Genomic DNA, 43,480 nt, shown 5'->3' with positions numbered 1-43,480 from the left:
GGACGCCGAGCGGCGGGAGCTGCTGGCCGAGCACGGCAAGATGGCGCGCGGCTACCCGGACGTACGGGCCAACACGGTGGCGTCGTTCGCCCTGGCCGGCACCGCCGGGCCGCCGCCGCACATCAGGGGATACGCCAACCTCGTCGCGGCGCGGTGCAGGTCAGCGGGTGGAGATGCCCCCGCTGAGCGCGGGGGAGGTCAGACCGGCCTCGTTCGAGACCACCACGACGTGGACGAACGCCTGGGGCATGTGGGTGAAGTGCCAGGTACGTCGTCCGGTGTCCGGGGTGCCGTAGATGACCGCCCGGGCGACGCCGACCTCGGTGGTGGGGATCGGCGCACCCCAGGTGGGTATCGGGGTCGGCAGCGCGGGCCCACCCGGCGGGGTGGTCGGCAGCCCCGGATCGGTGGGGGTGTCGTCCGGGGTGGTCTGAAGCCAGCTCAGGTCGATGCGGTAGTTGTCCTCCCGCACCGAGTTGTCGGTGAAGGTGACGTCCAGCGTCCGCTTGCCCTCCTGGTAACCGGCGGACAGCGTCAACGCGCTGGGCGCTGCCGGGGTGACGCGGTACTGCGGGCAGGACAGCGGGGCGACCTCGGGCACCGGTTGGCTGCCGTCGGGCACGTTGTTCGCGGTGACACAGAATCCGTGCACCCCGGCCAGCGCCGAACTCGGCACCGTGAAGGAGAAACCGACGAACGCGCCCCGCTCGACGTGCCACAGGTTCGCCGGGCGGGTCACCGCAGGTGGTACGTCGGTCTGCACCGTCACCTGCACCGGGCCGCCGTTGGGATCACTGGCCCACCCGCTGACCCGGACGGCCCCGCCGACGTACTCCCACGACTCCAGCCAGCCCATCGGATACTTGTCGCTGCCCACCGGTGGCGGTGTCGGCTCGGCCGGGCTGTCGTCACAGGCCGGCGGCGGGTCGGGCACGTCGCAGTAGGGGCGGGCGAGCGCGGTCCCGTTCGCGACCACGGTCAGACCGGCGCTGAGGGTGAGCGCCAGGCCGATGGCGAGGAGTCTCTTCATGCCCACAGCAACGCAGGCATCACTTGCGCCGGACTTGGCGCGGCGGTCGGTGGCCGCGTTCAGTCGCCGCCAAGTGTCAGGAGCTTTCCTGGGTCGTCGCGCCGGGGCGCGCGGCGGCACGCAGAGAGGAACACCATGGGCAGCATTCTCGTCACCGGCTCGGTGGACGGCATCGGCCAGCGCACCGCGGCGCAACTCGTCGCCCGTGGGCACCGGGTCGTCCTGCACGCCCGCAACGAGGAACGGGCGGTGGTGGCCAAGGCGGCGCTTCCGGCCGCGTCCGGGATCGTGGTCGGCGACCTGCGCTCCATCGAGGAGACCACGGCGCTCGCCCGGTCGCTGGCCGCGTTCGGCCGCTTCGACGCCGTCGTGCACAACGCGGGGATCGCCCGGCTCGACGCGCCGGAGCGGGAGTTGACCCGGGACGGACTGGAGTCGACGTTCCAGGTCAACGTGCTCGCGCCGTACCTGCTGACGGCGCTGTCACCGCCGCCCGGGCGGCTGGTGTTCGTGTCGTCGGCGATGGCCGCCGACGGGCTGGCCGACCTGACCGACCTGCGGTACGACACCCGCCCCTGGCACGGCGTCGAGGCGTACTCCCGGACGAAGCTGCTGGACCTGGCGCTCGCCTTCGCGGTGGCCCGCCGGTGGCCCGGTGTGCTGAGCAACGCGGTCGATCCCGGCTGGGTGCGTACCAGGATGGGCGGCGACGCCGCACCGACGAGCCCGGACGACGCCGCGCGGGAACTGGTGCGCCTCGCCGTGGACGTCGACCCCGGGGCCCTGGCCAGTGGACGGTACGTCAGCGCGCGGGACTGGCGACCGGAGCGCTCGCGGATCGACCCGTTGGGGGACGAACTGCTCCTGCGGTGCGCGCAGCTCACCGGCGTCGAGTTGCCCGGACCGGGCCGGGCGGGAGGGGCCTGACGCCGGTCGGCCGGTGCGCCGAGGACCACGGCGGTGGGCAGCCCCCGGCGACGGTCGTCACGCCGGTCGGTTGCCGGTGCGTCGGCGGCTCAGCGCGCCTGGTCGGGCCGGAGCACCGCCCGCGCGACCGCCGACCGGCACGCTACCCCACGGTGCGGGTGGCGTGCCGGTCGGCGGCGGACTACTCGGCCGGGTCCCGGCGGGCCGGGCCGGCGACCGCATAGGTGACCAGCCCACCGATGGCGAGCACCGCCGCCACCACCGTGGCGGCCCGGCTGTCGGGCGGTTGGCCCTGCCACGTCGCGACCGCTCCCCAGGTGCCCGGCTGTGGGTAGAGGGCGGCGATGGTGGTCCACCCCAGCGGCAGGAACCAGGACCGGGTCGCGCCGACCACCGTGGCGCACAGCGCCATCAGACCGAGCAGCCCGGTGGCGTCGCGGACCACCAGCGCGACCGGCCCGAACCGGGCTCCGGTGTGCCGGGTGGCGAGCAGGACCACCAGGATGATCAGCAGGCCGGCGAGCAGGTGCACCGCGCGCCGCCAGGCCCAGCGCACCGACGCGGTCCGCTCCAGGTTCTCGTCCGGGCCGGCGAGGGTGGGCGCGAGCGCCGTGACCATCAGCAGGACGGTCAGGACGACCATCATCGAGGTGACGTCCCGCTCCTTGGCGAAGGCCAGGTACAGCGCCCAGAGCACCGCCACCCCGCCGACCGCGGCGGCCAGCGCCAGCGGCACGTGTCGCGACCGCAGGTAGAGCAGCGTCCAGGTCACCGGGCACTCCGCGACAGCATCCCGGTGGGGTCCTGGCAGGCCCGCAGGGCGTCGCGGACCGCAGTGACCCGGGCCAGCGCCTCCGCCTCGGGCAGGTCACGCAGGCCCCGCCACAGGGTGACCGCTTCGGGGTTGATCCCGGGGTCCTCCTCGATCATGCCGGGAACCACCCCCACGTCGGACCGCGGTTCACGGCCCAGGAGCCAGTAGGCCGCCGCCCGTTCGACCACCTCGTCGCCCTCTTGGCACTTCCCGTCGTACGGGACGCCCAGGTGCCTGACGATCTCGGGGACCACGGCGGCCGGGTGGGCGAGCCGGCCCCGCTTGTCGATCCGGATCCCGATCGTGACGACACCCGGCTTGGTGACCGGCGTGACCTGGTCGAACGTGATCGTGCGGGTGTCCTCGTGCACGACGGCCGGCGCATCAGGCATCTTCGCCAGCGCCGTGAGGCCCTCCCGGGCCAGCGGGGCCACCGTGTCGAGCACCTTGGCGTGGACCCGGCTGACACACACCGTCGGGGTGTCGTCGGTGCACACCAGCTCCTGCGCGACCGGGTCGACCGGCCAGTTGAGCGTGTCCCGGTCGTGGGGGAGGACCGTCGTGGCCACCACGAATCCGAGCAGTACCGGCAGCACCGCCATCGCCCGGACCCGCCAGCCGTCGGCGACGTACAACAGCAGGCCGGTGACGGCGAGCGTGATCATCGAGATCGCCAGCGCGCCGCTGACCCGGTTGTCGATCGTCTGGTAGTCGTGGAACGGGCCCGAGCCGTGGGCCGGGGAGATCGCCGCGGCCACCCGGTCCGGCGTACCGACGGTGACGAAGAAGACCAGCAGCACCCCGCCCACCGCCAGCGCCGGTGCGGTCACCAGGGCGGGCAGCAACCGCCCGATCCCCAGCCCGAGCCACCCCGCAGCGACCAGGGACAGCGCACCGACCGTGGTGACGACGACGAAGTGCAGCAGGGGCAGGTACGACGCGGTGGTGACGATCCAGGCGATGCCCGCCACGGTCACCAGGAGATAGGCGGTCACGAGGGTGAGGGCCATCGTGCCGAGCACCGGCAGCATCCGCCCGGCGCGGGACCGGGCGGTGGTGGCGAACAGTTCGCCGACCTTCGCCCGGTGCTCCCGGCGACCCTGCCAGGCGCCGGCTGCGAGGGCCAGCGGCCACAACAGGAGCAGGTACTCCCGGATGGCCAGGGCCAGGGCCATCCAGCTGCTCGACCAGCGGCCGGTCGCCACGTACAGCGCGCCGACCCCGACCACCACCGTGACCAGCGCGGCGCCGACCGCGGCGGAGCGGCGCAGTTCGATGCCCATGATGCTCATCCGGGTCCCCTGCTCTCCTTCGGGCTGCGGGGCGGCGTGGACGGTCCGCCCGCTCATCGGGCGGCCTCCGCGCGGTGCTGACGCAGCAGCGCGGAGTAGCCCCGCTCCGCCGGGCTGTCGCCGGCGTGGCCCGCGTCGCCCTGCGCGGCGAGCACCTCGGGCGTGCCCCGCCACACCAGGCGGCCCTCGTTCACCAGCACGACGTCGGTGCAGGCCGCCGCCACGTCCTCGACCAGGTGGGTGGAGACCAGCACGCAACTGTCGGTGCCGAGGTCGCGCAGCAGCTCACGGAAGTCGAGTCGCTGTTCCGGGTCGAGGCCGACGGTCGGCTCGTCGAGCAGCAGCAGCCGCGGGTCGTTGACGATGGCCTGGGCGATGCCGGCCCGACGCAGCATGCCGCCGGAGAGCGTCTTGAGCCGGGCGTCGGCCCTGGCGGTGAGCCCGACCCGGTCGATGGCCCGCTGCACCGCCGCCGGGATGGCGGACCTGGGCATCTCCTTGAGCCAGGCCATGTAGCCGACGAACTCGCGCACCGTGAACCGGGGGTAGTAACCGAAATGCTGGGGCAGGTAACCCAGGTCGCGGCGCACCGGTCGCAGCTCGGCGCGGCCGTTGACCGGGTGCCCGAGCAGCGTCAACCGGCCACCGGCCGGGGCCACGACGGTCGCCAGGGCCCGCATCAGCGTGGTCTTGCCCGCGCCGTTGGGGCCGAGTAGCCCGTGCACGCCGGTGCCCAGGGCCAGGTCGAGGCCGTTGACGGCCAGGTGCCGACCGGCCCGGACCTGTAGGGCCTCCGCGTGGATCGTCCAGGGATAGGTGGTGGCGGTCGTCTCGACCGCGCTCACGGCACGCATCGTCGTCATCTCCTTCGGTGATCGCCTGGGGGCGGCGTGGGATACGGCCCGGGGGGCCGGGTAGCGGGTGGCGGGTTACCCGTGGTGGGAGAGCCGCCGGAATCCGTTGGCCCGCAGGAGGGCCATGATGGTCAGGACGACCGTGGCCAGGGCCCAACTGGGGGCGCTCTGCGCCGACAGCAGCACCGGCAGCCGGGCGGCGACGAGGCTGGGGGCGACCACCGCGAGCGTCCAGACCGTGACCAGTCCGATCGCGGCGTGGCGTACCCCGACGAGGGTGCCCAACAGGAGCGTGGCGGCGGTGAACGCCAGGCAGGGCAGCAGCATCAGGGCAAGCGACATCCCGGTGCCGGCACCGACCACCGCGAGCGCGGGAATGACGAACGCCAACACCGCAGCCGTACGCCGCAGCAGCATCGTCAGACCGCTGGCGGGCGTGGCGGCGATCAGCTCCCAGGCCGGGTCGGCCCGCCGGTGCCAGGCGACGGCCACACCGGGCAGCGGTGCCAGTGGTGCGATGAGCAGCACCAGCGAGGGGGTGCCGACCCACAGCGCACCGAGTACGGCGGCACACGCGAGCACCGTGCCGGTCATCGCCAGCCACGGCAGCAGCGTGCCGACGAACCAGCGGTGTCGCAGCACCGACCAGGGCCGGCTGCGGCCGACGGGCACCGCCGCCGTCGCGATCTCGCGGTCCAGCACCAGCGCGACCTGGTCGATCACGGCCCGGCTCGCCCCGGTGGTGCTGCCGGCCAGCCGGGCGCGGCAGTCGGCGCAGTCCTCCAGGTGCACCTCGATCGCCCAGACGCTGGGTTCGTCGAGTTCCGGATCCCCGGCGGCGTAGCGTTCGATCTGGGACAGGCTGGGGTGGGTGGTCATGACAGCGCCTCCCGGAGGGCGATGCGGGCTCGGCGGACACGGGATTTCACGGTGTTCTCCGGTACGCCCAGCAGCACCGACGCCTCCCGCGAGGAGAGCCCGTCGAGGACGGTGGCCCGCAGCGCGGCCCGGACCTCGGGTGGCAGGACGAGCAGGGCCTGTTCCAACTCCTGGCCGATCCGCGCGGCCATCACCTCGTCCTCGGCGGCCGGGGCCGTGCTCGGCATCAGCTCCACCTGCGGCAGCCGGCCCTTGCGCGCCCGGTGGCGGAACGCGTCGACCAGGCGGTGGGCGGCGATGGTCCACAGCCAGCCCACGGCGCTGCCCTGCGCCTCGGCGCTGTCCCTGCCCCGGGGGCCGGCGAAGCTGCCCGCCGCCCGCCAGACCGCCAGGTAGGTGTCCTGGAGCACCTCGGCGACGACGTCGGGGTCGGCGCAGCGACGGCGCAGGCGCACCTCCAACCACGGCGCGGTACGCCGGTAGAGCTCGTCGAACGCCCGCCTGTCTCCGCGGGCGACGCGTCGTACGAGTTCACCCTCGTCGGCCGCGTCCAGGTCTGTTCTCACACCCGGTCAGACGACGGGTCCACCGGGAATGGGTCCGGCTTCTGTGTGATCGCCGTCACATCCAAGATCGCGACCGTGCGGCGTGGTCCGGCCGGTAGGGGTGGGGAGGGCGCGGTCGCCGGTCCCGGCCGGGCGGGTCATCCGGCCGCCGCCAGCGCGTCCCGCAGGTGGGCGTGGGTGTCGTCGTCGAAGGCGACGAGCCGGATCCGTTCGAGGTTCGTCGGGGTGGCCCGGACGGTCGCGACGGCGATGCGGGCGGCCCGGTCGGGCGGGTAGCCGTACACGCCGGTGGCGATGGCGGGGATGGCGACGGTGCGGGCGTCGAGGGCGTCGGCGACCTCCAGGCTCCGGCGGTAGCAGGAGGCCAGCGTCTCGGCCTCGCCGTGGCCGCCGCCCTCCCAGACCGGGCCGACGGTGTGGATGACGTGCCGTACGGGCGGGTCGAGGTCGAATGCCGGGGTCGGCACCGCCTCGCCCGGCGGGCAGGGGGCGATCGCCCCGCCGGCCCGGGCCAGGCGGGGGCCGGCGGCACGGTGGATCGCGCCGTCGACACCACCGCCACCGAGCAGGGACTCGTTCGCGGCGGTGACGATGGCGTCCACGTTCTCCCGCGTGATGTCACCCTTGACGACCTCGATCACTGCCATCGCGCAATCCTGACACATCAGGGCGAAGCCCCGCCGGGTCGCCGGTCCCCGCCGGCACCGTCCGGCGACCTCGTGGGCGGCCGTGCCCGGGGCTGCCGGCCGGCGGGGGCTGACCCACGCTAGTTTGCTCGGATGAGTCTGCTCGATGACGTCGCCCGGCGCGACGGTTGGCGGTGCTGGGTGTGCGACGAGCCGGTCGACGCCGACAGATCGGTGAACGACCCCCGGGGGCCCAGCGTCGACAGCCGCACCGCCGACCGCAAGGCCAAGGTCGTCGAGCGGCTCGCGCACCGTGCCTGCAACACCCGCAAGGGCGCGGTCAAGGTGGTCGTCGCCTGGCCGGACCGGCTGCGCGTGGTGGAGCCCGCACCGCTGGTCACCGTCGCCGAGCGGCTCGAACGCAAGGGCGGCCGGGAACTGGTGGCCCGCTGCCCCAGCCGCCGGGACGCCCAGGAGGCGGCCGACTGGCTGGTGGACCGGTTCTCCCGGTTGGTGCCCGGGCTGCCGGTGACCGCCAGCGTCGAGGCGGGCGGCGGACAGTACCTCGTCGCCCTGGCCGTCCACCGCCGCTGACCGGCGACCCGGCTGGCCGGCGCCGCGATGGCCGTCGGCAGGTGGCCGAACGGACGGTGGCAACGGTCGGCCGGGCGGGGCGGCGGCCCCGGTGGGTGCGCCGTCCGCCGGCGTCAGAGGGCTCCGGGCCCGGCGTTGACCTGCGCGTAGGAGGGAAGGTCCCCGCGTACCGGATGGCCGTCGCGGACGGCCAGGGCCGTCTCCACCGTGGCGGCGAGGGCGGCGCGGAAGAGCAGGGAACCGGTGCTGATCCGTCGTACGCCGAGCTCGGTCAGGGCGGCGACGGTGTGCCGTCCGGGCAGGAAGAGGACGTTCACCGGGACGTCGACCGCCGCCACGACGGCGGCGATGTCGGCGGGCTCCGCCAGACCGGGAACGAACACGGCGTCCGCGCCGGCGTCCGCGTACCGCCGGACCCGACGCAGGGCCTCCGTCAGGTCGCCGGGGCGTTGCCAGTGGGTGTCGGTCCGGGCGTTGACGAACAGGTGGGGTACCTCCCGCTTCACCGAGCGGATCAGCGTGGCGTGCGTGTCGGCCGGACCCATGGCGTCCTCCATGTTCACCCCGACGGCACCCGCCTGCGCCACCGCGACCGCGGCGTCGACCGAGCCGGTCTCGATGTCGACGGTGACGGCGACCGGGAGGATCGCCAGGCTCCGGGTGAGGCACAGGGTGTGGGCGTCGGCGGCGTTGACCCCGTCGGGCAGGCCGTTGGCGGCCGCGACGCCGAGGCTGGTCGTACCGAGCGCCGGGAACCCGGCGTCGACCAGGGCGCGGGCCGAGGCGACATCCCACACGTTCGGCAGGACCAACGGATCGCCGGTGCGGTGGAGTGCGGCGAAGTCCCTCACGCCCGCGCCGCCGTGGTGGCCGGTGGGCCGGACGGAGAGTCGTTCAGGACGGCGTGAGGACAGCTGGTCGGCATGTGGTGCACCCTACGACCCGCACCGCGCGACGACCGGCCGGCCGGAGCACGGCCCCCCGCACGCCGCCGCCGACCCGCGAGGACCCGCTCTCCGGCGGCCGTGCCTGGTCACCGGCGATCGACGGGCGGGGTGTGCGTCGAGGCCCTAGGGTGGCGGCTCTGGCCGGCCGATCGAGGGAGAGACCGTTGTCGCCGTCGTACCACCCCGCCCGTCGGCGCAGCGCCGTCGTCGCCCTGAGTCTGGTCGTCGGGCTCGTCGGCTGCGCCGCGCCCCGGGCCGAACGGGCGCAGCCGCCACCCGTGCGGGTCGAGGAGACCCAGGAGAGCCTGCGCGACGGCAGCGCCTCGCCCGCCCCGGCCGGCCCCCGGCCGGCCTGGTCGGCACCGGTGCGGCGGTTGGACCAGGAGTTGGCCGAGGTCGGGCAGTTCATCGTCGTGCCCGACGAGCGGGAACTGCGCGCCGTGGACCGCGCCACCGGGCAGGACCGGTGGCGGCACCCGTTCACCACCGGTTACCGCTACGTGGTCGTCGGCGGGTCGATCGTGGCCGGCGACAACGACGACGGCGGTGTGGAGGTGCTCGACGCGGCCACCGGCGTCACCCGGTGGCGGGCGGCGGAGACCCAGGACGTCGTCGTCGACGACCGGGCCGTCTACGGCCGGGAATGCGCCGGCACCGGCAGGTCGGCGACCTGCGCGATCATCGGCCGGGACGTGCAGACCGGTCGCCGACTGTGGAAACTGCCCTCAGACCGGTTCGCCCGGGTGAGCGACGTGACCCTCGGCGCACGCACGCCGTACGCGCCGGCTGCCGGCCGGTACGTGGCGGTACGGCTGAGCACGTCCGACCGCCCGGCCACCTACACCCCCGTCGCCCCGACCACCGGCCGGACCGGTGCCGGGCGGCTGCCGAACCGGGCCTGGTACGGGTTCGTCGCCGGTGACCTGCTGGTGAGCACCGACAACGATCCGCCCAAGGGTGACCAGCGTTGCACGGTCAGCATCACCAGCGTCCAGGCGGCCAGTGGAGGCCGGGGCTGGTCCGGGGTGGTCTACAGCGGGCGCCGGGAGAACGGCGAGTGCGCCAAGCGGCTGGTCCACGACCGCAGCGGGCAGACCCTGATCGGCAGCGGCACCCGGCTCGTCGCGGTCACCGCCGACGAGCGACCGCAACTGGTGGACCTGCGCACCGGCGCGACGGTCTGGAAGGGGGCCGTCGCCGGCGTACCGATCGATGGTGACGACCGGTCGGTGCTGGTGCGCGACAAGGCCGACACGGGCGGGTTGGCGTTGCTCGACCTGGACACCGGCGCGTCCCGGTGGACCGCGCCGGATCCGGCGCTGCCCGGCACGTCGGCGAGCTGGCGGTCGGCGGTCACCGGGGGACTGGTGGCGGTCAGCGGGGCCGAGGACGGCCGACCGCAGGTGCTGGTGTACGACGTCGGCACCGGTCGTGAGCTCGGCCGCTACCCCGGCTGGCTCGCCGGGGCGGGGCGGGACTGGGTCGCGGTCAGCCACTCCGGCACCGGCGGTCTCGCGGTGGACCTGCACACCTTCTGAACCTGACGACCGGGCACCGGGCGGCGACGTGCCCCGGCGGAATCCGCCGGGGCACTCAGCTCACCGCCGTCGGCGGCCAGGGTGGCGTCGGGGCAGTGCGGTCGACTCGGTCGCCGACCGGTCAGTCGTCGTCCCCGTCGTCCGAGTCATCGTCATCGTCGTCGTCCTTGCCGGACCTGTCGTCGTCGTCCGCCTTCTCCTGCTCGGACTTGACGACGGCACCGTTGTCCCGGTCGACCTCGACCTCGTGCTCGGTGTCGCCGTTGATGATCTCCACGCTCCAGACCGGGCGGCCCTCCTCCTGCTCCCGCTCGATCTCGGTGATCTGACCAGCGCCCACCTTGGCCAGGGCGATCTCGCCGGCACGCTGCTGGCTGACCGCGTCGTCGGTGGTCGGGGCGGTGCTGCCACCGGGAGCCGGCGAACCGGTCGTCGGCGTGCCACCGGGCGTGCCGGGCGTGGCGGCGGTGGCACTCGGGTCGACCGGGGCGGGAGCGGTCGTGTCGGCGGTGGGCGTGGCGACCGGCGCCCGTTCCGCGGCGGACACGCCGAGCGCCGTGCCGGTGACGGCGAGGACGACGGCGCCGCCCGCGGCCGCCAGGAGCAGGGATGTGCGCTTCATGGTGCGTACCTCCGGGGTTTCTCGGTTGTTGCAGTGAGCGTGCCCCGGCGGTGGATAGCGGCGCGCTGTGCCGACCCTAAGCTCCGGTTAAGGACGACCCGGGCGGTCCGAGCCGGAGTGTCACGACCGCGCCGCCCGCCGCGCCACCGCCCAGGTCGAGCTGTCCGCCGCTGGCCTGCGCGGCGCGGCGGGCGATGTCCAGCCCGAGACCGGTCGACCCGGCCCGGCTGGCACCCCGCTCGATCAGGCCGGCCGGGATCCCCGGTCCCGCGTCGGCGACGGTCAGGGCGGCGCCGGCGGCCTCCCGGGTCAACCGGACGGTGAACCCGGTGCCGTCCGGGGTGTGCGCGAAGACGTTGCCCAACAGGGCGTCCACGGCCGCGGCCAACTCGTCGGCGGGCACCCCGACCGGCAGCGGCCCGGCCGCGAGGTCGAGGTCGACCGTGCGGCCGGTGTCCTCGGCCAGCACCGACCAGAAGGCGACCCGTTCGCCCACGATCGCGGCGGCGTCGGCGGTGACCGTGCCGGGACCGGTGTCGTCGGGGACGCTGCGCCAGCGGGCCTGCCGGATCAGGCCGGTGACCGCCCGCTCCAACCCGTCCACGGCCGCCGCCACCCGGGCCGCGTCGTCCGGGTCGCGCAGCGACTCCGCCTCCAGCCGGAGCGCGGTCAGCGGCGTACGCAACCGGTGCGACAGGTCGGCCACCTGCTCGCGTTCCTCGCGCAGCAGCACCTGGATCCGGGCGGCCAGGTGGTTGAGCGCACCGGCGACCTCGCGCAGTTCCGGTGGGCCGGCCGGTTCGGCGCGGGCGGTCAGCTCGGCGTTGGCCAGCCGGTGCGAGACCGAGGAGAGTTCGGTGATCGGCCGGACCAGGGTGCGGGCCAGCCGGTCGGCGACGGCGAGGCCGAGCAGCACGAGCACGATGCCGAGCGCGGCCAGCACCAGCCAGGCGCGAGCCACCCCGGCGGTGACGTCGGCCCGGGGCACCACGGTGCGGATCACTCCGGTGCCGTCGGGTCGGCCCTGCACCGCGATCACGATCTCCCGACCGCCGTCCAGCTCCGCGGTGAGGCTCTGGCCCCGGGCGGCGAGGGCCACCGCGGGGGTACGCGGTTCCTGCGCGCCGAGCACCGTGCCGTCGGGCAGGTAGACGCTGACCGGTCGACCCGACTCGGCGGTGAGCTGCTCGACGGTCAACCGGATCGTCGCGGTGTCGGCGGTGCCGACCACCGGCACCAGCCCCTGCACGTCGGCGGTGGCCCGGACGGTGGCCCGGTCCTCGGCGACCGTGCGCACCAGCAGGGCCAGCGGCACCAGGAAGGCGACCAGGGTCAGGCAGGTGGTCGCCGCGACCAGGAGCGCCAACCGCCGTCTCATCCGTCCTCCTGTCCGGCCGCACCCCGGCGGCCCCGCCGCAGGGGTGGGCGAGCCTGCTCGCGGGCCACCGCGCCGGGTGGGGGCAGGTGCACCACAGCTTGGCAGGCTAGCCGGTCCGCCGGCGGCCGGGTCGTTCGTTAACCCTCGTTTATCCTCGCGCCGCGCTGGGCTTGGCGGTCGATCCGGCATAGTCGGGGCATGGGTCGTCGCACGTTCCTCGCCACCGCCGGCTGGCTGGCCGCCGCCGTGCTCGCCACCCTGATCGGGGTGGCCGCGATCCGGTTGGTCGGCGAGAGCATCACCGGCACCCCCGGTGGGGTGCGCAGCCAGGCCGAGGTCGAGCGGGCGTTGGCGGCGCCGGCCCCGGCGACGCCGGCCCCCGCGTCGCCGGGGCCGGCGGGTCCCGGGCCGTCGTCGGCCGCGGCCTCCTCGACGCCCGGCCTGCGCCGCAGCTTCTCCACCCCGGGGGGTACGGCGGTCGCCGAGTGCGTGGGGGCCGACGTGCGGCTGGTCTCCTGGGCGCCGGCGCAGGACTACCGGGTCAAGGACGTGGACCGGGGGCCGGACGACGACGCCGAGGTGACCTTCGCCGGCCCGGCGGGGGAGTTCGAGGTGAAGGTCGGCTGTATCGGCGGCGAGCCGGTGGCCCGCCCGGGGGACGGCGACTGACGGACCTGCGGGCGGGCAGGCGCACGGTCAGGTCGGTTCGACCCGTCGATACGGCGAGCAGCGTCGATGCCTTGACACTCCTGATGCGATCGCTAACACTGATCTGCAATGCGTACGTAACAACCAGGATACTTCGGCAGCACTCCCGCGAAGTGCTCTGGAACTGCTCGTTCGGCACGTCACCCAGACCGGGGTCGGGAGTTCCCGGGACGGACCCGCCCGCCGCTCTGTTAACGCTAACAAGCGGGCGACTCGTAACGGCGGTGTCCGGCCCCGGCGGCAACCGTGGGCCCGGTCGACCGCCGTGGGGCGGCCCCGGTGCGGGGCGGCCCGGGGAGCGGGGTGGTCGGTCGCACCGGTGTCGTGCCACGGGTGGGGGAGACCGTCGGCCAGGCCGGAGGTCTCCCGTCGTTGTCCGTTGCCGAGGACACCCGGACGACCCCGTCCGTGGTCCGACCCCAGAGAGGCCAGGTCACGTGATCGACCAATTCCTGCCCCGGACCCCGGCGCGTACCGGGGACGTCCCGGCACCGTCCCGCCGTGTCCGGTCGCCACGTCGGCTGCTGGTCGCGCTGCTGGCCGCGGCGACCGCGGTGGTCGGTGGGGTGGTGGTCGCGTCGTCGCCGGCCACCGCCGCCACCAGTGCGTTCCGGGGCATGAACTGGGCCGTGCTGGGGGACAACTTCAGCACCGGCCCGCTCGTCGTGCAGGGTCTCAGCGCGTCCGACAGCAACGCGACGGTACGCGCCAAGGCCAACGCCCTCTACGACGACATGGCCGCCACCATGGGGATCAACACCGTGCGGCTGCCCGTCAACACCCACACGGTGGGAACGGCGTGGTGGGAGGCGTACCGGGGTGCCATCGACGCCGCCACCGAACGTGGTTTCAAGGTCATCCTGGCCTACTGGGAGGACGGCGCCGCCTCCGGCGGCCGGATCACCAACCTCGGCGCGTGGAACGCGATGTGGACCACGGTGACCAACACCTACGGCTCGAACCCCAACGTCTACTTCGAGCCGATGAACGAGCCGCACGGCTACAGCTCGACGGACTGGCGCAACGTCGCGGCGAACTGGCTCAGCTCCCACCCCTCGGCATCGCCCGGCCGGGTGCTGATCGGCGGCACCGGCTTCAGCCAGGACCTGCGGGACGTCTGCAACGACAGCCGCTTCAACGCGACGTTGCTCTCCTTCCACCACTACGCGTTCTTCTACAGCGAGATGAGCTACGACGCCTTCCGCAGCCACATCCAGACCCGCCTGGGCAACTGCGCCTCCCGTGCGGTCGCCACCGAGTGGGGCGCGCCGATGAACGACGGCCGCAACTACGCCGACGCCAACAGCACCGACAACTTCGTCCGGCACATCCGGGCGATGGCCCAGGTGATGCGGGACAACCAGATGGGCGGCACCTACTGGCCCGCCCTCGGTGGCAAGCCCGGCACCATCGGCTACGACTGGTACTCGATGTACGCGCTCACCGGCACCGGCACCGACCTCAACCTGACCGTCCGCAACCCCTCCGGCGCCGACCGGGTCCGCTACGGGTGGGGTGACGCCGTCGGCGGTGGCCCCACGACGCCGCCCCCGAGCACCGGGACGTACTACCGGGTCACCGTGCGGCACAGCGGCAAGGCCATGGACGTGCAGCAGCCCAACACCGACAACGGCGCGCGGGTCGGCCAGTACACCTACGCCGGCAACGCCTGGCAGCAGTGGCAGTTCGTCGACGCGGGCAGCGGCTGGTGGCGGCTGGTCAGCCGGCACAGCGGAAAGTGCCTCGACGTGACCAGCGCCTCCACGGCCGACGGTGCCGAACTCATCCAGTACACCTGCGGCAGTGGCACCAACCAGCAGTTCCAGATGGTCACCAACGGCAGCTACTTCCAACTCCGGGCCCGGCACAGCAACAAGTGCGTGGACGTGCCGGCCTCGTCGACCGCCGACGGCCAGGTGCTCAAGCAGTACACCTGCAACACCGGCGCCAACCAGCAGTGGTCCCGCACCACCGTCTGACGACGTGACGCCGGGGGTCGGAACCGGGCGGGCGGCTCAGCCGTCGGCCGGTCCGGCCCCCGGGCCGTCGTCCACCGTGGGGAACGAGACCTGCACCCGCAGCCCGTCCCCGCCACGGGCGGACGCGGTGATGATGCCCTCGTGGGCCCGGGTGATCGAGCGGGCGATCGACAGGCCGAGGCCCGCGCCGCCGCTGTGGTCGATGCGGACACCGGACCTGCGCCGGAACGGCTCGAACAGGGCGGCGACCTCGTCCGGTGGCACGTCGTCGCCGGTGTTCTCGACGACCAGCGCGGGCTCCGTGCCCACCCGGACCTCCAGGGTCCCGCCGGGCCGGTTGTACTTCACGCCGTTCTGCACCAGGTTGGCGACGAGCCGCTCCAGCAGCACCTGCTCGCCCACGACCAGCCGTGGGCTCAGTTGGCTGGTGATCGTGACGTCGGCCCCGTCGGCCCGGGCCCGGTGGGCGTCGAGCACCGTGGCGACGATCCGGTCGAGCCGCAACGGGGTACGGGTCAGCAGGCCACGGTCGCTCTCGCTGAGCACCAGCAGCCCCTCGATCAGGCGTTCGTTGCGTTCGTTGGTCTCCAGCAGTTGCGCGGTGAGCAGCGCGAGTTGGTCGTCGTTGAGACTGCGGGCCATGCCGACCTCGATCAGGGTGCGCTGGACGGCGAGCGGGGTCCGTAACTCGTGTGACGCGTCGGCGGCGAACCGACGCTGGGCCTCGTAGCCCACCGCGATCCGGTCCATCATCTCGTCGATGGTGCGGCCCAGGACGGCCAGTTCGTCGCGGCCCGGGCCGGGCTTCAGCCGGTGCCCCAGATTCTGCGGGCCGACGTTGGCGATCACCGGGGCCAGGTCCCGCAGCGGACGCAGGCACCAGCGGACGGCCGGGTGGCAGGCCGCCAACATGATCAGCAGCACGATCGTCAGAGCGATCGCCTGCGGAATGCGGGGCCGCCGGAACACCTGCACGCAGGCGAACGAGGCGTCACCGTCCGGCGCCTGCCACGCGGGCCTGGCGCACCAGGACGGGCCGAACTCCCGCCACAGTGACAGCAGCAGGTCGGCGGCCGGCGTCACCAACGGGGCGGCGAGCAGGAGCACCCCGACGACCAGGAGCATCCGCCGGGCCGGGGAGGGGAACCTCATGCGCCGAGCCGGTAGCCGACGCGGGGGAGGGTGTGGATCACCGGCGGGTCGCCGAGCTTGCGGCGCAGCGTCATCACGGTGGTCCGTACCGTGTTGGTGAACGGGTCGGTGTGCTCGTCCCAGGCCTGCTCCAGCAGGTCCTCGGCGCTGACCACCCGGCCAGCGGCGCGCATGAGCACGTGCAGGACGGCGTACTCCTTGGGGGACAGCGAGAGCACCAGCCCGTCGCGGGAGGCGGTGTGCCGGGTGACGTCCAGCACGATGCCGTCCTGCTCCAGCACCGGGGGCAGCGCCGGCGTCGAGCGTCGCGACAGCGCCTGCAACCGGGCGGCGAGTTCGGCGAAGGCGAACGGTTTGGTCAGGTAGTCGTCCGCGCCCAGGCCGAGACCCTCGACCCGCTGGCGGATGCCGGCCGCGGCGGTCAGCAGCAGCACCCGGGTCCCGGTGCCGGAGCCGGCGATCCACCGGCACACGTCGTCACCGGTCTGGCCGGGCATGTCCCGGTCGAGCACGGCCACGTCGTAGCGGTTGACCGCGAGCCGTTCCAGGGCGCTGTCGCCGTCGTAGACCACGTCGACGGCCATGGACAACCGGCGTAGCCCCTCGGCCACCATGTCGGCCAGCACCCGCTCGTCGTCAGCCATCAGCACCCGCACTACGTCTCCCGCCGCTCGTTCCAGGGTGTCCGGGACCGTCGGCAAGGCTGACACCCGCCGGATAAAGAACCGATAAGGGTGCCGCTGACGCGGCACCCACGGCTGGCCCCTCAGCATCGGAGCAGTTCCTGCTCCCGATCGCACAGGTTGGTGACACCTTGCTCCGACTCGCCACGAATTGTGTCATGGTCGCGCTGGCCGCCACCGCGCTCACCCTCGCCCCCGTCGGTGTCCGGCCGGCGGCGGCGATCGCCCACGGTGAGGACGCGGCCGACGGCGCGTACCGGTTCTCGGTGCGGCTGACCATGGTCGACCTGCCGGTCGCCGGTGGCGGCACCCGGGACAGTTGGTGCTCCGGCGCGTTGGTCGCGCCCCGCTGGGTGATCACCGCCGGGCACTGCTTCCGCAGCCCCGGCGGGCAACGCGTCAGCCGGGTCGTGGCCCGCCGGACCCTGGTCACGGTGGGCCGGACGACCCTCGACAGTCGGGCCGGCCACCAGGCCGAAGCCATCGCGGTCCGCCAGTCGGACGCCGCCGACGTGGCCCTCGTCGAGTTGGACACCCCGATCACCGGCGTGGCGCCGCTGCGGATCGGTGACACGCCGCCGGTGCCGGGTGAGGTCGTCCGGCTGACCGGCTACGGCCTGACCACGGCCGACGGGCCGGCCCCGGCGGACCGGCTCCAGACCGGGCAGTTCACCGTCGGCCGGGTGGGTGCCGACGTCATCGAGACCTCCGGCCGGCGGCCCCGGGCGGACACCAGCCCGTGCCCGCACGATTCCGGTGGGCCCTACTTCCGGGAGCGGGCGGACGGCACTGCCGTCCTGGTGGCGGTGGTCAGCACCGGCCCCGGATGCCCGCATCCGGGACCCGACTTCAGCGCCCGTACCGACACTCTCCGGGACTGGATCACCGACACGACCGACCCGGCCAACCGGCCTTCCCGCTGGGTGCCGGTGGGTGTCGGCGCGGTCCTGGCGCTCCTGCTGCTCCCGGTGGCGCTGGTGAGGCGCCGCCGTCGCCGGACGGCACCGGTGCCGGCGCGGGCCGGGCGCGGCGTCGACCGGGTAGGGCGGCGGCCCGGCCGGGTGCGGTAGTCGTCGACCTCGATGCGGTACGGGCGGATTCCGCAATCCCGCAGGTCGGAGCCGAGTGCAGGGGCGAATTCGAGCCTTGCGCGGCCTGCCCCACAGGTGTACAACTATCGCAGCTAGGTACACACCTAGCTTTCGGTGGTATGTAACAGTGGGAGCCGGGTGTGGACCGCTTAAAGATCGGTGTCGTCGGGATCGGGGTCCAGGGGCAGTTGCACGCCCGCGCGTTGCGCGACGTGCCGCAGGCCGAACTGGTCGCGGTCGCCGACATCTCGCCGCGCAACCGGGACTGGGCCGAGACGCACCTCGGCGTCCGGGCCGTCCCCGAGCTCGGCGACCTCCTCGACGCGGTCGACGCGGTCAGCATCTGCACGCCGGACCACCTGCACGAGGACGCGACCCTCGCCGCGCTCGCGGCGGGCAAGCGGGTGCTGCTGGAGAAGCCGATGGCACTGTCCAGCGCCGGTTGTGACCGGATCATCGCCGGCCGGCCCGACCCCGACGCGCTGATGATCGGCCAGGTACTGCGCTTCGACCCCCGGGTGCTGCGGCTGCGGGAGGTGGTGCGGTCCGGCGAACTCGGCGACATCTGGCACGTCAAGGTGTGGCGGTGCACCTCGCAGGCGGTCGGCGAGGGGATCTGGGACCGTACCTCGGTCGCCTGGTTCCTCGGCATCCACGACGCCGACCTGCTCCGCTTCGTGACCGGCCGGGAGGTCGAGGTCACCGGAGCCGTCGGCCGCAAGGTGCTGTCGCCCAGCCACGACGTCGTGCACGCCACGATCCGATTCGACGACGGCGCCATCGGCACGATGGAGAACAACTGGACGCTGCCGCACTCCCGGCCGTCGCGGGCCGACGCCGGCCTGCGGATCGTGGGCGAGCACGGCATCCTCGAGATGAACCTCTCCCACAACGACCTGATGTACGCCCGCCGCGACGGTGTGGCCAGCTTCATGGACACGTACTTCTGGCCCAGTCGCGACGGCGGCGGCGCCTACAACCTGCGTACCGAGTTGGCGGCCTTCGTCGACGCCGCGCTGAGCGGCGGACCGACGCCGGTCAGCGGTGAGGAGGGCCGGGCCGCCGTCGCCGTCGTCGAGGACATCGAGGCGGCCCTGGCCGGCGGCCCGGTGTCGCCGCCGCCCGGCAGCTGAGAGGTCGGGATGCTGCGTTACGCGCTACGTCGCCTCGCGATCTCGGTACTGGTGCTGTTCGGCGCGGCGACGGTGGTCTTCTTCGCGATGCGGGCGGTCTCCGGCGACCCGGCGACCGCGGTGCTCGGGCCGGACGCCGACCAGGCGGCCGTCGAGGCGCTGCGCCGGGAGTACGGACTGGACGCCCCACTACCCATCCAGTACGTCCAGTTCCTCCGCCGTGCCGTCACCCTCGACTTCGGTGAGTCGTTCCGGCTCCACGACGCCGCGACGAACCTGGTGCTCACCCACCTGTCGGCGACGGCCGCCCTGGCGCTGACCGCCTTCGCCATCGCCCTGGTCCTCGGCTTCGCGCTGGGCACCCTGGCGGCGACCCGGCCCAACGGTGTGCTGGACCGGGTGGTCTCGGTGCTGTCGATGCTCACCCAGTCCCTGCCGACGTTCTGGGTCGGCATCATGCTGATCCTGGTCTTCTCCCGGTTCCTGCACCTGCTGCCCAGCTCCGGTGCGGCCTCCCCGGCTGCGATGATCATGCCGGCGGTGACGCTGGCCCTGCCACTGCTCAGCGTGGTGCTCCGGCTGGTCCGGTCCGGACTGCTCGACGTGCTGCACGAGGACTACGTGGTCACCGCCCGGGCCAAGGGTCTGTCCGAGACCCGGGTCGTCGGCTGGCACGCGATGCGCAACATGCTGATCCCCGTCGTCACCGTGGCCGGCCTGGAGTTCGGCAGCCTGCTGGGTGGGGCGGTGATCGTCGAGACCGTCTTCGCCTGGCCCGGGGTGGGTCGGCTGATGACCGACGCCATCGCCGCCCGCGACTACTCGGTCGTGCAGGCGTGCGTGATCACGGTCGCGGTGATCTTCATCGTCATCAATCTCATTGTCGACCTGCTGTACGTCCGGCTGGACCCCCGGGTCCGCGAGAGCGTCTGAGAGGTGACCAAGGTGTCTGACGGCGTACCCGGCTCGGCCGTGCTCGGCACACCGGTCGTGCCCACCGGCGACGGCCGCCCCGACGGGTCGGACGCCCCACCGGTCGTCGTGCCCCGCCGCCGGCGTCGCCGGCTGCGACTGTGGATCCCCCTCGGGGTGATCGGCGGCTATCTGGTGGCCGGGGTGATCGGGCCACTGATCGCCCGGTACGACCCGATCGCGACCTCCGTCGCCGACCGGCTGCTCCCGCCGGGCAGCCGGATGTCCGACGGCGGCCTGGCCCTGCTCGGCACCGACCAGGTCGGCCGCGACCTGCTGCCCCAGATCATGCAGGGTGCCCGGATCTCGTTGCTGGTCGGCGCGGCGACCCTGCTGCTGGCCGGGACGGTGGGCGCGGCCCTCGGCATCCTCTGCGGCTACCTCGGCGGGGTGGTGGACGCGACCGTCATGCGGCTGGCCGACATCCAACTGGCCTTCCCGTCGATCCTGCTCGCCGTCTTCGTCGCCGGCGTGCTCGGTTCCAGCGTCACCAACGTCGTGCTCACCCTGTCGATCACCACCTGGCCGATCTTCGCGCGGGTGGCCCGGGCGCAGACCCTGGCCACCAGGTCCCGGGACTTCGCCAACGCGGCGCGCACCCTCGGTGCGGGGCCGTGGCACGTCGTACGGCACTGCGTGCTGCCCGCGGTGGCCAGCCCGCTGCTGGTCATCGCCACCGTCCAGCTGGGCTTCGTCATCGTCGCCGAGGCGTCGCTGAGCTTCCTGTCCCTGGGCATCCCGGCCGGCACGCCGAGCTGGGGCACCACCATCGCCAACGGCCGCGACTACCTGGCCAGCGCCTGGTGGATCGCCACCCTGCCAGGCCTGGCCCTGGCCGTCTTCGTGGTCTGCGTCGGTGTGCTCGGCGACGAACTGCGGGACCGCTCCGATCCGAACCTCTCCACCCGTTAACCGTCAGCGAAATGGGAAGACATGAGATCTCCGACCACCCGAATCGGTGCGCTGGCCCTCGCCGGCGTACTCGGACTGACCGCCTGTTCCTTCGGCACCGACGACCGGGCCGGTAGCGGCGGCGACGGCGCCACCACCCTGCGGGTAGCCAACCCGACCCCGGTGGTCTCGCTGAACCCGTTCGCCGCGAACTCGGCCGACCAGCCCACCCTGACCGTCGTCCAGGAGGTCTTCGAGACCCTGGTGGTGCGCGCCGACGGGAAGATCGCCCCGAAGCTCGCCGAGAGCTGGACCAATCCCGACCCGCTGACCTGGCAGTTCGTGCTGCGAAGCGATGTGACGTTCGCCGACGGGACGCCGCTGACCAGCGCCGACGCCAAGGCGTCCCTCCAGGCGCTGATCGACGGCAAGGGGCCGCTGGCCGGGCTGTGGGCCACCGTCGACGACATCCGCACCCCCGACGAGCGCACCCTGACCATCCACACCAAGAGCCAGCTCGGCACCGTGCTGAGCAACCTCACCCTGCTCTGGATCGCCCCGGCCGCCAAGATCGCCGACAGCGCGTTCTTCGACGCCCCCTACGGCACCGGCCCGTTCAAGGTCTCCTCGTTCACCGCCGGCCAGGCCGTCAGCCTGGTCCGCAACGAGAAGTACCGGGGGGAGCAGCCGAAGCTGGCCGGCATCTCGTACCGCTACATCCCGGAGGTGTCCGGCCGGGTGACGGCGTTGGCGAACAACGAGATCGACGCGACCTGGGGGTTGCCGCCGGATCAGCTGACCGGGCTGCGGGGCAACGGCGACCTGACCGTCACGTCGTTCCCGACGTACGCCAACTACTACATCTGGTTCAACAGCTCCCGTAAGCCGTTCACCGACGCCCGGGTCCGGCAGGCCATGTGGCACGCGGTCGACTTCGCCAAGATCAATAAGTCGCTGTTCGACCAGGCCGGAGCCCCGGCCACCGGCCCGCTGCCGGCGGCCATCTTCGGCTCCGCCGGCCAGAACCCGTACGCCTACGACCCGGCCAAGGCCCGCCAACTGCTCACCGCGGCCGGCTACCCGGACGGGTTCAGCACCACCATGATGTGGAGCAGCGGCTGCTGCACCAACGGCAACTCCTTCGCCGACGCGATGATCAGCGACTGGGCCAAGGTCGGCATCGTGGTCAAGCCCCAGGAGCTGGAACGGGCCACCTGGCTGGACAAGCTGCTCAAGCTCGACTGGGACAGCACGATGACGACCGGCAGCACGGTCACCGGCGACGCCGACTTCACCCTGGCCCGGCTCTACCTGTCGACCGCCAAGCGCAACGGCTACGCCAACCCGGAACTGGACCGCATCCTGCTGGCCGCCCGGGCGGAACTCGACCAGGACAAGCGGGCCGCGCTGTACGCCCAGGCCGGAAAGATCGTCTGGGACGACGCGGTGGGCATCTTCCCGCTCGACCTCAACGGCAACGTCGTGCTGCGCAAGGGCGTCGAGGGATTCACCCCGACCCCGAACGACCTGCCGGACTTCGCCGGCGTCTCGCTGCGCTGACCCGAGAACCGGACCCGGAGGACCCGATGGTGGCACCACCGCACGCCCCGCACCCACTGCTGACGGTCGACGATCTCGTCGTCTCGTTCGACGGCCCGCTCGGCACCTACCGTGCGCTCAACGGTGTCTCGTTCCAGGTCGGCGCGGGCGAGACACTGGCCATCCTGGGGGAGTCCGGGTCCGGCAAGTCGGTCACCGTCCGCGCGGTGATGGCGCTGCTGCCCCGGCACAGCGCGACGATCGAACGCGGCACCATCCGGTACGACGGCGAGGAACTCTCCGCGCTGCCGGTACGGCGTACCCGCGAGCTGTCCGCCACCGAGATGGCGATGGTCTTCCAGGACTCGTTGACCGCGCTCAACCCGGTCGTGCGGGTCGGTCAGCAGATCGCCGAACTGTTCCGGGTCCGGCAGCGCACCTCGCGCCGGGAGGCCTGGCGGCGCGCGGTGGCCGGCCTGGAACGGGTCGGCATCCCGAACGCGGCCCGCCGGGCGCACGACTATCCCCACCAGTTCTCCGGCGGGATGCGGCAGCGGGTGGTGATCGCGATGGCCCTCGCCCTGCGACCCCGGCTGCTCATCGCCGACGAGCCGACCACCGCCCTGGACGTGACCGTCCAGGCACAGATCATGGACCTGCTACGCGAACTGCGCGAGGCCGACGGGATGGCGATGATCCTCATCACCCACGACCTCGGGGTGGTCGCCGACGTGGCCGACCGGGTCGCGGTCATGTACGCCGGCACTGTCGTCGAGTCAGGTCCGCTGCGCACCGTGTACGACGCCCCGGCCCACCCGTACACCCGGGGGTTGATGGCCTCGGTGCCCGCACCGGACCGCCCCGGCGAGCGGCTGACCCCGATCGAGGGGATGCCGCCCTCGCCGCTGGCGACGCCCGCCGGTTGCCCGTTCCACCCCCGGTGCCCCGTCGCCCGGGCGGACTGCCGCACCGACCGGCCGGCGCTGCGGGTCGTCGCCGCCGGCCACGAGGCGGCCTGCCACTACGCCGAGGAGGTGATGGCCGGTGTCGACGTCCGAGGCGCGGCTTGAGGTCAGACAGCTACGGGTCAGCTATCCCGCCCGGGGCGGACTGCTGCGCCGGGCGGCGGAGGTGCACGCCGTGGAACGGCTCAGCCTGACCGTCACCACCGGCCGCACCCTGGGGCTGGTCGGCGAGTCCGGCTGCGGCAAGTCGACCCTGGCCCGGGCCATCGTCGGCCTGCGCCGACCCACCGGCGGCGAGATCTGGTACGCCGGCGAACGGGTCGACGACGCCGACGCGGCCCGCCGACGCCGGCTGACCACCCAGATCCAGATGGTCTACCAGGACCCGTACTCGTCGTTGAACCCGCGCAAGAAGGTGTCCTTCATCGTCACCGAGGGCTGGCGGGTGCACCGCGGTCAGGTGCCACGCGACCAGTGGACGGACCGGACGGCCGAACTGCTGGCCCGGGTCGGGCTCGCCGCCGAACTGGCCGACCGCTATCCGCACCAGTTGTCCGGTGGCCAACGCCAACGGGTCGGCATCGCCCGCGCCCTGGCCATGTCGCCGCGGATCCTGGTCTGCGACGAGCCGGTGAGCGCGCTGGACGTGTCGGTCCAGGCGCAGACCCTCAACCTCCTCGCCGACCTGCGCGCGGACCTGGGCCTGGGCTACCTGTTCATCGCGCACGACCTGTCGGTCGTCCGGCACATCAGCGACGACCTCGCGGTGATGTACCTGGGCCGGATCGTGGAGACCGGACCGGCCGCGACGGTGTACGGGACCCCGGCCCACCCGTACACCCGGGCGCTGATCTCGGCGGCCCCGGTACCCCGTCCATGGGCGGCGCCACCGGCGGAGCGGATCCTGCTCACCGGCGAGGTGCCGTCGCCGGCCTCGCCGCCGTCCGGTTGCCGGTTCCGGACCCGGTGCGGGCTCGCCCAGCCGCGTTGCGCCGAGGTCGAACCGGAACTCCGCCCGGTCGCCGGGCGCGAGGTCGCCTGCCACTACGCCGAGTCCAGCCTGGCCGGCGGCGGGCCACCGGTCACGGCGGTGACCCGATGAGCGGCACCGGTCCCGTGCGGGTCGGCGTCGACCTCGGCCAGGGCGGCTGCCGGGCGGTGGCCCGGTACGGCCGGTCCACCGGACACGCCGCGACCCCGGGGTTCTGGACCGGGGACACCGACGCCCGGATCGCCGACGCGGTGGCCGGCGCGCTGGCCGACCTGGGCCCGGTGCCCGACGCCCCGGTGCTGGTCGGAGTCGGCATGACCGGTCTCAACGGCCAGCCGCCGGCGGTCGCCGCACTGGCCGCCCGGCTGGGTGCCCTGGGCCGGCACGGCCGCCTGCGGGTCACCGACGACAGCGTGACCGCATACCTGGGCGCGCTCGGTCCGGTCCCCGGTGCGGTCGTGGCCGCCGGCACCGGGACGGTGGTCCTCGCCGCCGACGCCACGGGCCGTACCGCCCGGGCCGACGGCTGGGGCGCCGACCTCGGCGACCGGGGGTCGGGCCACTGGATCGGCCGTACCGCGATCCGGCTCGCACTACGGGACCGGGACCGGGACCGGACCGCACCCGGCCCGCTGGCCGACGCGGTGGACACCGCCTGGGGGCCGGTCGAGACGCTGCCGGCCCGTTGGCGCGACGACCCACCCACCCCGGAACGGATAGCGGGCTTCGCCGGCACGGTCGCCGAACTGGCCCGCGCCGGTGACGACGGTGCCCGACGGATCTGGTGCCGGGCCGGTGAACTGCTCGCCGAGTCGGCGGTCGGGGCGCTGCACCGGCTCGGGCTCGGCACGACCCCGGTGCCGGTCGCCGGGACCGGCGGAGTCTTCCGCGCCGAGGACCTGCTGTGGCCGTCGTTCACCGCGGCCCTACGGGCCGGGGCCCCCGCCGCCCGGCCGGTACCGGCCGCCGGGGACCCGCTCGCCGGCGCGCTGGCCCTGACCGACGGGCCGGGCGTCCCCTCCCCGTTCTCCGGACTCATCGTCCAGATCGACATCGAAGCAAAGGCAGAACACCGATGAACGTGGCCGACGCCATCCGTGGACGCCTGGTCGTCTCGTGCCAGGCCCAGGGCCCCAGCCCGTTCACGGACACCGGGCACATGATGGCGATGGCGGCTGCGGCCGTACTCGGCGGGGCCGCCGGTCTGCGTGGCCAGGGAGTGGCCCACGTGCGGGGCATGGTCGACCTCGGGGTGCCGGTGGTCGGACTGGTCAAGCGGAGCACCCCCGGCAGCCCGGTCTACATCACCCCGGGCGAGGCCGACGTGACCGCACTGACCCGGGCCGGGGCGCAGATCGTCGCCGCCGACGCCACCGGTCGACCCCGGCCCGGCGGGGAGAAACTGGCCGACCTCGTCGCGGCGGCCCACACTGGCGGAGCCCTGTTCATGGCCGACGTCGACAGCCTGGACGCCGCCCTGGCCGCCGTCGATGCCGGTGCCGACCTGGTCGGCACGACGCTGTCCGGCTACACCGCCGGCCCGGTGCCGGACGGGCCGGACATCGCCCTGGTGGGCGAGCTCAGTCGACATTGTCCCGTTCCGGTCATCGCGGAGGGGCGATACCGTACCCGTACCCAGGTCTCGGCGGCGTTCGACGAGGGTGCATGGGCAGTCGTCGTCGGCACCGCCATCTCGGACCCGGTCAACACCACGCGCAGGTTCGCGCAGGCCTGCCCGCATCCCCGGTTGGATTCGTGATGACCACCAAACTGAGCCAGATCCGTACCGAACTCCGGCACCGCGTCGCGGGCCTGCCGGCGCACTCGGCGCTGCCCCGCGAGCGGGACCTCGCCGAGGAGTTGGGCGTGAGCCGGACGACACTGCGCCAGGCGCTGCGTGAACTGCTCGACGCCGGCCTGGTCTACACCATCCGTGGCCAGGGCACCTTCGTCTCCGACACCCGGATCGCCAAGGGCACCAGCCTCAGCGGGTTCACCGAGGACATGCTGGCCCGTGGCCTGCTCCCGAGCAGCAAGCTGATCGAGGCGGACGCGATGGTCGCCCGCGACGCGGCGGCCACCGACCTCGGCCTGCCCGAGGGGTCACTGCTCTACCGGGTGGAGCGGCTGCGGCTGGCCGACGGCTCGCCGATGTGCCTGGAAGAGGTGCACCTGCCGGCCGACCTGTTCCCCGGGCTGCTCGTGGAGAACCTCGACAACGGGCTCTACGAGACCATGAAGGACCGCTACCACATCCAGGTCACCGTGGCCCAGCAGATGATCGCCGCCGTCGTGCCGTCCCGGCGGCAGTGTGAACTGCTGGAGATCCCGCCCTCGGCGGCCCTGCTGGAGGTGCGCCGGATCGGCTACGACGGACGGGGCCGGGCCGTCGAACGCGCGGTGTCGCTCTACCGGGGCGACCGCTACCACTTCTCCCTGACCGCACGACGAGGCGAGGCCGACTGATGTCCACCACCACGGCTGAGGAGCACACCGACGTCCTGGTCGTCGGCGGGGGCGTGGGCGGGATCGCCGCCGCGCTGGCCGCCTGCGAGGGCGGCGCCCGGGTCACCGTCGTCGAGCCGTACGGGTGGATCGGCGGGCAGCTCACCTCGCAGGCGGTGCCGCCCGACGAGCACCCCTGGATCGAGACACACGGCTCGACGGCCAGCTACCGGCGGTTCCGGCAGGCGGTGCGCGAGCACTACCGGAACTGGTATCCGCTGGCATCCGACGGGTCGGCCCGACCGGTCAACCCGGGTAACGGCTGGGTCAGCCCGCTGTGTCACGAACCCCGGGTGGCGCTGGCCGTGCTCCAGGCCATGATCGCCCCCTGGCGCGCGGCGGGGCGGCTCACCGTGCACACCCGGGCGCAGGTCGAGCGGGCCCACACCGACGGGGACACGGTGACCGCCCTGGCCGTCCGACTCGCCGACGGCACCGTCCGCCACATCGGTGCCAGCCTGGTCCTGGAGGCCAGCGAGACCGGTGAGCTGCTGGCCCTGGCCGGCATCGAGCACCGCACCGGCACCGAGTCGCAGACGCAGACCGGCGAACCGAGCGCCCCGGACCGGCCCGCTCCGCTGAACATGCAGGCCGCCACGGTCTGCTTCGCCCTCGAACACGTCGACGGCGACCACACGGTGGACCGGCCGGCCGACTACGACCACTGGCGGACCCGCACGGCACCCGGCTGGCCCGGTCCGCTGTTCAGCTGGACCTACCCCGATCCGCGGACCGGCCGACCGGTCACCGGTCGCTTCACCCCGAACCCCCGGTCGACGGCGGCGTCGATGGAGGAGGGGCTGGTCGCGCCGGAGCTGTGGACGTACCGGCGGATCCTCGACCGGCAGGCGTTCCGGCCCGGCCTGTTCCGCAGCGACGTGACGCTGGTCAACTGGCCGATGAACGACTATCTCGACGGGCCGTTGTTCGACGTACCGGACGCCGCGCGGCACGTCCGGCGGGCCAGGGAAGCCAGCCGTGCCTTCCTGTACTGGTTGCAGACCGAGGCGCCCCGTCCGGACGGCGGCACCGGCTACCCCGGTCTGCGGCTGCGCCCGGACGTGACGGGCACCGTCGACGGCTTCGCGCAGGCACCGTACATCCGGGAGGCCCGCCGGCTGGTGGCGCTGACCACGCCGACCGAGCAGGACCTGTCGGTCGCGGTACGCGGAGCCGCCGGTGCGGTCGGCTACCCCGACACGGTCGGCACCGGTCACTACCGCATCGACCTGCACCCGACGACCGGCGGCGACGGCTACCTCGACGTGGCGGCGCACCCGTTCGAGATCCCCCTCGGCGCGTTGCTGCCCACACGCGTCACCAACGTGATCGCCGCCGGCAAGGCCGTCGGCACCACCCACATCACCAACGGCTGTTACCGGGTGCACCCGGCCGAGTGGTCGATCGGGGAGGCCGCCGGCGCGCTGGCCGCGTACTGCCTGGACCGGCAGACCTCGCCGCACGGGGTCCGCGACAGTGCCAAGTCGCTTGAGGATTTCCAGGCCGAGCTGGCGCGGCGGGGGGTCGACCTGCACTGGCCGACGGCCACGGCGGCAGCCCTGGGACCGGCGGGCGGCGGACCGCTGCCGAGCTGACCCGGACGCCCCGGACCGGAAGCGGGGAGCGGGACCAGCCCCGACCGCCGCCCTGCCGGGGAGCGGCCCCGACCGGTTCGTCGCCGACCCGGCATCGCCGACCGTCCAGCCGCCTGACGTTCCACGGCCGCCGTCAGTCGGCGGCCACGACTATACTTCGCGTATGGCCACCTACTCTCCGTTGATATATGGCTCGGCCTGAGCGGCCACTTCCCGCCGACGGAGGCCCGATCGTTGAGTTCGCACAGGATTTGCGACTCCTACGGGAGAAGGCAGGATCACCGAAGTACCTGTTGATGGCACGGCGGACGGGCCGGTCGCGTACCGCGTTGGCTGAAGCGGCCGGCGGTGATCACCTCCCCAGCTGGGACACCGTCCGGGCGTTCGTGGAAGCGTGTGGCGGTGATCCGATGGAGTGGTTGCCGAGATGGGAACACGTGCGGGCGGTGGCGCGGGAAGACCGGGTGAATCCCACCGCTGCCACCACAGAAGCACCGCCACCGGGGGTGCCGTCGGTGTCTGCGGACGACGTCGCCATCCTGCTTCGCCTCTGGCAGGAGCAGCGTGATCAGGCCCGCCAGAGCGAGAACCACCGGGCGATCGTCAGCATCATGATTGCGTTGATCTGCGCCGCCGCGGGCATTGCCGGGGCCGGTGCCGGCCCCGCACCCGTGCCGGCCCTGTTCGCTCTCACGGTCGTGGTGCTCGCACTTGTCGGAGCGCTGAGCAGTCACAAGTACTACGAGCGGCACCAGATGCACATGAACGAGGCGCACCGGTTACGTCAGCAACTCGACCGACTTCGTCCGCACCTACGCATCGAAAGCACCTGGAGTAGTTCTCGCGCCGAGCACGCCACCCGCTATCCGCTGGTGTACCGCATGCGGTTGCACCATCTCTGGGTGATCATTCACCTGGCTCTCGCGCTCATGGGTGTCGTGCTCCTGGCCCGCGTCGTCCTGCCGGGCCAGCCATGACGCCGGACGCGCCGCTGTTCGATCCACTGCTCACCGTGGACCTCTCGCATTTTGAGCTGCGTCCGCTGCACCTCGGCATACTCTTCGGTGCATTCGGCATCGACACCCGCGCCAAGTTCCACATCATCTCGTCGACGTTCGAGGTGGGCCGGGACCTGCTTGCCCCGCTCATGGTGAAGGCGGCGGTCGACATCCTTCCTCATCTGCAGTCTCTGGTGCAGCGCGATCGGCGCACCCGGATCGTGTTCGCCGGCCGTGACTCGTTCGGCCTCGGCTATGTCATCAGCGCCATCGACCCGGGGTTCAGCGCCGACCACTGCCGAAGCCTCTACCTCACCCGGACGATCGTGGACGCGGCGTTGACCGATCTTGAGCGGCAGGGGCGATCCTTCGCGGAGATCGAGTTGTTCCGCAAGCGAGGAACCGGCGCACCCGACGAGAGAGCATGGCGGCACCTGCGGGACTACCTGGAAGCCAGTGATCTGCGGCTGGAGACGGCACCCGGACCGGTCGTCATCGTGGACACCGGCTACAAGGGCAGCATTCAGGAAATGCTGGCGGCGGCCTATCCCGACGTGCCCTTCACCGGCCACTACGTTTTCTACTCGGCCGCCCCGGGCGATCCGCACGGGTCATCGAAGCGTGGTCACATCTTCGATGCCGGCACCGGTCCGGCTCGCGGCGGTCGAGCCCTCCGGGATGAGCTACCGCATGATCCATCGCTTACCTTCGCCCATCACGAGGCGATCGTCGCCGTGGAAGAGCTACTGCAGGGCAGCCAGCTCAGCCCGACCGCCATTGACCCCACCGGGCGTCCGCGACTGCGTCGGGCCAGACGGACGGGCGAGCCGTACGAAGGACTGAATCCGATCCTCATCGGTGAGGAGTTCACCGATCCGATCCTCCGCGAGGGGGTGCTCGCGTTCAACGTTCTCGCGGTCAGCCGCCTGGCCCGTCGAGTCGCCGTACACATCGATCCGTCCGTCGATGGTTGGCACCGCACCGCCGCCGCCAGTGTCTGGTACCAGGAGTTGACGCGCCAAGTCGAGCGACTACGCGACAACCTGCGGGGCTGGATCTCCCGTGATGCGCGGGGGGAGGCTCATCCGGTGCTTCGCCGGATGCTCGACAGCTTCGTCCACCGCGGCGACCGCCACCTGGTCCGCGCGCTGGACGAGAGGATCCGAGAGTGGCCGGTCGAGCGGCAGGCGCAGACCTGGGTCGCATTCGACCGATGTCCCACCATCGCCGCCAAGAGCGCCTTCCGACCTGACGGGGCGCGAGTGGACACCGTCGAGATACCTCCCGTCCTGGTTCGCCGCGACCGTGCCGTCGCCGCGCTGCGGGCAGCTGCCCCCGCCATCACGGTGGCGCAGGCTCATCGCGTCGCCAGGGCGCTGACCGACGACCTCGAAGCGGCCAGACAGGCCGGTGTGACGCTGGCTGACACGCGGCTGCCGGTCGACGTGTACCTCGATGCCTACCACGCACATGCCGAGAAACTCCTGGAGGCGGATCTCCGGGCCGTGAGCCGGCTTCCGCTCCTCGTGACCCGCCACCTCGCCGGGAGTCGTGGTGGCTGACCGGCGGCTCTCGGCGATCCGGGTTCGAGGTGGGCGGGATCAGCAGGTGGGGGCCACGCCGAGGAGCGACGCGGCCCCACTGCCCGGATCAGCTGCAGCTGCTGCCGTTCGAGATCACGTAGAAGTGGTCGATCTTGTCGTTGGCGCGGGCATCGAGCGAAGCGAGGCTGGTGTTCTGGGCGACACTCAGGACCGTGTCGTCACCGGGGAAGCCGTTGTTGACCCCGCACCACCGCTTCGACGTGTTGTTGATCACCGAGCTGATGACATCGTGCGTGCCCGCGTCCACGCTTCCCGAGGAGGCGGTGGAGTCGAGGACCTTGGTCCCGTTGTAGCTGGTGCCGGAGAAGGCGCAGAAGTGGCCGGACGAGCACGTGCCGGCCGCCATGGCGGGGGAGCCGACCACGACGGTCGTCGCGGCGACGGCAACCGTCACGACGAGCCCGGCGGTGAGCCTGTTGAACATGGTGATCTCCAGGGGTAGGGCGAACGAGGAGGCCTGGTGGCCCTCCGCATTCGTACCGTGCTGGCCTGCAGGTTCTGTCGGCGACGGTCTATCGCGGCGGCGACGGTCAATCCGGCCGACGGTGCGGGAGGGGACGGTCTGCCGATGCCGCAACGCGCAGCGGAGGGGCCGGCTACGCCAGCGGAGCTGATCCGGTCGGAGTGGACTCGACAGGTTCGGCCGGCACCCGTGGCCAGGCTCGACCCGGCTCAGGTCGGTCGTCGCGGCGGACCCCCTCAGCGGTGACGGCAAACAGGCTGTCCGTCAGGGCGCTGCACGGGCACGGCGTCGACGGCGGCAGGCGGTGCCTTGGAGCCACTGTCGGCCGTTCACCCAGCACCGGGAGCCGCACCGACCCGCGGCGTACCGCTGGTCGTCGGGGAGACGCCTCGGCGCGAGGACGCGGCGGTCATCCGCCGGATCGTCCTCGCGCCGTCAGGACTGCTGCCACCGTCGCGTCAGGGCCGGTGGTGGTCCCTGACCTGTCCTGGACGGGCGGCCCGCGCCCGTCCAGGACAGGTGGTGTTCAGGAGGCGGTGCAGACCGGGGTCAGGCCGGTGGCGGACCCGGTGCCCTGGAAGCCGAACTCCGTGTACTGGCCGGCGGCGACCGAGCCGTTGTAGTTGACGTTGCTGAACTGGACGCTGCCGCTGGTGCCGGTGCGCTCGGCGCTCCACACGTTGGTGATCGCGGCGCCCGACGGCAGGGTGAGCTGGACGTTCCAGCCCTGGATCGGCGCGCTGCCGGCGGTGACCCGGACGGTGGCGACGAAGCCGCCGGTCCAGGAGTTCAACGACACCGTGGCCGTGCAGCCGTTCGTCGGCGGCGGCGTGGTCGGCGGGGGAGTCGTCGGCGGCGGCGTGGTCGGCGGCGGGGTCGTCGGCGGCGGGGTGGTGGGCGGCGGCGTGGTCGGCGGCGGGGTCGTCGGCGGCGGGGTGGTGGGCGGCGGCGTGGTCGGCGGCGGCGTGGTGGTCGGCGGGGTGTTGGTCCGGCCCTTGTTCAGTTCGTCGAGGACGGCGTAGTACGCCGCCTTCTTCTGGTAGTTGCCGTTGCCACCGGTGAACAGCAGGCCCCGCTCGGAGGAACGCCACGACTCGCTGTCGGAGATGCCCCAGACGGTGATGCCGGTGCACTTCGCGACGTTCAGGCAGGCCCGGACGACCTTGCGGTAGTTGTCCGCCTGGCCGGCGCCGATGTCGTTGTTGCTCAGGTCGTCGTCGATGTCGACCTCGGACAGGTGCACCTCGACGCCGAGGTCGGCGAAGCGCTGGATGTTGGCCTGCAGGTCGTTGCTGATGATGCTGTTCGGGTTGTCGTTGAAGTGCGACTGGAACCCGACGCAGTCGATGTACTGCCGGTAGGTGCGGACGATGTCGTACAGCGCGTTGGCCTTGCGGTTCGGGCCACCGCCCTTGACGGTCAGCCCCTCGACGTCGTAGTCGTTGATGCAGAGCTTGGTGGAGTAGCCACCGGCCTGCACGACCTGCTTGGCCCGGATGAACGAGTCCCGGATGACGTCGGTGTCGCCGGCGTCGAAGAAGTCGCCGTCACCGTTGGCGTCCCGGTTCATGGTGTGCGGCCACTGGTTGCGGCGGCGACCGGTGTTGTTGTCCTCCAGCGACTCGTTGACCACGTCCCAGTAGGCGATCTTGCTGCCCCAGCGGTTGATGGCGTTGCCGATGAAGGTGTTCAGCGTGCTCTGGCTGGCCCCCTGCAGCGCGCCGGCCTGCGAGTGCCACACCAGCGTGTGCCCCCGGACCACCATGCCGTTGCTCTGCGCGTGGTTGACCAGTTGGTCCGCGCCGCTGGTGTTCTGCAGCCCACCGCTCGACGTGGCGATCCGGTCGGGCTTCATGTCGTTCTCGGGGGTCAGCTGGCCGAATTCCTGACTGAGGATCGGGTATAGCCGGTTCGGTGAGGACGCGGTGCCGAAGAACAGCCCGGCCTTGGCCGCCGCGGCCCGCAGCGTGGTCTCGGCGGCGACGGCCGGGGTGCCGGACTGGACCGCCACCGCGCCGCCGACCAGCAACATCACCGCCGCCGGCAAGGCCGTTCTGCTCACTATCCTGCGTCGCCTCAGGCTGCTGCCCACGGACCCTCCTCGTTACATGACGTCAATAATTGATGCATGTGTATGCCCATCGAAGGGTCAGTATCGATAGCGGTCTACCATACTGTCAACAACTTTCGGAAATGTTCCGGAAACCTCGCCGGGTGGGCTGACCTGGCGCAAGTCGGATTCGCGCAGGTGGACGCGCCGGGACGCGGAGTGGTTGGCCGGAAGACACCCGGTTGCGTCCGCCGTCCGGCGGACGGACGCCGAAACATTCGAAATTCGGGGCCGGACGGCCGAAAAAGGCGCTGGACAGGCCGCTGGCCGGTGGATAGGTTGCCGCTGCCCGTGACGCAGCCCGAGGAGGTGAGACCCATGAACGCCGTACCCACGTGGGTGCTCCCCCTGCCCGTCGCGGTCGGGCGACCGACGTAACCGTCGCCCGGGAGCGCCCCACCCACCAGGCTCTCGCGGAAGGCGCTTCCCGTGCACCAGTCGCCGCTCGCCACCACCCCGCCCACCGCAGCGGTCGGGCCCGCACCAGGTTTCCCGGCCCCTGCCGGCCGGCCACCCCACGACACCGACGTGATCATCGTCGGCTGCGGCCCGACCGGGGCGATGCTCGCCGCCGAACTACGCCTGCACGACGTGCGGGTCCTCGTCCTGGAACGGGAGACCGAGCCCACCTCGATGGTGCGGATCGTCGGCCTGCACGTCCGCAGCATCGAACTGATGGCGATGCGCGGCCTGCTCGACCGTCTGCACGAACACGGCCGGCGACGACCCGCCGCCGGCTTCTTCGCCGCCATCGCCGCGCCCCCGCCCCCCGGACTGGACACCGCCCACCCCTACCTGCTGGGCATCCCGCAGCCGGTCGTCGTGCGGCTGCTCGAAGAGCACGCGACCGACCTGGGGGCGCAGGTCCGCCACGGCACGCCGGTGGTGGGCCTCGACCAGGACGACGACGGGGTGACCGCCACGCTGGCCGCCGGGCACCGGTTGCGGGCCCGCTACCTCGTCGGCTGCGACGGCGGGCGCAGCACCGTGCGCAAGCTGCTCGGCGTCGCCTTCCCCGGCGAGCCGACGCGGAACGAGACCCTGATGGGGGAGATGGCGGTCGGCAGGTCGCCCGAGGAGATCGCGGCCACACTGGCCGGGCTCGGGGAGGTCGACAGACGCTTCAGCCTGACCCCCTTCGGCGGCAGGTCCTGCCGCGTCGTCGTCCCCGCCGCCGGGGTCACCGACCGTGCCGTACCGCCCACCATCGACGAGGTCCGGCAGCAGTTGCGCGCCGTCGCCGGCACCGACTTCGGGGTGCACTCGCCACGCTGGCTGTCCCGCTTCGGCGACGCCACCCGGCTGGCCGACGCGTACCGGGTGGGACGGGTGCTGCTGGCCGGCGACGCGGCGCACATCCATCCGCCCATCGGTGGGCAGGGCCTCAACCTCGGGGTACAGGACGCGGTCAACCTCGGCTGGAAACTGGCCGCCCAGGTCCGGGGCTGGGCACCGGCCACCCTGCTGGACACCTACCAGGACGAACGCCGTCCGGTCGCCGTGGACGTGCTGGACAACACCCGCGCCCAGACGGAACTGCTCTCCGACGGACCGGGCGCGCGGGCCGTACGTCGGCTGCTCACCGAACTGGTGGCCTTCGACGCGGTGAACCGCCACCTGACCGAGAAGATCACCGCGATCGGCGTCCGCTACGACCTCGGCCCGGGACCCGACCTGCTCGGCCGGCGGCTGCGTGACCTCGACCTGCGTCAGGGTCGCCTCTACGACCGGCTGCGCCACGGCCGGGGCCTCCTGCTGGACCGCACCGGCCGGCTCGGCGTCGCCGGCTGGACCGACCGGGTCGACCACCTCACCGACCCCACGGTGGACCTGGCCGCCCCGGGCGTCCTGCTGCGCCCGGACGGTCACGTCGCATGGGCCGGCGACGACCAACAGGACCTGGACGGTCACCTGACCCGTTGGTTCGGCCGACCCGCCACCTGAGCACGACCGCCGACCGGGACCGCACCGCCCGGTCGGCGGGTGTCATGCCGGGAACCCACCGGGGGTACGCCCGGACGGTCGGGGCGGTCGACCGAGTAGGAATACTCAGGTACCCACCGCATCCGGCCTCAAGACCCGACGCGGCGACCCGGACAGAGTGGTCGGCATGGCCGAGCTACCGCACCGACCCGTCGTCCTGCGTACCGTCGAATCGCCGTTGCCGGCCGTGGTGGCGCACGGCCGGCAGGTCGGCCTGGGGGCCCTCGGCCGCGCGGTGGCCGCGCTGGCCCGGCTCGCCGCCCGACACCCCGCCGGCTGGCGCTGGGTCGCGCGCCGGCACCACCCGGCACTGGACGGGCTGGCCGCCGCGCACGCCCGGGCGGTGTGCGCGCGGGCCGCCCGGCAGGTCCCCGCCTACCGAGCCTTCCTGCAAGCCCGACCGGCGGGCGTGCGCCGCCGGCTCGTCGACTTCCCGGAAACCGACAAGGCCAGCTACGTCGTCGCCCACGACGCCGCCGCGCGCTGCCGGCACGGGCGGCTGCCCACCCGGGGGGTGGTGGTCGACGAGTCGGCCGGCTCGGCCGGGCAGCCGTTCAACTGGCCCCGCAGCGACCGGGAACTGCGCGCCGTGCACCGCGACATCGCCGGCTACACCGGACTGGTCTTCCCGATGCGCCGACCCTTCGTCATCAACGCCTACTCGATGGGAGCCTGGGCGACCGGGACGACCACCGGCGCGGCGATGGCCCGGATCGCGGTGGTGAAGAACACCGGCCCCGACCTCGGCAAGATCATCGACACCTTGCGGGAGTTCGGCCCCGACTTCGACTACCTGGTGACCGCCTACCCGCCGTTCCTCAAGCACCTGCGGGACCGGCTCGACGCCGAGGGCTTCCCCTGGTCGTGCTACCGGGTCTCCGCCAGCTGCGGCGGCGAGGGGATGACCGAGGCGCTGCGCGACTACCTGGAGCAACGCTTCACCCTCGTCCGGTCCGCGTACGGGGCGTCGGACCTGAGCATCGGCATCGGCGCGGAGACCCGGTTCACCGTGTGGCTGCGCAGGCGGTTGCAGACCGACCGGGGGCTGCGGACGGCGCTGCTCGGCACCGACGAGCAACGGCTGCCGATGGTGTTCCAGTACAACCCGTTCGCCACCTACCTGGAGACCAACGAGCGACGGGAACTGGTCTGCACCGTCACCGGCGGCGACGTGCTCCAACCCCGGCTGCGGTACAACGTCGGGGACGAGGCGCTGCTCGTGTCGTACCGGCGGGTCGTCGAGCTGGTCTGCGCCGACCCGGTACGCCGGGCCGAACTGCGCACCGCGGTCTCCGCCGAGCGGATGACGCTGCCGCTGCTGCTGCTCTTCGGGCGCACCGACTCCACCATCTCCTACCTCGGCGCGAACCTCTACCCGCAGGACGTCGAGTACGGCCTCTACGTCGGCAACCCGTACGCCGCCGAGATCAGCCGGTTCTGCCTCGCCCTGGTCGAGGACGCGACGCTGGAGACCCGGCCGGTCATCCACCTCGAACTGCGCCGACCGCTGGCCGCCCCGCAACGCGACGCGCTCGTCGACGCGTGCCGCCTCGGCGTACGCCGGCACCTGACCTCGGTCTCCCGCGACTTCGCCCAGTCCCTGGTGGAGGACGCCACCGCCGGGGACCTGCGGGTCGAGCTGCACGAACCCGGCACCGGCCCGTTCGCCGGCCAACAGAAGATCAAGAACAGCTACCTGGTGAGGTGACCATGCGTACCCGTGACTTCTCCCGTGCCCCCGCGCAGGCCCGCGCCGGCGCCATGTTCATCGGCGGCACCCGCTACACCAACCCGCTGGTGCTGCTGCGGCTCGCCCCCTCCTGGTTCCGGATGCTGCGCGACATGCGCCGGATGAACGGCTACTGCTGGCACACCGTCTACTGGCAGTTCCCGCTGACCCTCGGCACCATCGCGTTCTTCACCGACCGCGACGCGATGCTGCGCTTCGCCCGCACCCGGCACCACCGCCGGCTGATGGTCTGGCTGACCGACGGCACCCGCAACGCCACCGCCGGCTTCATCCGGCTCTACACCGCCAGCCCCGACGGCTACTCCAACGGCACCTGGCGGGCCGAGGGCCCGCAGATGGGGCACATCGACACCTTCACCCCGCTGGGCGCGGAGACGACCGGGCCGGCGGTCCGCCGATGAGCCCCGCCCGGCACCGGTTCACCCGGGTCACCGACCGGCGCGGCCTGCGGCAGTTCCTCGCCTTCGGCGACCGGCTCTACGCCGGCGAACCCCGCCACGTGCCCACCCCCCGCCAGCAGATCCGCCGCTGGTGGCGCGACGGCGTGCCGCTGTACCTGCTGCGCGACGCCGCCGGCACGGTCGTCGGCCGCACCACCCTGCACACCGACGCGGACTTCGACGCCAAGCTCGGCCGACGGTGCCAGCTGTTCGGGCTCACCGAGTTCACCGAGCGGGCCGGGAAACCACTGTTCGACGCGATCACCGCGCACGCCGACACCGACCGGGACCTGCTGTTCGGCCCGGTGGCGCTGCTGCCCAACCAGGCCGGCGGGGTGATCACCTCCGGGCACGCCGAGCGCGGCTTCGTCGACAGCGCCTGGAACCCGCCGTGGTACCCGACCGCCTACGAGGCGTACGGGTTCCGCCGCCGGTTCGAGGCCGACACCTGGATCTGCCCCGTGCCCGCCCCACCGGAGCCCCTCCCGCCGGTGCACGTCGACCCGGACGGCGCCCGCATCGCGCTGCACCGGGGCGACGTCCGCCACCTCGACGACCAGCTCGACCTGCTGCGCGGGATGCTCAACGCCTCCTTCGCCCAGCTCGGCTACTACACGCCGATCTCCGCCGCGCAGCTACGGCGGCAGACCGACGGGCTGGCGTACCTGCTGGACGAGTCGCTGCTGCTCTACCTGACCCGCGACGGCGAGCCGGTGGCGTTCGTGCTCTGCGTACCCGACATCAGCGAGTTCCTGATCGCCGTCCGAGGCGACCTGCACCTGGTCAACCAGGCCCGGTTGCTGGCCGCCCGCCGCCGCTACCGTCGGGAGGCGGTGCTGATCGTCAAGGGGGTCCTTCCGCAGCACCAGGGGCGCGGCTACCAACGGCTGCTCTCCACCCACCTGCACCGCAACCTGTACACCGGCGGCTACACCACGCTGCGCAGCACCTACGTCGAGCGGGACAACACCGCCTCGGCCGCCCAGTACCGCCGCCTCGGCGGTCGCCCGCTGCACGGCTACACCTTCTACGCCAAGGAGCGGTAGGTGGACCACGACGCGTTCCGGCGGCTCGAACGGTGGTGCTGGCGGGCCCCGAGCGCGCACAACACCCAACCGTGGCGGCTGCGCTACGAACCCGACGCGATCCGGATCGGCTGGGACCCCGCCCACACCCTGCCCGCCGGCGACCCCACCGGCCGTGACCTGCGGCTGTCCCTCGGCGCGTTCGTCGAGACGTGCCTGATCGTCGCGGCCGATGCCGGCCTGCGGCTGGACTATCTCGCCGACCACGACGAACACCACAGGTGGGTGGGGTTGCTGCGCCCCGCCCCGGACCGCTACCCGACCCCGTTCCGCACCACCGACGTGTGGGAACGCCGGACCGACCGGGGTCACCTCGCCGCCGGGGTGGACGGGGACACCCTCGCGGCGGTGGACGCGGTCGCCCGGCCGGCCGGCGGCAGCGTACGGACCGTGCCGCAGGCCGGGCGGCTCGGTGCCCTGCTGCGCGCCGCCGACCGTCGGCTCTACGCGGACCCGGCGGTCGTCGGCGAACTGCGCCGCTGGCTGCGGCTGGACCCCACCCACCCGGGCTACCACGCCGACGGGCTCACCGACCGCTGCCTCGCCCTGTCGCGGCCCGCCGCCACCGGGCTGCGCGCGGCGCTGGCCGGGTACCCGGTGCTGCGCCCGCTGGGCCTGCCGAGGCTGCTCGCCGCCGCCGCGGGCGACCCGCTCGCCCAGGGCGGCACCGTGCTCGTCCTGGTCGCCCCGGACCACCTCGACGAGCCCGGCCAGGTCGAGTTCGGCCGGGTGCTGATGCGCACCTGGCTGACCCTGCACACGGCGGGGCTGGCGGCACACCCGCTGAGCCAGCTCATCGACGTCCCCACCACCCGGACGGCGCTCGGTGCGCTGCTCGACGTCGCGCCGCCGCGTCTGCTGCACGTCGCCCGGGTGGGCCGGCCCATCCGGCCCGCACCCCGCTCCGCCCGCCGGGTCGCCGCCGCGCGGGCCTGACCGTCGGCCCGCCCCGACCGGCGTCCCGGGGACTGTCCGGTTGCCGACCGCGCGTGGGCGTCGACCGGCGTACGGTGGCCGCGCAGACCCGTCGACCCCATCCGAGGCAGGCCCGATGACCCATGGCACGTCGATGTCGGCCGGCCGGGACGCGACCTTCGACGACCTGGTCCGGCTGGCCGTCCGGGCGGTCGCCCCCGACGAGGAACCGCTGCTGGGCCTGCTCGCCCCCGACTACCACCGCCGCCCCGGCCACTGGCGACGCGATCCGGGCGCGCTGACCCGGGTGGGTGGTGGCGAGGCGGGCGGCGGCGGTTTCGAGGCGGTGGTCGAACCGCTCCTGCCGTACCTGCTGGTGCTCACCGGGGTGGCGGTGGAGGCGCTGCGCGACGGCGTGCGCGACCAGGCCACCGAGGCGGTCCGTGGTGGCCTGCGCGGGCTCGGCCGGCGGTGGCGCACCCGGGGCCGGCGGGCCGTCGACCCACCGCCACCCGAGGTGCGGCTGCGGCCGGGTCAGCTGCTGCGGATCGAGGAGGCGGTCACCGCCGCCGCCCGCGATCCCCGTTGGACGCTCACCGAGGACCAGGTCGCGGTGTTGCGTGACGCCGTACGCGACGCGTTCGCCCAGCGCTTCGGTGTCGCCGGGCCCGACACTGCCGAGGGTGATGTCGACGGTCGCTGAGGGCGGGCGCGGCCCCGCCGGCCCGGCCGACGCGACGACACCGCCGCCGCCCTCGACGACACCGCCGCCGCCCTCGGCGACACCGCCGCCGCCCTCGGCGACACCGCCGCCGCCCTCGGCGACACCGCCGCCGCCCTCGGCGACACCGCCACTGCCCTCGGCGACCCTCGGCCGGTTCGTCGCCGCGGTCACCGCCGTCGTGGGCACGAGCATGTTCGGATGGTCGACGGTCCTCGTCGACGGCGACGCGACCCGGGTCCGCGCCGAGTGCCTGGCGGACGTGCTGCGGACCCGACCGTTCCCGATCGACGCCCGGGCCGGCACGGTCGACGAGACGGGCCTGGCTGCCATCCGGCGCTGCACCGCCGGCCTCGGACCGGACGTGGCCGGGCAGCTGCTCGCCGGGCTCGCGGTGCTGCTGGCGGTGACCATGCTGGCCTACCTCGTCGCGCCCTGGTGCGAGTGCCGACTGCGGGGCCTGCGCCGCCTCGACCGGGTCCCCGGCACCCAGGCGCTGCGGGCCGACCTGGCCGAGCTGGTCGGGGTGGCGGGGCTACGCCGGTCGCCGACATTCGTGGTGTCCCGGTCCGCGCGGATCAGCGGCAACACCTTCGGCGCCGGGCCCCTGCGGTACGTCCGGTTGGACCTCGGCCTGGTGCACGCCCACCGGGTGGCCCCCCGGGCGTTCCGCGCGGTCGTGCTGCACGAGCTGGCCCACGTCCGCAACAGCGACATCCACCTCACCCGGCTGACCATCGCCCAGGCCTGGGCGTTCCCGCTCGGGGTGCTCGTGCCCGTCACCGTCACCTACCTGCGTGCCGACGCCGGCCGGCAGCTGCTCGCCGACTCCTGGCGGCTGGCCGCGTTCGCACTGGTCGTGCAGGTGTCGGCGTGGTCGGTGCTGCGGGCCCGGGAGTTCACCGCCGACGCCCGGCTCCCCGCCGCCGACGCCGACGCCGTCCGGGCGCTGCTCGCCGCCGACCACCGGCAGGTGGGGCGGTGGGCCCGCCTCGGTGGGCTGTTCCGGTTCCACCCCCTGGCCCGGGCCCGCGCCGACGCGCTGGACCGTCCCGGCCGGCGGTTCGCCGCCCGCCCGGTCGAGGCGCTCGGCGCGGGCCTGGCCGCCGGGATCGCCGCCCCGTCGGTGCGGGACCTGGCGACCAGCCTGCCCCGGGTGTTGCCGGGCGCGGACCCGGTTACCGACAGCGCCTTCGTCACCGGCATCCTGCTCGGCGTGCCGCTGGCCCTGGTGGCCACCGGGGCGTTGTGGCGGGCGGCCTGGTGGGCACGGCACACCGGCCGACCGGCGGCATCCGGCGCGGCGTTCGGCGCGGCACTGGCCTGCGGCCTGCTCGTCGGCCGCCGCCTGGCCTGGCGGGTCGCGTACGCGACCGACCTGCGGGCCTGGTGGATCGAGGTGCTGCTGGCCGGGCTGTGGATCGCCGGTGGCGCGCTGCTCGGCCGGTGGGTGGCCGACGGCGCCCGGGCCCACCTGCGGCACCTCGCGGCGGCGGTCACCCGGATCCGGTGGGCGTGGGCCGGCGCGGCCGTGGCCACGTCGGTGCTCACCGCCGGGTACGTGGCGACGTTGCTGGTGCTCGACGCCTGGTCCACCGACGACGGGTGGAGCATGCTGCACCTGGTCGCCGCCCGCGAGGGCACCGGGGCCGCGACCCCGCTGACCCTGCTCGACATGATCGGCTTCTACGTGCGGATCACCGCCGCCTCGGCGCCGTACCTGATCGCGCTGCCGTTGCTCGCGGCGTTGTTCCCGGTCCTGGCCGGCCGGGGTGCGACCCGGCGGGCGCTGCGGACGGGGGTGGCCGTCGGGGTGGTCGGGGCGCTGGTGCTGCCCCTGGTGCCCCTCGGCGTCGGAGCCGCGGTGCGTGACCCCGGCCTGGCGACGTCGACCGCGGCGACCCTGGTGACCAGCCACACCCTGTTGCCGGTCACGTTCGTCGAGGTGGGCGTGGCCGTGGCGGCGGTCGCCACCCGACGCCTGTCGCTGTCGCACGCGCTGCTCGCCGCCCTCACCGCGGGGGCGCTGATGACGCCCGCGGTGGTGGTCGCCGACGTGCTGGTGTCCTGTGTGGCCGGTGCCCCCGGGTGTGCCCCTGCCGTCGATCCGACGGTGGTCGTCCGCGCCCTCACCCACGCCCTGCTCGTCGCGCCGGTGGCGGCGGTGCTCGCCGCCGCCGTGGGGACGGCCGTGCCGGCCGCGCTCGCGGTGCTCGGCCGGCGTCGGTGGTGGCCGGCGGTGGTGGTGCCCGTGCTGCTGGTGGCCGCCGGGGCGGTCGCGGTCACCCCGCACCGCCCTACGCCGGCCGGTGACCGTGGCCGGGACCCCTGCCTGGTCGGGGTCTGGCGGCTCGTGGCGGGTCGGTTCCACGAGCCGGTGGCCCCCGACTCGCCACTGGGCGTGCTGACCGGCCTGCGCACCGACGGTGCCCTGGACCTGTCCAGCGGGCCGGCCGGCGGCCACGCCACCGCCTACCGGGCGGACGGCACCGCGACCGACCTGTACGACCTGTTCGTCGCCGAGGGCACGCTCAACGGGCACACCGTGCGCAGTGTGCAGCGGGGCACGGTCACCTACCGCTGGTCGGCCGGGAACGGCCGGTACGCCCAGCGTGACCAGGTCGCCGCCAGCGACCGGGTGCTCCGGGTCGACGACCGTGAGCTGCCCCTGACCGGCCCGGCGGAGGACTTCGGCGGCTCGTACCGCTGCACCGCCGACCAGTTGGTGATCACAACGGCCGACGACGCCGGCTCGCACACCGAACAGACCTTCGTCCGCAGCCCGACCTGAGCGGCGGATCAGCCGTCGGGGGCGGGTCGGCGTGTGGGACCACCCCGCCTACCCCGGGCCGGGACGCCGTCGTCAGGCCGGGCGGGGCAGCCGGGGAACACGACCGCTGATCTGGACGAAGTGGAAGCCCTCGACGACCACCCGGGGGTCGGCGAACGCCCCGATCGTCGCCGTGAGGTCGGCGTCGGTCAACCCGTGGGCCAGCAGGCTGCCGCGCAGTTGCGGGATGCCGGCCCGCAGCAGCCGGCAACCCGGACCGCCGCCGCGCCACCGGCCCGTGGTGGTCCGGGAGTCGACCTCGACCAGGCCGGCCGCTGCGAAGGCCGCCGGGGCCCGCTGTGCCCAGGCG

At 73.3% G+C, this 43,480-nt stretch carries 40 protein-coding genes and 2 pseudogenes (1 of these 42 running past the window's edge); 27 read left to right on the top strand and 15 right to left on the bottom strand.

The window, feature by feature from the left end:
* Window positions 1-85: pseudogene (locus AB0B63_RS14060) on the top strand (chlorite dismutase family protein); the annotation flags it as partial.
* A gap of 75 nt (window positions 86-160) precedes the next feature.
* On the opposite strand, the gene AB0B63_RS14055 reads toward AB0B63_RS14060, so the two are convergent.
* Window positions 161-1,030 (bottom strand): hypothetical protein, encoded by an 870-nt coding sequence (locus AB0B63_RS14055; RefSeq protein ID WP_219460552.1) that lies wholly within the window; start codon window positions 1,028-1,030, stop codon window positions 161-163.
* Window positions 1,031-1,165: 135 nt separating this feature from the next.
* Here AB0B63_RS14055 and AB0B63_RS14050 point away from each other — a divergent pair, with 135 nt between their 5' ends.
* The gene (locus AB0B63_RS14050) at window positions 1,166-1,957 is read left to right on the top strand and encodes an SDR family NAD(P)-dependent oxidoreductase (protein ID WP_357018195.1); all 792 of its coding nucleotides are present in this window, start codon (window positions 1,166-1,168) and stop codon (window positions 1,955-1,957) included.
* Window positions 1,958-2,138: 181 nt separating this feature from the next.
* Here AB0B63_RS14050 and AB0B63_RS14045 read toward each other — a convergent pair whose 3' ends face one another.
* The 6 genes from AB0B63_RS14045 to AB0B63_RS14020 form a co-directional block, all read right to left on the bottom strand.
* Window positions 2,139-2,729: a hypothetical protein gene (locus AB0B63_RS14045; RefSeq protein ID WP_208570495.1), complete on the bottom strand. Its 591-nt coding sequence runs from the start codon at window positions 2,727-2,729 to the stop codon at window positions 2,139-2,141.
* Window positions 2,726-4,120 carry a hypothetical protein gene (locus AB0B63_RS14040; protein ID WP_357018164.1) on the bottom strand — a complete coding sequence of 465 codons (1,395 nt, stop codon included), beginning with the start codon at window positions 4,118-4,120 and terminating at the stop codon, window positions 2,726-2,728. The genes AB0B63_RS14045 and AB0B63_RS14040 overlap by 4 nt, the downstream gene beginning before the upstream one ends.
* Entirely contained in the window at window positions 4,117-4,917 is an 801-nt protein-coding gene (locus AB0B63_RS14035) for an ABC transporter ATP-binding protein (protein WP_208570494.1), read from the bottom strand. Before AB0B63_RS14035 ends, AB0B63_RS14040 begins: the two co-directional genes overlap by 4 nt.
* Window positions 4,918-4,992: 75 nt before the next feature.
* Complete coding sequence (locus AB0B63_RS14030) at window positions 4,993-5,796, bottom strand: hypothetical protein (RefSeq protein WP_208570493.1); 804 nt, start codon at window positions 5,794-5,796, stop codon at window positions 4,993-4,995.
* On the bottom strand, window positions 5,793-6,362 hold the full coding sequence (locus tag AB0B63_RS14025; RefSeq protein ID WP_357018159.1) for a sigma-70 family RNA polymerase sigma factor: 570 nt from the start codon (window positions 6,360-6,362) through the stop codon (window positions 5,793-5,795). The genes AB0B63_RS14030 and AB0B63_RS14025 overlap by 4 nt, the downstream gene beginning before the upstream one ends.
* 137 nt (window positions 6,363-6,499) lie before the next feature.
* On the bottom strand, window positions 6,500-7,009 hold the full coding sequence (locus tag AB0B63_RS14020) for an O-acetyl-ADP-ribose deacetylase (RefSeq protein ID WP_208570491.1): 510 nt from the start codon (window positions 7,007-7,009) through the stop codon (window positions 6,500-6,502).
* Window positions 7,010-7,141: 132 nt separating this feature from the next.
* Here AB0B63_RS14020 and AB0B63_RS14015 point away from each other — a divergent pair, with 132 nt between their 5' ends.
* Window positions 7,142-7,582 carry a hypothetical protein gene (locus AB0B63_RS14015; RefSeq protein ID WP_208570490.1) on the top strand — a complete coding sequence of 147 codons (441 nt, stop codon included), beginning with the start codon at window positions 7,142-7,144 and terminating at the stop codon, window positions 7,580-7,582.
* Between the two features lie 113 nt (window positions 7,583-7,695).
* Here the strand turns inward: AB0B63_RS14015 and AB0B63_RS14010 are convergent, their stop codons facing one another.
* Complete coding sequence (locus AB0B63_RS14010; protein WP_357018154.1) at window positions 7,696-8,433, bottom strand: isocitrate lyase/phosphoenolpyruvate mutase family protein; 738 nt, start codon at window positions 8,431-8,433, stop codon at window positions 7,696-7,698.
* A 260-nt stretch (window positions 8,434-8,693) separates the two neighbouring features.
* Between AB0B63_RS14010 and AB0B63_RS14005 the strand changes: the two genes are divergently transcribed.
* The gene (locus AB0B63_RS14005; RefSeq protein ID WP_357018151.1) at window positions 8,694-10,067 is read left to right on the top strand and encodes a PQQ-binding-like beta-propeller repeat protein; all 1,374 of its coding nucleotides are present in this window, start codon (window positions 8,694-8,696) and stop codon (window positions 10,065-10,067) included.
* Between the two features lie 121 nt (window positions 10,068-10,188).
* On the opposite strand, the gene AB0B63_RS14000 is transcribed toward AB0B63_RS14005, so the two are convergent.
* Entirely contained in the window at window positions 10,189-10,689 is a 501-nt protein-coding gene (locus tag AB0B63_RS14000; RefSeq protein ID WP_357018147.1) for a PepSY domain-containing protein, read from the bottom strand.
* A gap of 76 nt (window positions 10,690-10,765) precedes the next feature.
* Window positions 10,766-12,067 carry a HAMP domain-containing sensor histidine kinase gene (locus AB0B63_RS13995; RefSeq protein ID WP_208570559.1) on the bottom strand — a complete coding sequence of 434 codons (1,302 nt, stop codon included), beginning with the start codon at window positions 12,065-12,067 and terminating at the stop codon, window positions 10,766-10,768.
* Window positions 12,068-12,265: 198 nt separating this feature from the next.
* Between AB0B63_RS13995 and AB0B63_RS13990 the strand changes: the two genes are divergently transcribed.
* Both AB0B63_RS13990 and AB0B63_RS13985 read left to right on the top strand, forming a co-directional pair.
* Window positions 12,266-12,736 (top strand): septum formation initiator, encoded by a 471-nt coding sequence (locus AB0B63_RS13990; RefSeq protein WP_357018143.1) that lies wholly within the window; start codon window positions 12,266-12,268, stop codon window positions 12,734-12,736.
* 476 nt (window positions 12,737-13,212) lie between these two features.
* A complete protein-coding gene (locus AB0B63_RS13985) occupies window positions 13,213-14,754 on the top strand; it encodes an RICIN domain-containing protein (protein WP_357018140.1) in 1,542 nt (513 codons plus the stop codon).
* A gap of 36 nt (window positions 14,755-14,790) precedes the next feature.
* Here the strand turns inward: AB0B63_RS13985 and AB0B63_RS13980 are convergent, their stop codons facing one another.
* Together AB0B63_RS13980 and AB0B63_RS13975 are read right to left on the bottom strand one after the other, a co-directional pair.
* Window positions 14,791-15,906, bottom strand: a complete 1,116-nt coding sequence (locus tag AB0B63_RS13980; RefSeq protein ID WP_208570561.1) for a HAMP domain-containing sensor histidine kinase — start codon at window positions 15,904-15,906, stop codon at window positions 14,791-14,793.
* Window positions 15,903-16,562: a response regulator transcription factor gene (locus tag AB0B63_RS13975; protein WP_208570562.1), complete on the bottom strand. Its 660-nt coding sequence runs from the start codon at window positions 16,560-16,562 to the stop codon at window positions 15,903-15,905. The genes AB0B63_RS13980 and AB0B63_RS13975 overlap by 4 nt, the downstream gene beginning before the upstream one ends.
* A gap of 185 nt (window positions 16,563-16,747) precedes the next feature.
* Between AB0B63_RS13975 and AB0B63_RS13970 the strand changes: the two genes are divergently transcribed.
* The 14 genes and pseudogenes from AB0B63_RS13970 (at window position 16,748) to AB0B63_RS13905 (ending at window position 30,831) form a co-directional block, all read left to right on the top strand.
* Complete coding sequence (locus AB0B63_RS13970) at window positions 16,748-17,659, top strand: trypsin-like serine protease (protein WP_357018136.1); 912 nt, start codon at window positions 16,748-16,750, stop codon at window positions 17,657-17,659.
* A 161-nt stretch (window positions 17,660-17,820) separates the two neighbouring features.
* Window positions 17,821-18,813: a Gfo/Idh/MocA family oxidoreductase gene (locus AB0B63_RS13965; protein WP_357018133.1), complete on the top strand. Its 993-nt coding sequence runs from the start codon at window positions 17,821-17,823 to the stop codon at window positions 18,811-18,813.
* Window positions 18,814-18,822: 9 nt separating this feature from the next.
* A complete protein-coding gene (locus tag AB0B63_RS13960) occupies window positions 18,823-19,746 on the top strand; it encodes an ABC transporter permease (protein ID WP_208570565.1) in 924 nt (307 codons plus the stop codon).
* Window positions 19,747-19,749: 3 nt separating this feature from the next.
* Window positions 19,750-20,697: an ABC transporter permease gene (locus AB0B63_RS13955; RefSeq protein ID WP_357018128.1), complete on the top strand. Its 948-nt coding sequence runs from the start codon at window positions 19,750-19,752 to the stop codon at window positions 20,695-20,697.
* 21 nt (window positions 20,698-20,718) lie between these two features.
* Window positions 20,719-22,236, top strand: a complete 1,518-nt coding sequence (locus tag AB0B63_RS13950; RefSeq protein WP_208570567.1) for an ABC transporter substrate-binding protein — start codon at window positions 20,719-20,721, stop codon at window positions 22,234-22,236.
* 26 nt (window positions 22,237-22,262) lie between these two features.
* Window positions 22,263-23,285 carry an ABC transporter ATP-binding protein gene (locus AB0B63_RS13945; RefSeq protein WP_357018123.1) on the top strand — a complete coding sequence of 341 codons (1,023 nt, stop codon included), beginning with the start codon at window positions 22,263-22,265 and terminating at the stop codon, window positions 23,283-23,285.
* Between the two features lie 40 nt (window positions 23,286-23,325).
* Window positions 23,326-24,282, top strand: coding sequence for an oligopeptide/dipeptide ABC transporter ATP-binding protein (locus AB0B63_RS13940; RefSeq protein ID WP_357018191.1), 957 nt, complete (start codon window positions 23,326-23,328; stop codon window positions 24,280-24,282).
* Entirely contained in the window at window positions 24,279-25,250 is a 972-nt protein-coding gene (locus AB0B63_RS13935) for a BadF/BadG/BcrA/BcrD ATPase family protein (protein WP_357018117.1), read from the top strand. Before AB0B63_RS13940 ends, AB0B63_RS13935 begins: the two co-directional genes overlap by 4 nt.
* A complete protein-coding gene (locus AB0B63_RS13930; RefSeq protein ID WP_208570571.1) occupies window positions 25,247-25,930 on the top strand; it encodes a putative N-acetylmannosamine-6-phosphate 2-epimerase in 684 nt (227 codons plus the stop codon). Before AB0B63_RS13935 ends, AB0B63_RS13930 begins: the two co-directional genes overlap by 4 nt.
* The gene (locus tag AB0B63_RS13925) at window positions 25,930-26,637 is read left to right on the top strand and encodes a GntR family transcriptional regulator (RefSeq protein ID WP_141723122.1); all 708 of its coding nucleotides are present in this window, start codon (window positions 25,930-25,932) and stop codon (window positions 26,635-26,637) included. Before AB0B63_RS13930 ends, AB0B63_RS13925 begins: the two co-directional genes overlap by 1 nt.
* The gene (locus tag AB0B63_RS13920) at window positions 26,637-28,271 is read left to right on the top strand and encodes an FAD-dependent oxidoreductase (RefSeq protein WP_357018113.1); all 1,635 of its coding nucleotides are present in this window, start codon (window positions 26,637-26,639) and stop codon (window positions 28,269-28,271) included. The genes AB0B63_RS13925 and AB0B63_RS13920 overlap by 1 nt, the downstream gene beginning before the upstream one ends.
* Before the next feature lie 188 nt (window positions 28,272-28,459).
* Window positions 28,460-28,672, top strand: a pseudogene (locus AB0B63_RS13915) (helix-turn-helix domain-containing protein); the annotation flags it as partial.
* Between the two features lie 114 nt (window positions 28,673-28,786).
* A complete protein-coding gene (locus AB0B63_RS13910; protein WP_357018204.1) occupies window positions 28,787-29,248 on the top strand; it encodes a hypothetical protein in 462 nt (153 codons plus the stop codon).
* Entirely contained in the window at window positions 29,245-30,831 is a 1,587-nt protein-coding gene (locus tag AB0B63_RS13905; protein WP_357018110.1) for a hypothetical protein, read from the top strand. Before AB0B63_RS13910 ends, AB0B63_RS13905 begins: the two co-directional genes overlap by 4 nt.
* A gap of 88 nt (window positions 30,832-30,919) precedes the next feature.
* Here AB0B63_RS13905 and AB0B63_RS13900 read toward each other — a convergent pair whose 3' ends face one another.
* Together AB0B63_RS13900 and AB0B63_RS13895 are read right to left on the bottom strand one after the other, a co-directional pair.
* Window positions 30,920-31,297, bottom strand: coding sequence for a peptidase inhibitor family I36 protein (locus tag AB0B63_RS13900; RefSeq protein WP_208570575.1), 378 nt, complete (start codon window positions 31,295-31,297; stop codon window positions 30,920-30,922).
* A gap of 565 nt (window positions 31,298-31,862) precedes the next feature.
* On the bottom strand, window positions 31,863-33,368 hold the full coding sequence (locus AB0B63_RS13895) for an endo-1,4-beta-xylanase (RefSeq protein ID WP_357018188.1): 1,506 nt from the start codon (window positions 33,366-33,368) through the stop codon (window positions 31,863-31,865).
* A gap of 606 nt (window positions 33,369-33,974) precedes the next feature.
* Here AB0B63_RS13895 and AB0B63_RS13890 point away from each other — a divergent pair.
* From AB0B63_RS13890 to AB0B63_RS13860, 7 genes are all read left to right on the top strand, one after another.
* Complete coding sequence (locus AB0B63_RS13890; protein WP_357018185.1) at window positions 33,975-35,390, top strand: FAD-dependent monooxygenase; 1,416 nt, start codon at window positions 33,975-33,977, stop codon at window positions 35,388-35,390.
* Window positions 35,391-35,556: 166 nt separating this feature from the next.
* The gene (locus tag AB0B63_RS13885; protein WP_357018107.1) at window positions 35,557-37,137 is read left to right on the top strand and encodes a phenylacetate--CoA ligase family protein; all 1,581 of its coding nucleotides are present in this window, start codon (window positions 35,557-35,559) and stop codon (window positions 37,135-37,137) included.
* Window positions 37,138-37,139: 2 nt separating this feature from the next.
* On the top strand, window positions 37,140-37,580 hold the full coding sequence (locus AB0B63_RS13880; RefSeq protein ID WP_204926595.1) for a DUF4188 domain-containing protein: 441 nt from the start codon (window positions 37,140-37,142) through the stop codon (window positions 37,578-37,580).
* The gene (locus tag AB0B63_RS13875; protein ID WP_357018104.1) at window positions 37,577-38,665 is read left to right on the top strand and encodes a GNAT family N-acetyltransferase; all 1,089 of its coding nucleotides are present in this window, start codon (window positions 37,577-37,579) and stop codon (window positions 38,663-38,665) included. Before AB0B63_RS13880 ends, AB0B63_RS13875 begins: the two co-directional genes overlap by 4 nt.
* Window positions 38,666-39,640 carry a nitroreductase gene (locus AB0B63_RS13870; RefSeq protein WP_357018101.1) on the top strand — a complete coding sequence of 325 codons (975 nt, stop codon included), beginning with the start codon at window positions 38,666-38,668 and terminating at the stop codon, window positions 39,638-39,640.
* Window positions 39,641-39,755: 115 nt separating this feature from the next.
* Window positions 39,756-40,322, top strand: a complete 567-nt coding sequence (locus AB0B63_RS13865; protein ID WP_208570580.1) for a hypothetical protein — start codon at window positions 39,756-39,758, stop codon at window positions 40,320-40,322.
* Window positions 40,306-43,131, top strand: coding sequence for a M48 family metalloprotease (locus tag AB0B63_RS13860; RefSeq protein ID WP_357018098.1), 2,826 nt, complete (start codon window positions 40,306-40,308; stop codon window positions 43,129-43,131). The genes AB0B63_RS13865 and AB0B63_RS13860 overlap by 17 nt, the downstream gene beginning before the upstream one ends.
* Before the next feature lie 72 nt (window positions 43,132-43,203).
* On the opposite strand, the gene AB0B63_RS13855 is transcribed toward AB0B63_RS13860, so the two are convergent.
* Window positions 43,204-43,480: the 3' end of a class I SAM-dependent methyltransferase gene (locus tag AB0B63_RS13855; protein ID WP_357018095.1), read on the bottom strand. The gene runs 518 nt beyond the window's last position; only the last 277 of its 795 coding nucleotides appear in the window; its start codon lies beyond the right edge, outside the window; the stop codon is at window positions 43,204-43,206.

The sequence above is a fragment of the Micromonospora sp. NPDC049081 genome (assembly GCF_040648835.1).
Taxonomy (GTDB): Bacteria; Actinomycetota; Actinomycetes; order Mycobacteriales; family Micromonosporaceae; genus Micromonospora; species Micromonospora antibiotica.
This window is presented reverse-complemented; position numbering and strand designations above follow the sequence as displayed.

Bases quoted from the DNA above. Each gene is read 5' to 3' on its own strand.
- AB0B63_RS14035 (WP_208570494.1), bottom strand. From the start codon at position 4,917: ATGCGTGCCGTGAGCGCGGTCGAGACGACCGCCACCACCTATCCCTGG.
- AB0B63_RS14020 (WP_208570491.1), bottom strand. From the start codon at position 7,009: ATGGCAGTGATCGAGGTCGTCAAGGGTGACATCACGCGGGAGAACGTG.
- AB0B63_RS14000 (WP_357018147.1), bottom strand. From the start codon at position 10,689: ATGAAGCGCACATCCCTGCTCCTGGCGGCCGCGGGCGGCGCCGTCGTC.
- AB0B63_RS13860 (WP_357018098.1), top strand. From the start codon at position 40,306: ATGTCGACGGTCGCTGAGGGCGGGCGCGGCCCCGCCGGCCCGGCCGAC.
- AB0B63_RS13885 (WP_357018107.1), top strand. From the start codon at position 35,557: ATGGCCGAGCTACCGCACCGACCCGTCGTCCTGCGTACCGTCGAATCG.
- AB0B63_RS13875 (WP_357018104.1), top strand. From the start codon at position 37,577: ATGAGCCCCGCCCGGCACCGGTTCACCCGGGTCACCGACCGGCGCGGC.
- AB0B63_RS14040 (WP_357018164.1), bottom strand. From the start codon at position 4,120: ATGAGCGGGCGGACCGTCCACGCCGCCCCGCAGCCCGAAGGAGAGCAG.
- AB0B63_RS13950 (WP_208570567.1), top strand. From the start codon at position 20,719: ATGAGATCTCCGACCACCCGAATCGGTGCGCTGGCCCTCGCCGGCGTA.
- AB0B63_RS13920 (WP_357018113.1), top strand. From the start codon at position 26,637: ATGTCCACCACCACGGCTGAGGAGCACACCGACGTCCTGGTCGTCGGC.
- AB0B63_RS13995 (WP_208570559.1), bottom strand. From the start codon at position 12,067: ATGAGACGGCGGTTGGCGCTCCTGGTCGCGGCGACCACCTGCCTGACC.
- AB0B63_RS13865 (WP_208570580.1), top strand. From the start codon at position 39,756: ATGACCCATGGCACGTCGATGTCGGCCGGCCGGGACGCGACCTTCGAC.
- AB0B63_RS14055 (WP_219460552.1), bottom strand. From the start codon at position 1,030: ATGAAGAGACTCCTCGCCATCGGCCTGGCGCTCACCCTCAGCGCCGGT.
- AB0B63_RS13895 (WP_357018188.1), bottom strand. From the start codon at position 33,368: ATGTTGCTGGTCGGCGGCGCGGTGGCGGTCCAGTCCGGCACCCCGGCC.
- AB0B63_RS13905 (WP_357018110.1), top strand. From the start codon at position 29,245: ATGACGCCGGACGCGCCGCTGTTCGATCCACTGCTCACCGTGGACCTC.
- AB0B63_RS13970 (WP_357018136.1), top strand. From the start codon at position 16,748: ATGGTCGCGCTGGCCGCCACCGCGCTCACCCTCGCCCCCGTCGGTGTC.
- AB0B63_RS13880 (WP_204926595.1), top strand. From the start codon at position 37,140: ATGCGTACCCGTGACTTCTCCCGTGCCCCCGCGCAGGCCCGCGCCGGC.
- AB0B63_RS13935 (WP_357018117.1), top strand. From the start codon at position 24,279: ATGAGCGGCACCGGTCCCGTGCGGGTCGGCGTCGACCTCGGCCAGGGC.
- AB0B63_RS13930 (WP_208570571.1), top strand. From the start codon at position 25,247: ATGAACGTGGCCGACGCCATCCGTGGACGCCTGGTCGTCTCGTGCCAG.
- AB0B63_RS13980 (WP_208570561.1), bottom strand. From the start codon at position 15,906: ATGAGGTTCCCCTCCCCGGCCCGGCGGATGCTCCTGGTCGTCGGGGTG.
- AB0B63_RS13925 (WP_141723122.1), top strand. From the start codon at position 25,930: ATGACCACCAAACTGAGCCAGATCCGTACCGAACTCCGGCACCGCGTC.
- AB0B63_RS13960 (WP_208570565.1), top strand. From the start codon at position 18,823: ATGCTGCGTTACGCGCTACGTCGCCTCGCGATCTCGGTACTGGTGCTG.
- AB0B63_RS14030 (WP_208570493.1), bottom strand. From the start codon at position 5,796: ATGACCACCCACCCCAGCCTGTCCCAGATCGAACGCTACGCCGCCGGG.
- AB0B63_RS13990 (WP_357018143.1), top strand. From the start codon at position 12,266: ATGGGTCGTCGCACGTTCCTCGCCACCGCCGGCTGGCTGGCCGCCGCC.
- AB0B63_RS14050 (WP_357018195.1), top strand. From the start codon at position 1,166: ATGGGCAGCATTCTCGTCACCGGCTCGGTGGACGGCATCGGCCAGCGC.
- AB0B63_RS13945 (WP_357018123.1), top strand. From the start codon at position 22,263: ATGGTGGCACCACCGCACGCCCCGCACCCACTGCTGACGGTCGACGAT.
- AB0B63_RS13900 (WP_208570575.1), bottom strand. From the start codon at position 31,297: ATGTTCAACAGGCTCACCGCCGGGCTCGTCGTGACGGTTGCCGTCGCC.
- AB0B63_RS14015 (WP_208570490.1), top strand. From the start codon at position 7,142: ATGAGTCTGCTCGATGACGTCGCCCGGCGCGACGGTTGGCGGTGCTGG.